Source organism: Pseudomonas subflava (assembly GCF_023823685.1).
GTDB classification, from domain to species: Bacteria; Pseudomonadota; Gammaproteobacteria; order Pseudomonadales; family Pseudomonadaceae; genus Aquipseudomonas; species Aquipseudomonas subflava.
Genome location: NZ_JAMXBF010000006.1, coordinates 1 through 55,930 on the forward strand (window position 1 = coordinate 1; position 55,930 = coordinate 55,930).

Here is a 55,930-nt window from a genome sequence, read left to right on the forward strand (position 1 = left end):
GGCGGACGATGGTCAGCGGGATCGACTGGCCGCCGGCTTCGATGGTCTTCTCGGAGACGCTCACGCCGGACAGGTCGACCTTGACCGAGGCCTGGGCGCCGACCAGCACGGCGCGGGCGTCCAGCGGGCTGAGGGCTTCCAGCGGCTTGCCGCCGCCGGCTTCCAGGGCCTGGAGGAAGGCCTGGGTGTTGTGCTCGACGCCGGGGCTGCCGGCGGCGAAGGCTTGGCCGGCGGCCAGGGTGATCAGGGCACTGAGCAAGGCAATACGAGGCATGGTGGTAGTCCTTTTAGTCGACCAGCGTGAGAGTCACGTCGATGTTGTTGCGGGTGGCGTTGGAGTACGGGCAGACGATGTGCGCGCGCTGGATCAGTTCCTGCGCGGCCTCGCGGGCCAGGCCCGGCAGGCTGATGCGCAGCTCCACCTCGATGGCGAAGCCGGTGGGCACGGCGCCGATGCCGACCACGCCCTCGATGGAGGCGTCGGCCGGCACGCTGAGCTTGTCGCGCATGCCGACGAATTTCAGGGCGCCGAGGAAGCAGGCGGAATAGCCGGCGGCGAACAGCTGCTCGGGGTTGGTGCCGTCGCCGCCGGCGCCGCCCAGTTCCTTGGGCGTGGTCAGGGCGACGTCGAGGATGCCGTCGGAGGACACGGCGCGGCCGTCACGGCCGCCGTAGGCTTCGGCGTAGGCGCGGTAGAGGACTTTTTCGATGGACATGGCGAATCTCCAGGGCGGGGCCGGGCCGCTTGGCCCGGCGCGCGCGATCAGTGGCCTTCGGAGGCGTTGAACATGGTCTTGGCGTAGATCAGGCCGAGGCCGTAGGCGCCACCGTTGGCGATGGCGGTCTTCACCGTCTGCTCGTAGGTCTCGCCGCGGGCCCAGTCGCGCTGCAGCTCGAGCAGGTACTGCAGCGAGGTCATCGGCCGCGCGCCGAGCTGGATCATGCGCTGCAGGGCCATGTGGTGGGCCTCGTCGGAGACGTCGCCGCAGGCGTCGGCGATGACGTACACCTCGAAGCCCTGATCCAGCGCGGACAGGGCCGGGCCGACGATGCACACCGAGGTCCACAGGCCGGCGAGAACGATCTTGTTCTTGCCGGCCTTGTTCACTTCCACGGCGATGCGCGGGTCTTCCCAGGTGTTCATGGTGGTGCGGTCGATCACCTTGTGGTCGGGGAACACCGACTTGATCTCGTCGAAGATCGGCCCGGAGAAGCTCTTCTCGGCGACGGTGGTGAGGATGGTGGAGACGCCGAATTCGTGGGCCGCCTTGGCCACCAGGGCGGCGTTGTTGCGCAAGGCCACGGCGTCGATCGATTTGGTGGCGAAGGCCATCTGCGACTGGTGGTCGATCATGATCAGGGTGTGGTCGAGCGGGGTGAGCAGGGACTTGCCGGCGACGGCGGAGGCGGTGGCCATGGTGACGCTCCAGAGAGGGGATATGAGGAGCATCGAGTGTCGCGCCGGGCCGCGCCGCGCTCTTGCATGGGCGTGCCGGTTTTGCACCGGCGTGCGCAAAGAAAACGCCCCGCGGGCGGGGCGTTGGCTCGGATGGGCAGGCCGCTTCGCCGGCCCTAGAGGCGCGCCGCCGTGATCGGCGCGCGGAGACACCACTCAGCAGGTGCTGAGCCAGGCTCAGGTGGCGACGGGCGACAGCCAGGACGGCCGCTGGCGATCGCGCTGATAGGTGCTGGAGGCCAGCACCTGCACCACGAAGTCTTCCAGGCGATGCGGCGACAGCCCGCCGAGCACTTCGCTCTGCAGCAGGATCTGCACCGGCGACGGCACCTGGCGGGTCAGCGTGGCGATCTCCTCGACGGCATTGAAGCCGCCGCGGCCACCCTGGGTGCAGACCACCGAGATGCGCTTGTGCGACAGGTCGTGGTCGCTGAGAAACGCGCGCAGTGGCGCGGCCAGGCCCTTCATCCACACCGGGGTGAGCAGCACGACGTGGTCGAAGCGCTCGAGCGGCGGGCCTTCGTAGCGATAGTCAGGGCAGCTGCGCAGCCAGGCGTCGAGCATGCAGCGCCAGTCGCCGCTGGCGCCGGCGCGCGGTTTGACGTCCTCGATCAGCGCCAGCGGCCAGCCGGTGAGCCGCGCCAACTGGTCGGCCACCAGGCGGGTATTGCCGGTACGCGAGTAGCACACCAGGAGAATGTCGTGCATGGCGACCTCCATCGCTCGATCCGGGACGTCCCGGCTACGACTCCAGCCTACGCGGAGCAGGGCGGTGGGGATTGATCCGCATCAAGGAAGAAGCGGCTGGACGGGCGCTGCACGTCCCGCTTTTGATCCCCTCTCCCGTTTATGGGAGAGGGCTAGGGAGAGGGCCAAAGGGCCGAGAGCGGCGGGGCGCGGCGAGGCAGGGCGTTGGCCGCTTGCCTCTCCCCCGTCCCCTCTCCCGTGAACGGGAGAGGGGTGAACTGCTTATTCCTTGACCTTCATATCCAGCGACAGGTCGCGGGCGGCCTTGGTGGCGAGGATGCCCATCAGTTGGCCGATCTCGTCCTGGCGGCTGGCGCTGGCACCGCCGCCGGCGCCGCCCATCATCACGCCCGGCACCGGCGCCTGGGAGGCGGCCTCGGCCCAGACCTTGTTGATCTGCACCAGGGCGTCGAGCTTGGGCTGCAGGGCGCCGTCCGCCTCGATCACGGCCTTGCGCGCATAGGCCTCGGCGTCGGCGGTGATCTTGGTGGCGTCCGCGGTGATCGCCGCCTTGTCGCGCAGCAGCTCGGCGGTCTGTTTTTCGATCTCGGCGCGCTGCTTCTCGCGTTCGGCATTGATCACTGCCAGTTGCTTCTGGGTCTCGGCCTGGGTGGTCTGCTCGATCTGGTCGCGCAGGGTCTCCTGACGACGGGCCTCGACCTCGCGCTCGCCACGGGCGGTGACCAGCAGCTTCTCTTCCTCTTCCTTGAGGCGGTTCTGCCGCGCCACAGCCAGCTCGGCCAGGGCCTGCTGGACCTTGACCATGCGCTGCTTGTACTGCGGGTTGGGGTCGACGTTGGTGATGCGCGCCTCGACCACTTCCACGCCGTACTTGCGGAACTGCTGCTGCTTGCGCACCGGAATGCCCTTGTCGTCGGTGACCTTCTCGGTGATGAACTGGCTGGCACTGTTGTCGCCGAAGGTGCCCTGCTCGGTGCCGGCCTGGAGGATGGCGGTCTGGCTCGGCACATGGCCGCGGCGGCCGCGCACTTCCTTGCGCTTGATCAGGTACAGGCCGTCGTTGAGCTGGTTCTCGAACTCGGCGGCGAACTCGCTGCGGGCGCCGGCGTAGTAGTCGTCGGCGCTCATCAGCGAGGCGGTAGCCTGCAGGGTTTCCTTGATGGCCGGCACCAGCGCGGTTTTGATGAAGTTGTCCGGGTTGCGGTATTCCTGGGCGATCTTCAGGAACTGGTCGCCGGAGGGCAGGCGGAAGCGCGCCGAGGACTCGACCTTGGCGTCCACGTTGCCGAGGAAGACGATGGGGAAGGCCTCGATGGTGGCGCCCAGGCTGTCATTGTCGAAGCTGGTGTCGACCTCGTGGTCCTCGCCGAGCACCGACTGCACGCTCAGCGCCTTCTTCCAGGGGGTGGCGCGGCCGAACCACTTGGTGGCGTAGCCGACGTCGTCGACGATCTTCTCCTCGCCGAAGAGGGTGCGCACGTGGGTGGCGTAACCGGCCTCGTTGTAGAAGAAAATGCCGTTGAAGCCGATCAGGCCGACGGCGGCGACCACCAGCGGCACCGCGACGTACTTGATCAGGGAGAGCTTGGAAGCCGTTCCATTGGGGATGTCCATGAACTATCGGTCCTTGACTGCGAGAAAGGAGCGCGAATGCTGGGGAGCCGCCAAGGGAGCGTCAAGTGGCATTGTGCCGGTATGTGCAGCGCCTCTCGCGGCGGCCTCAGGCCAGCGGAAACGGCGCCTGGTGGAAGCCCTGCTCGTCCACCTGCAGGGCCCAGCCCTGCTTGTCCCAGTCGCCGAGGACGATGCGTCTGGCCGGCTGGCCGTTAACCTGCAGCTCGTGCACGGCGGGGCGGTGGGTGTGGCCGTGGATCAGCGTGCGCACGCCGTGTTCGGCCATGATCCGCGGCACCTCGTCCGGGGTCACGTCGATGATCTCGCGGGCTTTCATCTGCGTCTGCGCGCGGCTCTCGCTGCGCAGCTTGCGCGCCAGCTTATGCCGGGTGGAAAGCGGCAGGTGGCGCAGGATGAACAGGCTGAGGGGGTTGCGCAGCAGGCGGCGCAGCTTCATGTAGCCCACATCCAGAGTGCATAGGCTGTCGCCGTGCATCAGCAGCACCGGCTCGCCATTGAGTGGCACCAGGCTCGGCTCTTTCAGCAGGGTGCAACCGGCCAGACGACAGAAGCTTCTGCCGATAAGGAAATCGCGGTTGCCGTGCATCAGGAAGATGCGCGTGCCGGCATCGCTCAGCTCGCGCAGGGCGCGGGCGATGCTGTGCTGGAAGGGCGACATGCCGTCATCGCCGATCCAGGCCTCGAAGAAGTCGCCGAGGATGTACAACGCCTCGGCCCCGCGGGCGCGGGTCTGCAGGAAATGCAGAAACGCCCGGGTGATGTCCGGGCGTTCCTCTTCCAGGTGCAGATCGGAGATCAGCAGGATCATCGAATCACTCGACGACTTCGGCCTTCTCGATGACGACGTCTTCCACCGGTACGTCCTGATGGCCGGACTTCATGGTGGTGTCCACGCCCTTGATCTTCTCGACCACGTCCATGCCCTCGGTCACCTGGCCGAATACGGCGTAGCCCCAGCCCTGCATGGTCGGTGCGCTGTGGTCGAGGAAGGTGTTGTCGGCGACGTTGATGAAGAACTGCGCGGAGGCCGAGTGCGGGTCCATGGTGCGGGCCATGGCGACGGTGCCGACCTTGTTGGAAACGCCGTTGTTGGCCTCGTTCTTGATCGGGGCGCGGGTGGACTTCTGCTTCATGCCCGGCTCGAAACCTCCGCCCTGGATCATGAAGTTGCCGATCACGCGGTGGAACACGGTGCCGTTGTAGTGGCCTTCGCGCACGTACTGCTCGAAGTTGGCGACGGTTTCCGGGGCCTTGTCGGCGAACAGTTCCAGGGTGATGACGCCGTGGTTGGTGTGCAGCTTGATCATGGCGGATGCGCTCTCGAATTCGGGCAAGGCGGGCAGGGCGGGCGGCGCATTTGCGCTGGGGGCCACGCCTGGTCGCTTTGCGGCTGTCAGGGGGTTGACGGGTTGGGTATCATACGGCCTTTGTCTTGACCGGCCTACCCTGGGGCGAACCGCCACGGGCCGCGGGCCGCGCACCTCGAAGCTAAGGACATCATGAGCAAGCCCACCGTCGAAAAAGCCGCCAATTTCCTGCGCCCCATCGTTCAGGCCGATCTGGACAGCGGCAAGCACGCCAAGATCATCACCCGCTTCCCGCCGGAGCCCAATGGCTACCTGCACATCGGCCACGCCAAGAGCATCTGCCTGAACTTCGGCCTGGCCCAGGAATTCGGCGGCGAGTGCAACCTGCGTTTCGACGACACCAACCCGGCCAAGGAAGACCAGGAATACATCGACGCGATCAAGGCCGATGTGCAGTGGCTGGGCTTCCAGTGGGCCGGCGAGGAGCGCTACGCCTCCAACTACTTCGACCAGCTGCACGCCTGGGCTGTGGCGCTGATCGAGGCCGGCAAGGCCTTCGTCTGCGACCTCAACGCCGAGGAAATGCGCGCCTACCGCGGCAGCCTCACCGAGCCGGGCAAGAACAGCCCATTCCGCGACCGCTCGGTGGAAGAGAACCTGGACCTGTTCGCCCGCATGAAGGCCGGCGAGTTCCCGGACGGCGCCCGTTCGCTGCGCGCCAAGATCGACATGGCCTCGCCGAACATCAACCTGCGCGACCCGATCCTCTACCGCATCCGCCATGCCCATCACCACCAGACCGGCGACAAGTGGTGCATCTACCCGAGCTACGACTTCACCCACGGTCAGTCCGACGCCCTCGAGGGCATCACCCACTCCATCTGCACCCTGGAGTTCGAGGACCATCGCCCGCTGTACGAGTGGTTCCTGGCCAACCTGCCGGTGCCGGCGCAGCCGCGCCAGTACGAATTCGCCCGCCTGAACCTGAACTACACCATCACCAGCAAGCGCAAGCTCAAGCAACTGGTCGATGAGCAGCATGTGGCCGGCTGGGACGACCCGCGCATGTCGACCCTCTCCGGCTACCGTCGCCGCGGTTACACCCCGGCCTCGATCCGTACCTTCTGCGACATGATCGGCGTCAACCGCGCCGGCGGCGTGGTGGACATCGGCATGCTGGAATTCGCCATCCGCGAGGATCTGGACGCCAACGCCGCCCGCGCCATGTGCGTGCTCAAGCCGCTCAAGGTGGTGATCACCAACTATCCGCAAGGCCAGGTCGAGAACCTCGAACTGCCGCGCCATCCCAAGCAGGACATGGGTGTGCGCGTGCTGCCGTTCAGCCGCGAGATCTACATCGACGCCAGCGACTTCGAGGAAACCCCGCCGGACGGCTTCAAGCGCCTGATCCCGGGTGGCGAAGTACGCCTGCGCGGCAGCTATGTGATCCGCGCCGACGAGGCGATCAAGGACGCCGACGGCAACATCGTCGAGCTGCGCTGCTCCTACGACGAGAACACCCTGGGCAAGAACCCGGAAGGCCGCAAGGTCAAGGGCGTGATTCACTGGGTGCCGGCCGCCGAGAGCGTGGAGTGCGAAGTGCGCCTTTACGACCGCCTGTTCCGCTCCGCCAACCCGGAGAAGAGCGAAGAGGGCGGCAGCTTCCTCGACAACATCAACCCGGATTCGCTGGTCGTGCTCACCGGCTGCCGCGCCGAGCCGTCGCTGGCCAACGCCGCGCCGGAAGAGCGCTTCCAGTTCGAGCGCGAGGGCTACTTCGTCGCCGACCTGAAGGACTCGCAGCCCGGCAAGCCGGTGTTCAACCGCACCGTCACCCTGCGCGATTCCTGGGGTCAGTAAATGGCACTCTCCATCTACAACACCCTCTCCAAGACCAAGGATGTCTTCCAGCCGCTGGAAGGCAACCAGGTGCGCATGTACGTGTGCGGCATGACCGTGTACGACTTCTGCCACATCGGCCACGCCCGCGTGATGGTCGCCTTCGACGTGGTCACCCGCTGGCTGCGTCAGCGTGGCTTTGATGTGACCTACGTGCGCAACATCACCGACATCGACGACAAGATCATCAAGCGCGCCCAGGAGAACGGTGAGCCGTTCGAGGCCCTGGTGGATCGCATGATCGCCGCCATGCACGAGGACGAGGCGCGCCTGTCCGTGCTGCGCCCGGACATCGAGCCCCGCGCCACCGGCCATATCGCCGGCATGCACCAGATGATCCAGACCCTGATCGACAAGGGCTTCGCCTACGCCCCGGGCAATGGCGACGTGTACTACCGCGTCGGCAAGTTCCAGGGCTACGGCAAGCTGTCGCGCCGCAAGATCGACGAGCTGAAGATCGGCGCGCGCATCGAGGTCGACGAGATCAAGGAAGACCCGCTGGACTTCGTGCTGTGGAAAGGCGCCAAGCCGGGCGAGCCGAGCTGGGAGTCGCCCTGGGGCAAGGGCCGTCCGGGCTGGCACATCGAGTGCTCGGTGATGTCCACCTGCTGCCTGGGCGAGACCTTCGACATCCACGGCGGCGGCCCCGATCTGGTGTTCCCGCACCACGAGAACGAGATCGCCCAGAGCGAGGCGGCCACCGGCAAGCTCTACGCCAACGCCTGGATGCACGCCGGCGCGGTGCGCGTGGACGGCGAGAAGATGTCCAAGAGCCTGGGCAACTTCTTCACCATCCGCGAGGTGCTGGAGAAGTACCACCCCGAGGTGGTGCGCTACCTGCTGGTGTCCAGCCACTACCGCAGCCCGATCAACTACTCCGAAGACAGCCTCAAGGAAGCCAAGGGCGCCCTGGAGCGCTTCTACAACGGCCTCAAGGGCCTGCCGGAAGCGCCGGCTGCCGGTGGCGAAGCCTTCGTCGAGCGCTTCGGCGCGGCGATGGACGACGACTTCAACTCGCCGGAAGCCTGCGCCGTGCTGTTCGAGATGATCCGCGAGGTCAACCGCCTGCGTGAGTCGGACGTACAGGCCGCCGCGGGTCTGGCCGCCCAGCTCAAGCAACTGGCCGGCGTGCTCGGCGTGCTGCAGCTGGAGCCGGACGCCTTCCTCCAGGCCGGTGCCGCCGGCAAGGTCGACGCCGCCGAAGTCGAGGCGCTGATCGCCGCGCGCCTGCAGGCCCGCGCCGACAAGAACTGGGCCGAGTCCGACCGCATCCGCGACCAGCTCACCGCCATGGGCGTGGTGCTGGAAGACGGCAAGGGCGGCACCACCTGGCGCCTGGCCGAGTAGCCATCGCGCCTCATGAAAAAGCCGCTCCCGGGAGCGGCTTTTTCGTTTCGGCGACGGATCAGGCCGCCGGCATCTGCGCCAGCAGCTTGTCGAGCGTGATGGGGTAGTCGCGCACCCGCACGCCGGTGGCGTTGTAGATGGCGTTCGCCACCGCCGCGGACACCCCGCAGATGCCCAGTTCGCCCACGCCCTTGGCCTTCATCGGCGAGGAGAGTGGGTCAGTCTCGTCGAGGAAGACCACCTCCTGGTGCGGAATGTCGGCATGCACCGGCACCTCGTAGCCGGCCAGGTCGTGGTTGATGTAGAGCCCGTAACGGGTGTCGACGGACAACTCCTCCATCAGGGCGGCGCCCACGCCCATTGTCATGGCGCCGATGACCTGGCTGCGGGCCGTCTTCGGGTTGAGGATGCGTCCGGCCGAGCAGACCGCCAGCATGCGCCGGACCCGCATCTCCGCCGTGGCGGCATGCACGGCCACCTCGACGAAGTGCGCGCCAAAAGTGGAGATCCGGTAGCGCTTGTCCAGGTCGCCGAACTCGATGCCGTCCTCGGCTTCGAGCGTGCCGCCGGCCGCGGCGTCCGTGAGCGCGGCGCTTCGGTCGCCCTGGCGGACCTCGCCGTTCTCGAAGGTCGCCTCGGCGGGATCGAAGCCGAGCTTGCGGGCGATCTGCTCGCGCAGCTTCACGCAGGCGGCGTAGACGCCCGAGGTCGAACTGTTGGCGCCCCACTGGCCGCCGGAGCCCGAGGAGACGGGGAAGGTGGAATCGCCGAGCGTCACGCTCACCCGCTCCAGTGGCACACCCAGCATCTCCGCGGCGGTCTGGCCGATGATGGTGTAGCTGCCGGTGCCGATATCGGTCATGTCGGTCTCGACGATCAGCCGGCCGTCCGCGTCCAGGCGAACCCGTGCGGCGGACTGGGTCACCGGCCCGTCGCGAAAGGCGCCGGCCATGCCCATGCCGATCAGCCAGTCGCCCTCGCGGCGGGCGGCGGGGCTGGCGTTGCGCTGGTTCCAGCCGAAGCGTTGCGCGCCCTGCATCAGGCATTCCTTCAGGTGGCGCTGCGAGTAGGGCCGCTCGGGTTTCTCCGGGTCGACCTGGGAGTCGTTCATCACGCGAAACTCGACGGGGTCGAGGCCGAGCTTTTCCGCCATCTCGTCCATGGCGATCTCCACGGCCATCGATCCCGGCGTATCGCTGGGCGCGCGCATGGCATTGGCCTCCGGCATGTCGAGCGTCGCCAGGCGCGTGCTGGACATGCGATTGGCTCCGGCATAGAGCGGTCGCGAATAGATCACGCCGGCCTCGGCGTTGTTGCCGTTGAGGTCGCCGGACCAGTTGTCGTGGCCGATGGCGACGATCTTGCCGTCGCGGGTGGCGCCGATGCGGATGCGCTGGATGGTGGCCGCGCGGTGGGTGGTGTTATTCATCATCAGCGGGCGCGGCAGCGCCACCTTCACCGGGCGCCCGGCGGCCCGTGCGCCCAGCGCCGCGAGCAGCGCGTCGGCGCGGATGAACAGCTTGCCGCCGAAGCCGCCGCCGACGTAGGGCGAGATCAGCCGCACCTTGTCGCTGGGAATGCCCAGGGTCTTGGCGAGGTCCTGGGTGCCCCAGTTGATCATCTGGTTCGAGGTCCACAGCGTCAGACGGTCGCCGTCCCAGCGGGCCATCGACGCGTGCGGCTCCATCATCGCGTGGGTCTGGTCGGGGGTGTGGTAGGTGGCGTCGAGCTGCACGGGCGCGCCGGCGAATGCGCCGTCGAAGTCGCCCACGGCGGTGTCCGGCTCGCCTGCGGTGATCTCTTTCGGCTTCTTCGCCTGGCCCTTGGCCGCCTCGAGGTCGAAGCTGCCGGGCTCACGGGCGTACTCGATCTTCACCAGTTCCGCTGCCGCGCGGGCCTGCTCGAAGGTCTCGGCCACCACCAGGGCCACGGCCTGGTGGTAGTGCTCGATCTCCGGTCCGCCGAGCAGCTTGGCGTTGTTGCGCTCACCCTTGTCCAGCGGGCCGGCCGTCTGGGCGGTGACGACGGTGATCACGCCGGGCGCGGCCCTGGCCTGGGACAGGTCCATGGAGGCGATGCGCCCCTTGGCGATGGCGGCGCCGACGATCTGGCCGTAGGCCAGGTCGCTGACCTCGCCGTGCCATTCATAGGCGTAGGTGGCGGTGCCGGTGGTCTTCAGCGGCCCGTCGATGCGGTCGACCGGCTGGCCGACCACGCGCTGGCGGTCGATGGGGTTGCCGCTTGCTGCGGTGTCGAACTTCATGCGTCGGCCCTCGCGTGTGCCAGCACGGCGCCGAGGGTGCGCCGAACCAGGGTGAGTTTGAAGGCATTGTGCGGCGTGGTGCGGGCGTCGGCGAGCAGACGCTCGGCCACCGCATCGGCCCCGCGGGGCAGCTCGGCTTCGGCCGCCTCGACGCGCCAGGGCTTGTGCGCGACGCCGCCGAGGGCGATGCGGCCGCTGCCGTCCGGCTGGATCACCGCCGCCACCGAGACCAGGGCGAAGGCGTAGGACGAGCGGTCGCGCACCTTGTGATAGAGATGCCGGCCGCCGAGCGGCTTGGGCAGGGTCACCGCGGTGATCAGCTCGCCGGGAGCCAGGGCATGCTCGATGTGCGGCGTGTTGCCGGGCAGGCGATGCAGGTCGGCCATGGCGATGCGCCGCGTCTGGCCGCCGGGCTGGACGGTCTCCACGGTGGCATCGAGCAGGCGCATGGCGATCGCCATGTCGCTCGGGTGGGTTGCGATGCAGGCGTCGCTGGTGCCGAGCACCGCGTGCTGGCGGCTGATGCCCTCGCGCGCCGCGCAGCCGGAGCCCGGCTGGCGTTTGTTGCACGGCAGGTTGGTGTCGTAGAAGTAGGGGCAGCGGGTGCGCTGCAGCAGGTTGCCGGCGGTGGTCGCCTTGTTGCGCAGCTGGCCGGAGGCCCCGGCGAGCAGGGCGCGGGAGAGCACGGCGTAGTCGCGGCGGATGCGCATGTCGGCGGCCAGGTCGGTGTTGCTTACCAGCGCGCCGATGCGCACGCCGCCGTCGTCCGTCGGCTCGATGCGATCCAGGCCGAGGCCGTTGACATCGATCAGGTGCAGCGGCGTCTCGATCTCGAGCTTCATCAGGTCCAGCAGGTTGGTACCGCCGGCGATGAACTTCGCGCCGGGCGTGCGTGCGGCCGCCGCGGCAGCCTCGCCCGGAGTGCGGGCGCGTTCGTAGGAGAAGGGCTTCATGCGCGTTTCCCCGCCACGTCGTTGATCGCTTCGATGATGTTGGAGTAGGCGCCGCAGCGGCAGATGTTGCCGCTCATGCGTTCGCGCAGCTCGGCATCGCTCAGTTGCGGAGCGCCCTCCAGGTCGTCGCTGACATGGCTGGGGATGCCGCGCTGCACTTCGTCGAGCACCGCCACGGCGGAGCAGATCTGCCCGGGCGTGCAGTAACCGCACTGGTAGCCGTCGTGACGGACGAAGGCGGCCTGCATCGGGTGCAGTTGCTCGGGCGTGCCGAGGCCTTCGATGGTGGTGATCTCTGCGTCCTGGTGCATCACCGCCAGCGTCAGGCAGCCGTTGATGCGGCGACCGTCGACGATCAGCGTGCAGGCGCCACACTGGCCGTGGTCGCAGCCCTTCTTGCTGCCGGTGAGGTGGAGGTGCTCGCGCAGCGCGTCGAGCAGCGAGGTGCGGTTGTCCAGCTCCAGTTCGTGGGCCTTGCCGTTGACCCGCAGGCGGACTCGGGATGTTTCGATGCGGCGCATGGGGCGGGCGTCCTCCTGTGCGGGTTCGTTGGCGAGCGCCGCGGCGGGCGTTGCGCCCAGCACCAGCAGGGTTCGGCTCAGCGAGAGGATGTCCCGACGCGTGTAGCCGTTGTCGTCACCGGATTCGCTCATGCGGGTCTCCTCGGGCTGCGGACTGTAGGCGGCCGGATTGCCCGGGCGCTGCGGTGTCCAGGTTCCGACTGTCCCAGGGCGCGGCAAGTTGCAGCGATATGCCGAGCGGCCGAAGGCGAGGGGAGGCGCGCAGTGCCAGCGACCCTATGTCGCGGCGCCTCCGGCGGATGGCCGGCTACACTCCATCGGCTGCCCGCCGGCTGGGCATCGGGCAAGGATGACAGCCGGGCAGGGTGGTCGAGGCGCGCGGCGTGCGTGCCTCGTGCAGCCTGGCCAGCCCGAGGCCAGGGTGGACGCCTTCACCGCTCTGTTGGCCGACCTCCGCCGAGCCCGGTCGAACCTTCCCTACGGCCTCAGCGCTCCAGTGTGGAGAGAATCTGCAGGGCGATGCGCACCCGCTCGGCGTTCGGGTAGTTGCGGTTGGCCAGGATCACCAGACCGGTGTCGCGGGCCGGCAGCAGCACCACGTAGGCGCCGAAGCCGTTGGTCGAGCCGGTCTTGTTCAGCAGCAGGTCGCCTTCGGCCGCCTGTGGCTGGTCGAACCGCTCGACCGCGTGTGGCTCCAGCGCCATCTGCGAGGAATTGCCGTCCTGCAGGCGTTGCAGGGTGATGGGGTACGCATAACGCTCCCAGCCCAGGCCCTGGGTCATGTCGCCGACCTGGTAGTAGCCCCTGTGAGTGGTGTCGATGGCCTGGCGCAGCGGGGCCGGCAGCTGCGACGGATCGAGGTTGGCCTCGACGAAGCGCAGCATGTCGGCGGCCGTGGACTTCACCCCATAGGCCTCGGCATCCAGCGCGCCCGGTTGCACGCGGATCGGCTTCTCCTCGCGATAGCCCCAGGCGTAGCGCGCCATCTGGTCCGCCGGCACACGCACGTGGCTCTCGGTCATACCCAGCTGCGGGAACAGCCGGCGCTCCAGCGCCTGCTCGAAGGGCTCGCCCAGGCTGGCGGCGGCCAGGTAGCCGAACAGGCCGATGCTGGGGTTGGAGTACAGGCGCTGGCTGCCGGCGGGGTAGGCCGGCTGCCAGGCGCGGTAGTAGTCGAGCATCTGCCGCTCGTTGTGCACGGCATCCGGGAACTGCAGCGGCAGGCCGCCGGGCGTGTAGGTGGCCAGGTCGAGCAGGCTGATCTGCTCGAAGGCAGTGCCGCGCAGCGCCGGCAGATGCTGGCTGGCCGGGTCGCTCAGGCGCAGCTTGCCCTCGGCCTGGGCATAGGCACCGAGGGTGGCGGTGAACAGCTTGCTCACCGAGCCCAGCTCGAACAGGGTGTGCTCGCTCACCGCCTGGCCGCTGTCGCGGGAGGCGACGCCGTAGTTGAAGAAGTGGTGCTCGCCCTTGTGCACGATGGCCACGGCCAGGCCGGGAATCCGGTGCTGCTCGATGGCCGGCTGCACGGCGGCATCGACGGCGGCGCGCAGCTCGGTCTGGGCCATCACGGTCTGCGCGGCCATGGCCGTCTGACCGATCAGTAACAGCGCCAGCGCGCAGAGTGTGAACGGCATGTCGGTCTCCTTCAGTTCATCGGCGGCAGCCGGCGCGGCACCGAGGTCTTCTTGACGATGGCGGTGTTGGTCTCGGCAGAAGCGTTGATGCGGTCCAGCAGCTCGTCGAGCTGCTCCATGGAGCGCACGTGCAGGCGGGCGACGAAGCAGTCCTCGCCGGTGATCTTGTCGCACTCGGTGAACTCGGGGATCGACTGGATCTGCCGCTCCACCTCGTGCAGCTTGCCGGGCAGCGGGCGCACGCGAACGATGGCTTGCAGCTGGTAGCCGAAGTGGCGTGGGTCCACCTCCACGGTGTAGCCCTTGATCACGCCGCGCTCCTCCAGGCGGCGCAGGCGCTCGGCCACGCTGGGCGACGACAGTCCGCTGATCTGCGCCAGCGCCTTGAGCGAGCGGCGCGAGTCTTCCATCAGGGCGTTGAGCAGAAGCTGGTCGATTTCGTCGGTCATGGCGTGCTCGTTAGGTGATCTCGGGAAATGGCCTTCGCAATAAAGGCAGTGCCGCAGTTTCACCTTAGATTAGCCCTGTATCGGTCGGGCGGGGTAGCCGAATAATAGTCGCACCCCAACCGGAGATTCCGACCATGGACAAGACCCTCAAGCGCGGCTCGCTGGAAATGATCGCGGCGATGCTGATTTCCGGCACCATCGGCTGGTTCGTACTGATTTCCGGCCAGTCCGTGATCGACGTGGTGTTCTGGCGCTGCGTGATCGGTGGCGCCATGTTGCTGCTGGTGTGCTGGGCGCTCGGCCTGCTGCGCCGCGAGCTGCTGAATCGTCGCGTGCTGGTCCTGGCGCTGGTCAGCGGGGTGGCCATCGTCGGCAACTGGCTGCTGCTGTTTGCGTCCTATTCCAAGGCTTCGATCGCCATCAGCACGGCGGTGTACAACGTGCAGCCGTTCATGCTGGTGGGGCTGGCGGCGGTGTTCCTCGGCGAGCGCATCACCCTGGCCAAGCTGGCCTGGCTGGGTGTGGCCTTTCTCGGCATGCTGGCCATCGTCAGCGCCCATGGCGATACCGGTATCTCTGGCGAGAATTACCTGCTGGGCATCGCCCTGGCCCTGGGCGCGGCGCTGCTCTACGCCGTGGCGGCGCTGATCGTCAAACGCCTCTCCGGCACGCCGCCGCACCTGATCGCGCTGGTCCAGCTGATCACCGGCATCCTCATGCTGGCGCCGCTGGCCAGTTACCAGCTGCCCGAGCAGCCGCAGGCCTGGGCCAGCCTGGCGGCCCTGGGCATCCTGCATACCGGGGTGATGTACCTGCTGCTGTACAGCGCCATTCAGAAATTGCCGACGGCGCTGACCGGGGCGCTGTCGTTCATCTACCCGATCGCGGCGATCTTCGTCGACTGGCTGGCCTTCGGTCATCGCCTCAGCCCGCTGCAGTGGCTGGGCGTGGCGGCCATCCTGCTGGCGGCGGCCGGCATGCAGCAGGGCTGGAGCCTGCGTCGGCGCCTGCAGGTCGCCGAGGCGAAGTAGGGCTGCAGGCTAGAGCGGGCGGCGCGCGTCGAAGCGTTCCGCCCACCGGTGTTCGCGAAAGCGCTCGACGATGAAGTCGATGAACACCCGCGTCTTCGCCGGCAGCAGCTTCTGCGCGCTGAAGTAGAGGCTCAGGCTGCCGGTGTCCACGTACCAGTCCGGTAGCACCCGCTGCAGGCTGCCGTTCTGCAGGTAGGGCAACGCATGCACGGTGCTGACCAGGGTCACGCCCAGGCCCTGCAGGGCGGCGTGGCAGGCCGCCTCGGGGTCGTTCATGGTCATGCGTCGGGTCAGCTCGTAGGTGGCCTGGTGGTCGTCGCGGGTGCGCAGCGGCCAGCTGCGCACGCGGCCGGTCTGCGGCGAGCGCAGGAGGATGCCGGCATGGGTAGTCAGGTCTTCCGGCCGCTCGATGGGCGCATGGCGGGCGAGGTAGTCCGGCGAGGCCAGCAGCACCCGGTGGGCCGGCGCCAGTTGCCGGGCAATCGCCCCGGGCGGCAGCTCGAAGCCACCGCCGAGGGCGGCGTCGAAGCCTTCGCCGATCAGGTCCACGGCGCGGTTATCGAAGTGCCAGTCGGGGACTATCGCCGGGTAGCGGGCCAGGAAATCGGACAGGTGCGGCAGGATGTAATCGCGGCCGAAGGCGATGCCCATGCTCACCTTGAGGGTGCCCGCGGGCTGGCCCTGGCTGCTGGCCAGGTTGGCCACCGCGCCCAGGATGCTGGCCAGCCCGCCACTCACTTCCGCGAGAAAGCGCTCGCCGGCCTCGGTCAGGGTCAGGCGCCGGGTGCTGCGCAGGAACAGGCGCACGCCGAGGTTGCTCTCCAGACGAGCCACATTCTTGCCCACCGCCGCAGGCGTCAGGCCCAGGCGCCGCGCGGCCTTGGCGAAGCTTCCAGCCTCCGCGGCGCGGACGAAGCACTCGATGCTGATGAGGGTTTCCATGGGCTCTCTATAAACCATTGGTATCGACTGAATATAGCGATTGCCAGCTTATCGGTTGTGAGTGGCAGGTGAATACTGGGGCCGTCTTGCACACCCACCCAGATTCAGGAGATTCAAAAAATGAGCACTCACAAAACCCTCGAAGGCAAAGTCGCATTCATCCAGGGCGGTTCCCGCGGCATCGGCGCCGCCATTGCCCAGCGTCTGGCGAAGGACGGCGCCGCCGTCGCCCTGACCTACTCGTCCTCCGCGGCCGGCGCCCACGATGTGGTACAGGCCGTCGAAGCCGCCGGTGGCCGCGCCATTGCCATCCAGGCCGACAGCCGCGACGAACAGGCCATCCGCGCCGCCATCCGCCACACCGTGGAAAGCTTCGGTCGCCTCGACATCCTGGTGAACAACGCCGGCGTGCTGGCCATCGCGCCCATCGAGGAGTTCAGCATCGACGACCTGGACCGCACCCTGGACGTGAACGTGCGCAGCGTGGTGATCGCCAGCCAGGAAGCCGCCCGCGTGATGGGTGAAGGCGGGCGCATCATCACCATCGGCAGCACCAACGCCGAGCGCATGCCCTTCGGTGGCGGCTCGGTCTACGCCCTGAGCAAGGCCGCGGTGGCCGGTTTCACCAAGGGCCTGGCCCGTGACCTGGGGCCGCGCGGCATCACCGTCAACAACGTGCAGCCGGGCCCGGTGGATACCGACATGAACCCGGACAACAGCGACTTTGCCGAGTCGCTGAAGCTGACCATGGCGCTGCCGCGCTACGGCAAGGCGGAGGAGATCGCCAGCTTCGTGGCCTACCTGGCCGGCTCCGAGGCGGCCTATATCACTGGCGCCAACCTGACCATCGATGGCGGCTTCTCCGCCTGAGGTGCCAGAAACGACAACGCCCGTCGCATATGCGATGGGCGTTGTCGTTTCCGCGCAGCTGAATCAGTCGTCGCGGGTCAGCACTTCCAGCAGTTCGATCTCGAACAGCAGGTTGGAATTAGGCGGAATCGACCCGACCTGGCGCTCGCCATAGCCCAGGTGCGCCGGCACCCACAGCTTGCGCTTGCCGCCGACCCGCATGCCCATCAGGCCCTGATCCCAGCCCTGGATCACCCGGCGCGTACCGATCACGCACTGGAACGGCTTGCCGCGTGAGTAGGAGGAATCGAACTCGCTGCCGTCCTCCAGCCAGCCGCGGTACTGGGTGGTGATCAGCGCACCCTTGACGGCAGCCTTGCCGCTGCCGATTTCCAGGTCTTCGATTTTCAGTTCGTCGCTCATTGAGTGGATCCTTGCTCATCCGCGGATAGCGGAATGGATATTTTATTCAGCGTTCCGCCCGGAGCGCCTCTGGCTCCACAGAAGGATCGGCAGTCGCCGCCAAGCTGTTTTACGGTGACCGTTCTGCCGAATAGCAGCTCTATTTCGCAAGGCGACTCATCATCAAGCGGAGGCAAATAACCTTCCCAGCGGCCTGCCCACCGTTGGTTCTCCGGGATATTTCGGAATACGTAGCGAGTTTCGGATTGTTCTTGTGAGGGCAGTTTGACGGCGTAGCCCGGGATTCGGCAGACGAAGTAACCGGCCTCTACTTGGTAGTCAAAGACAATCCGCTCGCCTTCGTCCATCACTTGCAGCGTTTGGTAGCCCCTCTCGGTTTTTAATCCCCAGACACTATCCCCAACTTCTCCAACCGCCACCTCGGAAAGCAGGGCGCAAAGAAAAAGAAGTCTTGCTGACGCGGCCATATTCGCTTCCTTGTGCGTATGCCCAGAATGATGTGGTTCAGGGTACGGCAGTTTTTCTCGTTGGCTAGAACTCTACTCGCCGCTTTTAGCAAGTGCGCCGCGGGCGAAGTCGATGAAGGCGCGCAGCGCCGCGGGCACATGGCGGCGGCTCGGGTAGTAGAGGTGCAGACCGGCGTAGTAGGGGCACCAGTCGCCGAGCACCTGGACCAGACGGCCGTCGGCGATCGGCTCGCGGACCATTTCCTCGAATACGTAGGCAAGCCCCACGCCCTGCAGCGCTGGTTCGACCATCAGGCCCAGATCGTCCAGGGTCAGCGGGCCTTGCACCTCGATCTCCAGGGCGATGCCGCCGCGCTCGAATTCCCAGCGGTAGAAGTTGCCGCCGGGGAAGCGGTGGCGGATGCAGGGCAGGCCACGCAGGTCTTCGGGCTTCTGCGGAGCGGGGTGGCGCTCGAACAGGGCGGGGGCGCCGACCACCACCGAGCGCATGCGCGGGCCGATGGGCAGCGAGACCATGTCCGCCTCCAGGCGCTCGCCGAAGCGCACGCCGGCGTCGAAGCCGGCCGAGACCACATCGACCAGGCCGTCGTCGGCCACCAGCTCCAGACGCACGTCCGGGTAGGCGTCGAGGAAGCGCCCCACCAGCGGCAGCAGCACCAGCTGGATGGCGGCGCGCCCGGCATTGATGCGCAGGCTGCCGGAGGGCTTGTCGCGGAAGTTGTTGAGGTCTTCCAGGGCGTCGGCAATGTCGCGGAACGCCGGGCGCACCCGTGCCTGCAGGCGCTCGCCGGCCTCGGTCAGCGCCACGCTGCGGGTGGTGCGGTTGAACAGGCGCACGCCCAGACGCTCCTCCAGCCCGCGCAGGGCGTGGCTCAGCGCCGAGGGTGTGAGGCCCAGGTCGACCGCGGCGCGGGCGAAGCTGAGGTTCTGGGCGATGGCCAGGAAGATCGCCAGGTCGGTGGGGGAGACGCTCTTCATTAATGAAATCTGCTCAGCAAGTCATTCGATTTTATTTGGATTATCACATCAGTAACCCAGCCCTAGAGTGTCGTCAACGGCCCGCATGGTGCGGGACGACATCCGAGGAATTCGATATGCGTACCTGGCTGATTACTGGAGCTTCCCGTGGTTTCGGCGCACTGATCGCCGAACAGGCCCTCAACGCCGGCGACGCGGTCATCGCCACCGCCCGCAAGCCCGCCGACGTCACCGCCCGCCTGGGCGAGCATCCCAACCTGCTGGCCGTGCGCCTGGACGTGACGCGCGAGGACGAGGCCTTTGAGGCCGTCGCCGCCGGCATCGCCCGTTTCGGCCGTATCGACGTGCTGGTCAACAACGCCGGCTTCGGTGTGCTCGGTGCGGTGGAGGAAACCAGTGCAGCGGAGACCGAGCGCCTGTTCGCCACCAACGTGTTCGGTGTGCTCAACGTTACCCGCGCCGTGCTGCCGCACATGCGTCGCCAGCGCTCCGGCCACGTCATCAACATCTCTTCGCTGGGCGGCTACCAGGCCTACATGGGCTGGGGCGTATACGGCTCCACCAAGTTTGCCGTGGAAGGCATCAGCGAGGCGCTGCAGCAGGAAGTCGCGCCGCTCGGTATCCACGTCACCGTGGTCGAGCCGGGTTTCTTCCGCACCGACTTCCTCGACGAGCAGTCGCTGGTGAAGACGGCGCTGGAGCTGGCCGACTACGACGAGACGGTCGGTGCCATGCGCACGTTCGCCGCCGCCGCCAACCATGCCCAGCCGGGCGACCCGGCCAAGTTCGCCGAGGCCATGCTGGCGCTGGCCAACGCCGAGCAGCCGCCGCTGCGCCTGCCGCTGGGTAGCGATGCGCTGGCGCGCATCGAGCAGAAGCACGCCCAGGTCGAGGCCGAGTTGCAAGCCTGGCGCACGCTGACGCTGTCCACCGACTTCTCCGCCTGAGTCCGTCGGTATGAAGGAGCCGCGTTCTTGCGCGGCTTCCTGCGTCCATCGGTCTACTTGTACGACGACCCTCTTATTGGCTAGGGTTCGCCCCTACTTCGCATCAGTCGCTCATGGAAGTCGGTCGTTATGACGCCTGCACCAACACCTCGGGAATCGGATATCGGCAACGATGCGCTGGAACGCCGCCTGCAGGCGCAGCGGCTCATGCAGATCGCCAACGTGCTGTGCGTGGTCCTGCTGTGCATCGGGGCGCAGATGCTGGTGTCGCGCAGCTGGCTGAATGTCGGCCTGATCGGGGCTTCGCTGGTGCTGGTGCTGGTCGGCCGCTGGCTGAACCGGCGGGGCAGGGTGGAGGCCTCGGTGATGCTGGTGCTCTGCTCGCTGACGGCGATGGTCAGCGCCTCGCTGTGGTTCAGCCAGGGCCTGTACAGCGCGGCGGTGCTGGGTTTCCCGGCAATCCTGATCGTCGCCGGCATGGTCGCCTCGCTGCGCCTGTTCGTCGGCCTGCTGATCAGCATCCTGGCGGTGGTGGCCTTTCTCACCTTCGCCGCGCTCACCGGCCTGCAGCGGTTCGAACCGCTGCCGCTGGGCATCGGCCGCATGATCAACGTCAGCTGCATCCTGCTGACCTGCGCCGCCGCCGTGTGGCTGCTGGCCAACGACCTGCGCAAGACCCTGCTGCGCCTGCAGCGCGAGATCCTGCGGGTGAAGGATTCCGAGGCCAACTTCACCCACCTGGCCCAGCACGACGCCCTGACCAACCTGCCCAACCGCCTGCTGATCCGCGACCGCATGGAGCAGGCCATCGGCCATGCGCGGCGCGACGGTTGCCAGGTGGCGCTGCTGTTCCTCGACCTGGACAACTTCAAGACCATCAACGACTCCCTCGGCCATGCCGCCGGCGACGAGCTGCTGCAGGAGGTGGCGCGGCGCCTGCACGAGGCGCTGCGCGACATCGACACGGTGAGCCGCCAGGGCGGCGACGAGTTCCTCGTGGTACTGGCGGACGTCGACGACCTAGCGGCCGTGTCCTCGCTGGCCGGCCAGGTACAGCAGCGCCTGGCCCAGCCGTTCGCCCTCAAGGGCATGCAGATCGTCACCTCCAGCTCCATCGGCATCTCGCTGTTCCCCGGCGACGGCGAGGACTTCGACACCCTGCTCAAACACGCCGACATGGCCATGTACCAGGCCAAGGCGGCGGGGCGTAACGCCTACTGCTTCTTCGACCCGCGCATGAACGCCGACAACCGCGAGCGCCTGGCCCTGGAGCTGGACCTGCGCCAGGCCCTGAGCCGCGACGAATTCGAGCTGCATTACCAGCCGATCGTCGACCTGGGCAGCGGGCGTCTGCTGGCGGCCGAGGCGCTACTGCGCTGGCGCCATCCCGAACGCGGCATGCTCGGCCCGGACCGCTTCATCCCGGTGGCCGAGCAGTCCGGACTGATGGTCGAGATCGGCGAGTGGGTGCTGCATGAGGCCTGTCGCCAGGCGATGCTCTGGCAGGCGGCCGGCCAGCCGCGCTTCGCCGTCTCGGTCAACCTCTCGGCGGTGCAGTTCCGCCGCGGCGACGTGGTGAAAGTGGTGGAAGGCGCGCTGAACCGCTTCGGTCTCAGCCCGTCCTGCCTGGACCTGGAGCTGACCGAATCGATCCTGCTGCAGGACCCCCAAGAGCTGGCGCGGCTCAAGGCGCTGGGGGTGAAGCTGTCGATCGACGATTTCGGTACCGGCTATTCCAGCCTGGCCTACCTGCAGCGCTTTCAGGTCGATCAGCTGAAGATCGACCAGTCCTTCGTCCGCGGCCTGGATGGCAATCCGCAGAACCGCGCCATCGTCACCGCCATCGTGCAGATGGCCCGCAGCCTGGGGCTGCACACCACGGCCGAGGGCATCGAGGACGAACCCACCCGCGCCCTGCTGGCCGAGCTGGGATGCGACCAGGGCCAGGGCTATCTGTTCGCCCGGCCCGCGCCGGCCGCGGAGTTCGCCGCCTTCGCCCGGCGCGAGCGGGGGTTCGCCTAGACCTTCAGGCCCTGCTCGCGCAGGCGCTTGTAGAGGGTGTTGCGGCTCAGGCCCAGGCTGCGCGCCAGATAGGAGATGTTGCCGCCGCAGGCCTGGTACTGGCTGGCCAGGTCGCCGGCCTCGACCGGCGGCTCGCTGGCCAGCGGCGCGCGTTCGTCGGGCTGCAGGTCGGCGAAAAAGTCGTCCGGCAGGTGTTCGACGCGGATCGGCTGGTCCTCGGCCATGGCCAGGGCGATCTGCATCACGCTGCTCAGCTGGCGCAGGTTGCCGGGCCAGGGGTGGCGCTGGAACAGCTCGAGCACCTCGCGGCTCAGGCCGGCCCACTGGCTGGGTTCGCGGTGGTGCTCCCACACGCGCTGGAACAGCGCGGCCTTGTCGCTGCGTTCGCGCAGCGGCGGCAGCTCCAGGTTGAGGCCGCTGATGCGGTAGTAGAGGTCGGCGCGGAACAGCCCGGCGTCCACGTCCTGGCGCAGTGGCCGGTTGGTCGCCGAGACCAGACGGATGTCCACCGGGTAGGGCTCGCCGCCGCCTAGTGGCTGCACGCTGCGCTCCTGCAGCACGCGCAGCAGGCGCGCCTGCACCGCCAGCGGCATGTCGCCGACCTCGTCGAGAAACAGCGTGCCTTTGTGCGCCTTGCGGATCAGCCCGATGCTGCCTTTCTGGTTGGCGCCGGTGAAGGCGCCTTTCTCGTAGCCGAACAGCTCGGACTCCACCAGCTCGGCGGGAATCGCCGCGCAGTTCACCGCGATCAGCGGCTGGCCTGCACGCGAGCTGGCGTTGTGCAGCGCCTTGACGAACACCTCCTTGCCGGCGCCGGTCTCGCCCTGAATCAGGATCGGGATGTTCTTCTCCACCAGGCGCTCCGCCTGGCGCACGGCCTTGTCCACCCGCGGGTCGCCGAGGTTGATATTGGCCAGGGTGAAGCCTTCCTGGCGCGGCGCCGGGGCCGGTTGCGGGCGGAAGTCGCGGGGCTGGATGCGCGGCTTGCGCGGGCGCTTGAGCAGGCCATGGAAACGGTAGCGGCCGGCGGCGCGCAGGGCGAAGGGCAGGCTCTCCGGCTGGTTGAGCAGTTGCTGCAGCGGCACGTCGAACAGGCTCTCGATATTCACCCGCGACAGGCCTACGCCGAGCAGGCTGTCGGCGCGGCGGTTGGCCGAGACGATCTGCCCGGCCTCGTCGAACACCAGCAGGCCGGCCCACTGGCTGTCCAGATTGTCCAGGCTGGTGTTGAAGCTGAGCTGGAAGTAGTCGTCCTTGAACAGGTTGAGGATCAGCCGGTTCTCCACCGACTGGCTCATCATCTTGACCATGCCCAGGGTGTGGGCCGGCGGCAGGTAGCTGTCACTGGAAACATCGAGCACGCCGATCATCTGCCGGGCGGCGTCGAAGATCGGCGAGGCCGAGCCGGTCATGAAGCGGTTGGCCTTGAGGAAGTGCTCGTCGCGCTGGATGTGCACCGCCTGGCCGCAGGCCAGCGCCGTGCCGATGGCGTTGGTGCCGCTGTGGCGCTCCTGCCATAGCGCGCCGGGCACGAAGCCGGCGGCCTGGGCCGGCTCGACGAAGCGGCGATCACCCCAGGACTGCAGCAACTGGCCCTGGTTGTCGGCCAGCATGATCAGGCAGTTGGAGTTGGCCAGGATGTTCTCATAGTAGGGCAGCACCTCCTGGTGGGTGGTCTGCACCAGGAAGTGCTGGCTCTCCAGCAGGGCGGAAACCTCGCCGGGCGCGGCCTGGCCGAAGGCCGGCTGGCTCTGGTGGGTGAGGCCGAAGTCGCGGCAGCGGCTCCAGGAATCGCGAACGATGGCGTCGTGGCTCGGCGCCGGGGCAGTAGCAGTCATGGGTATCGCCTGGTTCTTGTCTTTATTAGGTCCAGCGGCCGAGTCGGCCTCGCCGTTACTGCAATGGGCGGGCCGGCGGGAGCGTAGTGGCTCCCGGCCCGCGCTCATGGGCGTGAGCGGGGCGAGCGGTTCGCCCAGTGTTGTTCATTGCTGTTCAAAGTCAAAGGCCGAATTGTTCAGTTGTTCAGCTTTCGCTGTTCAAAACTGTTCAGCGTGAGCGGCGCTACACATCGCGTCCGACGGGCATGTCTTTGCAAATCAAGGGCATGGCGAATTTTCGCTTGCGCGCAACGGCACTGGCACGAATGTCGCCTTATGCCAGTGCCGACCGCGAGGCATCTTCGCGGCGGCGGGCGAAATAACCATAAGGACACGCCATGTCGTTAACGCTGGAACATGTCTGCCGCGTGGTCGACCAGCAGATCTATATCGACGACGCCTGCCTGAGCTTCGAAGCGGGCTCCTTCAACGTGCTGGTGGGCCGCACGCTCGCCGGCAAGACCTCGCTGATGCGCCTGATGGCCGGGCTCGACAAGCCCACCAGCGGCCGCATCCTGATGCACGGCGCCGACGTCACCGGCGTGCCGGTGCGCCAGCGCAACGTGTCGATGGTCTATCAGCAGTTCATCAACTATCCGAACCTGACGGTCTTCGAGAACATCGCCTCGCCGCTGCGCCAGGCCGGCGTGGCCAAGGCCGAGATCGAGCGCAAGGTGCACGAGACGGCCGCGATGCTGCGCATCGAGAAGTTTCTTAGGCGCTACCCGCTGGAGTTGTCGGGCGGCCAGCAGCAGCGCACGGCCATGGCCCGCGCGCTGGTCAAGGATGCCGACCTGGTGCTGTTCGACGAGCCGCTGGTGAACCTCGACTACAAGCTGCGCGAGGAGCTGCGCCAGGAGATGCGCGAGCTGTTCCGCGCCCGCCGCAGCATCGCCGTGTATGCCACCACCGAGCCCAACGAGGCGCTGGCGCTGGGCGGCACCACGACCATCCTCCACGAAGGAAGGGTGATCCAGAGCGGCAAGACCACCGAGGTCTACCACCGGCCGCAGCAGGTGCTGGCCGCCGAGCTGTTTTCCGAGCCGCCGATCAACCTGATGCACGGCCGCATCAGCGACAGCGAGGTGAGCTTCGAGGACTTCGTGCACTTCCCGCTGACCGCCGAGTTGCGTGGCCTGGCCGAGGGCCAGTACCGCTTCGGCGTGCGCCCCGGGCATGTCGGCCTGGTGCCGTCCAACGACGACGACCTGGAGCTGGCGGTGACCGTCGAGCTTGCCGAGATCAGCGGCTCGGAGACCTTCCTGCATGTGCGCAGCGAGCACTTCGCCCTGGTCCTGCACCTCCAGGGCGTGCACGAGTACGACGTGGACGCGCCGATCCGCATCTACATCCCGACGCACAAGCTGTTCGTCTTCGACACCCGGGACCAGCTGGTCCTGGCGCCGATCCGCCGGTCCTGAGGAGCGCACCATGGCCGAGATACGCCTGCAGAACCTGGCCCACAGCTACAGCGCCCAGCCGAGCGGGGCGGAGGATTACGCCATCCGCGAGATGACCCACGTCTGGGAGCAGGGCGGCGCATATGCGCTGCTCGGCCCCTCCGGCTGCGGCAAGTCGACCCTGCTGAACATCATCTCCGGGCTGCTCAGCCCGTCCGAAGGCCAGGTGCTGTTCGACATGCGCGAGGTCAACGACCTGTCGCCGCAGGAGCGCAACATCGCCCAGGTTTTCCAGTTCCCGGTGGTCTACGACACCATGACGGTGTTCGACAACCTGGCCTTTCCGCTGCGCAACCAGGGCCTGGCCGAGTCGCGCGTAACCAGCAAGGTGCACGAGATCGCCGAGGTGCTGGACCTGCACCCGCTGCTGCACAGGAAGGCACGTAACCTCACCGCCGACGAGAAGCAGAAGGTCTCCATGGGCCGCGGCCTGGTGCGCGACGACGTGTCGGCGATCCTCTTCGACGAGCCGCTGACGGTGATCGACCCGCACCTGAAGTGGAAGCTGCGGCGCAAGCTCAAGCAGATCCACGAGCAGTTCAACATCACCATGGTCTACGTCACCCACGACCAACTGGAGGCCTCGACCTTCGCCGACAAGATTGCGGTGATGTACGGCGGGCAGATCGTCCAGTTCGGCACTCCGCGCGAGCTGTTCGAACGCCCGAAACATACCTTCGTCGGCTTCTTTATCGGTAGCCCGGGGATGAACCTGATCGAGGTCTCGCCCTATGCCGGCGGCGTGTGCTTCGGCCAGACCCGCGTGCCGCTGGCGCCGGCCTTGTGCCAGCGCATTGCCGAGCTCGGCGGACAGTCGCTCAAGCTGGGCATTCGCCCCGAGTTCGTACACGTCAGCGACGAGCCCTTCGTCGATGCCCTGCGCGGCGAGGTGCGCCACGTCGAGGACCTGGGTACCTACAAGATCCTCACTCTGGAGTTGGATGGCGTAACGCTCAAGGCGCGCCTGCAGGAGGACCTGCCGGTGCCGCACAAGGTGGCCTACATCGGTTTCCCGTCCCAGTGGCTGATGGTCTATGCCGATGACGTGCTGGTGGAGGTGCGCCCATGAACAAGGTGATCAACAACAAGGCCTGGTGGCTGGTGCTGCCGGTGTTCCTGCTGGTGGCGTTCAGCGCCATCCTGCCGATGATGACGGTGGTCAATTACTCGGTGCAGGACATCTTCGACGCCAGCACGCGCACCTTCGTCGGCGTGGAGTGGTATCAGCAGGTGCTGCAGAACGAGCGCCTGCACGACTCGCTGCTGCGCCAGTTCATTTTCTCCGCCTGCGTGCTGCTGATCGAGATTCCACTGGGCATCGCCATCGCCCTGTGCATGCCGACCAAGGGCCGCTGGGCCTCGGCCTGCCTGATCGTCATGGCCATTCCGCTGCTGATCCCGTGGAACGTGATCGGCACCATCTGGCAGATCTTCGGCCGCGCCGACATCGGCCTGCTGGGCTGGACCCTGAGCGAGCTGGGCATCAGCTACAACTATGCGGCCAACACCATGGACGCCTGGGTCACGGTGCTGGTGATGGACGTCTGGCACTGGACCTCGCTGGTAGCGCTGCTGTGCTACTCGGGCCTGCGCGCCATTCCCGACGTGTACTACCAGGCCGCGCGCATCGACCGCGCCTCGGCCTGGGCGGTGTTCCGCCACATCCAGCTGCCGAAGATGAAGAGCGTGCTGCTGATCGCCGTGATGCTGCGTTTCATGGACAGCTTCATGATCTACACCGAGCCCTTCGTGCTCACCGGCGGCGGGCCGGGCAACGCCACCACCTTCCTCAGCCAGACGCTGACCAAGATGGCGGTGGGGCAGTTCGACCTGGGGCCGGCGGCGGCGTTCTCGCTGGTGTACTTCCTGATCATCCTGCTGGTGTCCTGGGCGTTCTACACGGCCATGACCCACAACGACCAGCAGCGCTGAGGAGCCCGTCATGACCATCCGCAAAACCCTGGCGCTGCTGCTCTACATCCTGTTCCTGCTGGTGCCGATCTACTGGCTGCTGAACATGTCGTTCAAGAGCAACACCGAGATCCTCGGCGGCCTGACCCTGTGGCCCCAGGAGTTCACCCTGGCCAACTACCAGGTGATCTTCACCGACCCGAGCTGGTACGAGGGTTACCTCAACTCGCTGTACTACGTGTGCCTGAACACCCTCATCTCGCTGCTGGTGGCGCTGCCGGCGGCCTATGCGTTTTCGCGCTACCGCTTCCTCGGCGACAAGCACCTGTTCTTCTGGCTGCTGACCAATCGCATGGCGCCGCCGGCCGTGTTCCTGCTGCCGTTTTTTCAGCTGTACTCGTCGATCGGCCTGTTCGACACCCACATCGCCGTGGCCCTGGCCCACTGCCTGTTCAACGTGCCGCTGGCGGTGTGGATTCTCGAGGGCTTCATGTCGGGCGTGCCGAAGGAGATCGACGAGACGGCCTACATCGACGGCTACAGCTTCCCCAAGTTCTTCGTGAAGATCTTCATCCCGCTGATCGGCTCCGGCATCGGCGTCACGGCGTTCTTCTGCTTCATGTTCTCATGGGTCGAGCTGCTGCTGGCGCGCACCCTGACCTCGGTGGACGCCAAGCCCATCGTCGCGGTGATGACCCGCACGGTGTCGGCCTCCGGCATCGATTGGGGCGTGCTGGCGGCAGCGGGGGTGCTGACCATCCTGCCGGGCATGCTGGTGATCTGGTTCGTGCGCAACCACGTGGCCAAGGGCTTCGCCCTGGGCCGGGTCTGAGGAGACGACTATGGAATGGATGGCCTGGACCCCGGTCACGGCGGCCTTCTTCGGCGGCATCGCGCTGCTGCTGGTGGGCATGACCGTATGGGAAATCCGCTCGCCCTGCGTGGAGCGCAGGGGCTTTCTGCCGATCGCCACGACCCGCGGCGACCGGCTGTTCATCGGTTTGCTCGGCAGCGCCTACCTGCATCTGCTGGTGGTGGGCGTGACCGACTGGAGCACCTGGATAGCCTCGGCGCTGTCCGTCGTGTGGTTACTGGTGGTGATGCGTTGGGGCTGACCGGCTGCCTTTCGATTCCGGTCGGTTTTCTATTCAAGCAAGGAGGAGTCTATGTTCGACAACAACTACAAGACCCGACATAGCATGGCGCTGGCGGCCCTGCTGACGTTGTCCGGATTGAGCGGCGCGGCCTGGGCCGATGCCTACGAAGAGGCGGCGAAGAAGTGGATCGGCAGCGAATTCTCGCCGTCCACCCTGACCAAGGAACAGCAGCTCGAGGAGCTGAAGTGGTTCATCAAGGCGGCCGAGCCGTTCCGCGGCATGGAGATCAACGTCGCTTCCGAGACCATCGCCACCCACGAGTACGAGGCCAAGGTGCTGGCCAAGGCCTTCAGCGAGATCACCGGGATCAAGCTGCGCCATGACCTGATGCAGGAAGGCGACGTGGTCGAGAAGCTGCAGACCCAGATGCAGTCGGGCAAGAACATCTACGACGGCTGGGTCAACGACTCGGACCTGATCGGCACCCACTTCCGCTACGGCAAGGCCGTGTCGATCACCGACATGATGGCCAACGAGGGCAAGGACTTCACCTCGCCGACCCTGGACCTGCAGGACTTCATCGGCATCTCCTTCACCACCGGGCCGGACAAGAAGATCTACCAGCTGCCCGACCAGCAGTTCGCCAACCTCTACTGGTTCCGCGCCGACTGGTTCGAGAAGCCGGAGCTGAAGGCCAAGTTCAAGGAAATCTACGGCTACGAGCTGGGCGTGCCGGTCAACTGGTCGGCCTATGAGGACATCGCCCAGTTCTTCACCGAGCACGTCAAGGAGATCGACGGCAAGCGCGTCTACGGCCACATGGACTACGGCAAGAAGGACCCGTCGCTGGGCTGGCGCTTTACCGACGCCTGGTTCTCCATGGCCGGCGGCGGCGACAAGGGCCTGCCCAACGGCCTGCCGGTGGACGAGTGGGGCATTCGCGTCGAGGGCTGCCGCCCGGTGGGCTCCAGCGTCGCCCGCGGCGGCGACACCAACGGCCCGGCGGCGGTCTACGCCACCACCAAGTACGTCGACTGGATGCGCCAGTACGCGCCGCAGGAGGCTCAGGGCATGACCTTCTCCGAGGCCGGCCCGGTACCCGCGCAGGGCAACATCGCCCAGCAGATCTTCTGGTACACCGCCTTCACCGCCGACATGACCAAGCCGGGCCTGCCGGTGGTCAACGAGGACGGCACGCCGAAGTGGCGCATGGCGCCGTCGCCGAAAGGCCCGTACTGGGAGGAGGGCATGAAGCTCGGCTACCAGGACACCGGCTCCTGGACTTTCCTCAAGTCCACGCCGGAGAAGCAGCGCCTGGCCGCCTGGCTGTACGCGCAGTTCGTCACCTCCAAGACCGTCTCGCTGAAGAAGACCCTGGTGGGCCTGACGCCGATCCGCGAATCGGACATCAACTCCCAGGCGATGACCGAGGCCGCGCCGAAGCTCGGTGGCCTGGTCGAGTTCTACCGCAGCCCGGCGCGCCTGCAGTGGTCGCCGACCGGCACCAACGTGCCGGACTACCCGCGCCTGGCGCAGCTGTGGTGGCAGTTCATCGCCGAGGCGGCGAGTGGCGACAAGACCCCGCAGGAGGCGCTGGACGGCCTGGCGGCGGCCCAGGACAGCATGATGGCGCGCATCGAGCGCTCCGGCGTGCAGGGTGACTGCGGTCCGAAACTCAACGAGGAGCAGGACCCGCAGTACTGGTTCGACCAGCCGGGCGCGCCGAAGCCGAAGCTGGCGAACGAGAAGCCGAAGGGCGAGACCGTGAGCTACGACGAGCTGGTGAAGTCCTGGCAGAAGGCCGAGTAAGGCCTGCGGGGGAAACGAAAACGGCGCCCGAGGGCGCCGTTTTTCATGGCCGGAGCCGCTATCAGGCGTGCAGATGCTCGGCGGCGTACAGGGTGTTCTCCAGCAGGCAGGCGCGGGTCATGGGGCCTACGCCGCCCGGCACCGGGGTGATCCAGCCGGCGCGCTCGGCAGCCACGTCGTACTCCACGTCGCCGACCAGCTTGCCGTCGGCCTGGCGGTTGATGCCGACGTCGATGACGATCGCGCCTTGCTTGATCCACTCACCCTTGACCAGGCCGGTCTTGCCCGCGGCCGCGACGACGATGTCGGCCTGAGCCACGTGGCCTGCCAGGTCCTTGGTGAAGCGGTGGGTCACGGTGACGGTGCAGCCGGCCAGCAGCAGCTCGAGGGCCATCGGCCGGCCGACGATGTTGGAGGCGCCTACGACCACGGCATGCTGGCCGTGCAGGTCGACGCCAGTGCTTTCCAGCAGGGTCATGATGCCCTTCGGCGTGCACGAACGCAGCAGTGGCATGCGCTGGGACAGGCGACCGACGTTGAACGGATGGAAGCCGTCGACGTCCTTGTCCGGGTTGATGCGCTCGAGCAGTTGCGAGGCGTCCAGGTGGGCGGGCAGGGGCAGCTGCACCAGGATGCCGTCGATGGCGTTGTCGCGGTTGAGCTGGTCGATCAACCCGAGCAGCTCGCCCTGGGTGGTGGTGGCGGGCAGGTCATGGGCCACGGAAACGAAGCCGACTTCCTCGCAGTCCTTGCGCTTGTGCGAGACGTACACCTGGGAAGCCGGGTCGCTGCCGACCAGGATCACGGCCAGGCCCGGAGCCCGCAGGCCCTGCTGGCGGCGCTCGGCGACACGTTTGGCGATTTCCTGGCGGAGGTTGGCGGCGATGGACTTGCCGTCGATCAGTTTTGCGGTCATGACGCTTGCTTAACCATGGGGAAGGGTGGAAAAAAGATCGCGCATTCTCGCATGGGTGGCGGGTGGGGCAAAGGCGCATGCGTGGTGCTTTCCCGTAACTCCTTTATCCAACAGGATTTTTTTCATTATCGTGTTGACGCTGTCGGGCGGCCTCTATAAGATTCGCCCCGCTTGTCGAGCACAGCCAGCCGCTGGGTAAGATGGCAACGGCCGGAAGCGGTCGGAGCTGTAGCTTTAGAGTCTGTTCCGCAGATGACTAAGCGCCCGTAGCTCAGCTGGATAGAGCATCCGCCTTCTAAGCGGATGGTCGCAGGTTCGAGTCCTGCCGGGTGCGCCATTGGCGGATCAGGCGCAAGCAACGCAATATGGTGGGCGTAGCTCAGTTGGTAGAGCACAGGATTGTGGCTCCTGGTGTCGTGGGTTCGATTCCCATCGTCCACCCCATATTCGAGAAAACGCCAGGCCAAAAGCCTGGCGTTTTCGTTTCAAGCGTTACCACGCGGACGTGGTGAAATTGGTAGACACACCAGATTTAGGTTCTGGCGCCGCAAGGTGTGAGAGTTCGAGTCTCTCCGTCCGCACCATCTCCCTCTCGCTATTCCCTTCCTTATATATACGGTCGTTTTTTGTGCCCGTTTGCGCAGGTGACTTCTGTCAAGCGAGCCACTAGAATGCTCCGCTTCGATTCTGGGGCCGGAACGGCCGGCTTATGTCTGTGCAACGAGGAATATCCATGCAAGTTTCTGTTGAAAGCACCTCCGCTCTCGAGCGCCGCATGACCATCGGCGTGCCGGCCGAGCGCATCGAGACCGAAGTGACCAAGCGTCTGCAGCAGACTGCCCGCCGCGCCAAGGTGCCTGGCTTCCGTCCCGGCAAGGTGCCGATGAACGTAATTCGCCAACGTTACGAGGATTCCGCCCGTCAAGAAGCCCTGGGCGACCTGATCCAGGCCACCTTCTACGAGGCCATCGTCGAGCAGAAGCTGAATCCGGCTGGCGCTCCGTCCGTCGAGCCTAAGACCTTCGAGAAGGGCAAGGACCTCGAGTACGTCGCCACCTTCGAAGTGTTCCCGGAAATCCAGCTGGCCGGCTTCGACGGCATCGAGATCGAGCGCCTGCAGGCCGACGTTCAGGATTCCGACGTCGACAACATGTTGGAAATCCTGCGCAAGCAGAACACCCGTTTCGAGGCTGCCGAGCGCGCCGCCGAGCACGGCGACCAACTGAACATCGACTTCGTCGGCAAGATCGACGGCGAAGCCTTCGCTGGCGGCAGCGCCAAGGGCACTCCGCTGGTGCTGGGTTCCGGCCGCATGATCCCGGGCTTCGAAGATGCCCTGGTCGGCGTCAAGGCCGGTGAAGAGCGCGTGATCAACCCGACTTTCCCGGCGGATTACCAGAACCTGGACCTGGCCGGTAAGACCGCCGAGTTCACCGTGACCGTCAACAGCGTCTCCGCTCCGCAGCTGCCGGAGCTGAACGACGACTTCTTCGCCCTGTTCGGCATCAAGGAAGGCGGTCTGGAAGGTTTCCGCACCGAAGTCCGCAAGAACATGGAGCGCGAGCTGCGCCAGGCCATCAAGTCCAAGGTCAAGAACCAGGTAATGGAAGGCCTGCTGGCCGCCAACCCGGCTGAAGTACCGAGGGCCCTGATCGGCAACGAAGTGAATCGTCTGCGCGTGCAGGCCGTCCAGCAGTTTGGCGGCAACATCAAGCCGGACCAGCTGCCGGCCGAACTGTTCGAAGAGCAGGCCAAGCGCCGCGTCGTGCTGGGTCTGATCGTCGCCGAAGTGGTCAAGCAGAACGAGCTGAAGGCTGAAGAAGCCCGCGTTCGCGAGCTGATCGAGGAAATGGCTTCCGCCTACCAGGAGCCGCAGCAGGTCGTGGCCTGGTACTACAAGAACGACCAGCAGCTGAACGAGGTGCGTTCGGTTGTACTGGAAGAACAAGTTGTAGATACTGTCCTGCAGAAGGCCAAAGTGACCGATAAAGCGGTCTCCTACGAAGAAGCGGTCAAGCCGGCGGAAGCCCCGCAAGCAGCCTGATCCCTCGCCTCGTTCGAGCACAACCATAAGCCAGCCTTCGTGCTGGCTTATGCGTCTTTAGAGACATGACTATTAGGGAGAGATCGCTAGACATGTCGCACAACTCTTTCATGAACACCATGCCTGACATCCAAGCCGCCGGCGGCCTCGTGCCGATGGTGATCGAGCAGTCCGCCCGTGGCGAGCGTGCTTACGACATCTATTCTCGCCTGCTGAAAGAGCGGGTGATCTTCATGGTCGGCCAGGTCGAGGACTACATGGCCAACCTGGTGGTGGCCCAGCTGCTGTTCCTTGAGGCCGAGAACCCGGACAAGGACATCCACCTGTACATCAATTCCCCGGGCGGCTCGGTGACTGCCGGCATGTCGATCTATGACACCATGCAGTTCATCAAGCCCGACGTGTCCACCATCTGCATCGGCCAGGCCTGCAGCATGGGTGCGCTGCTGCTGGCTGGCGGTGCCGCCGGCAAGCGTTACTGCCTGCCGCACTCGCGCATGATGATCCACCAGCCACTGGGTGGCTTCCAGGGTCAGGCCTCGGACATCGAGATCCATGCCCGTGAAATCCTCACCATCCGCGAGCGCCTGAACAAGATCCTGGCCGAGCACTGCAAGCAGCCGATCGAAGTCATCGCCCGGGACACCGACCGCGACAACTTCATGAGCGGCGACGAAGCGGTCAAATACGGCCTCATCGATCAGGTTCTCAGCAAGCGTCAGATGGCCGTCTGATCGGTGCGCCAGCGTAGCGGCCGGGCAGGTCCGGCCGTCCCGCAGGGTTGAAAATGCCCGCAATTGCCTTCATCTTGTGTTACATGCCTACCGTATTGGATCGATCGAATGACTGACACCCGCAACGGCGAGGACAACGGCAAGCTGCTCTACTGCTCCTTCTGCGGCAAAAGCCAGCACGAAGTGCGCAAGCTGATCGCCGGCCCCTCGGTCTTTATCTGCGACGAGTGCGTCGACCTGTGCAATGACATCATCCGCGAGGAGGTGCAGGAAGCCCAGGCCGAGAGCAGCGCTCACAAGTTGCCCGCGCCAAAGGAAATCAGCGGTATCCTGGATCAGTATGTGATCGGTCAGGAGCGCGCCAAGAAGGTGCTCTCCGTTGCCGTGTACAACCACTACAAGCGTTTGAACCAGCGCGACAAGAAAGACGACGTCGAACTGGGCAAGAGCAACATCCTGCTGATCGGCCCGACCGGCTCGGGCAAGACTCTGCTGGCCGAGACCCTGGCCCGCCTGCTCAATGTTCCCTTCACCATCGCCGACGCCACCACGCTGACCGAGGCCGGTTACGTGGGTGAGGACGTCGAGAACATCATCCAGAAGCTGCTGCAGAAGTGCGATTACGATGTCGAGAAGGCCCAGATGGGCATCGTCTACATCGACGAGATCGACAAGATCTCGCGCAAGTCGGACAACCCTTCGATCACCCGCGATGTTTCGGGTGAGGGCGTGCAGCAGGCGCTGCTGAAGCTGATTGAGGGTACCGTCGCTTCGGTGCCGCCTCAGGGCGGTCGCAAGCATCCGCAACAGGAGTTCCTGCAGGTCGATACCCGCAACATCCTGTTCATCTGCGGTGGTGCCTTTGCCGGTCTGGAGAAAGTCATCCAGGCCCGCTCCACCAAGGGCGGCATCGGCTTCAATGCCGAAGTGCGCAGCCAGGACCTGGGCAAGAAAGTCGGCGAAGCTCTGCGTGAAGTCGAGCCGGACGATCTGGTGAAGTTCGGTCTTATTCCGGAATTCGTCGGTCGCCTGCCGGTCATCGCGACCCTCGACGAGCTGGACGAGGCTGCGCTGATGCAGATCCTCACCGAGCCGAAGAACGCGCTGACCAAGCAATACGCCAAGCTCTTCGAGATGGAAGGCGTGGACCTCGAGTTCCGCGCCGATGCGCTCAAGGCGGTGGCCAACCGCGCGCTCGAGCGCAAGACCGGTGCGCGTGGCCTGCGTTCGATCCTCGAAGGTGTGCTGCTCGACACCATGTACGAGATCCCTTCGCAGACCGAAGTCAGCAAAGTGGTGATCGACGAGAGCGTCATCGAAGGCAGCTCCAAGCCGCTGCTGATCTATGAGAACAGCGAACCGCCGGCCAAGGCCGCTCCGGACGCCTGACGTCCAGCGCTGAAACAAAGGGCCCTTAGGGGCCCTTTGCTTTTCCGGCTCTCTCGCTTGTTTTTTTCCAGGGGTGGCCCCATCTTAGGTCCAAGGGTACCCCGTCCGTTTACGGCCGAATGGCCGCCGTAGAGCTGAAAATCATGAAGACAACCATCGAATTGCCACTGCTGCCGCTGCGTGATGTCGTGGTCTATCCGCACATGGTCATCCCGCTGTTCGTCGGTCGCGAGAAGTCCATCGAGGCCCTGGAGGCCGCCATGGGCGGCGACAAGCAGATCCTCCTGCTGGCGCAGCGCAATCCGGCAGACGATGATCCGGGCGAGGATGCGCTGTACCGCATGGGTACCGTGGCCACCGTGCTGCAGCTGCTCAAGCTGCCGGACGGCACCGTGAAGGTGCTGGTGGAAGGCGAGCAACGCGGCGCCATCGAGAAGTTCATCGAGGTGGATGATCACTACCGCGCCGAGGTCCAGCTGCTGGACGAAAATGCGGTCGCCGAGCGCGAGTCCGAGGTCTTCACCCGCAGCCTGCTGAGCCAGTTCGAGCAGTACGTGCAGCTGGGCAAGAAGGTTCCTGCCGAGGTGCTGTCGTCGCTGAACAGCATCGATGAGCCGTCGCGTCTGGTCGATACCATGGCCGCGCACATGGTGCTGAAGATCGAGCAGAAGCAGGAGATTCTCGAGATCACCGGTCTGGCCGAGCGTGTCGAGCACGTGCTGGCGCTGCTGGACGCCGAGATCGACCTGCTGCAGGTCGAGAAGCGCATCCGGGGTCGCGTCAAGAAGCAGATGGAGCGCAGCCAGCGCGAGTACTACTTGAATGAGCAGATGAAGGCCATTCAGAAGGAACTGGGCGATATCGACGAGGGCCACAACGAAGTCGATGAGCTGAAGAAGCGAATCGAGAACGCGGGCCTGCCCAAGGAGGCCTATGCCAAGGCCAACGCAGAGCTGAACAAGCTCAAGCAAATGTCGCCGATGTCGGCCGAGGCCACCGTGGTCCGCTCTTACATCGACTGGCTGACCAACGTGCCGTGGAAGGCCGAGAGCAAGGTGCGCCTGGACCTGGGCAAGGCCGAGGACATCCTCGAAGCCGACCATTTCGGCCTGGAGGAGGTGAAGGAGCGCATCCTCGAGTATCTCGCCGTGCAGAAGCGGGTGAAGAAGCTCAAGGGGCCTGTGCTTTGCCTGGTTGGCCCGCCTGGCGTGGGCAAGACCTCGCTGGCTGAGTCCATCGCGCGTGCCACCAATCGCAAGTTCGTGCGCATGGCCCTGGGCGGCGTGCGTGACGAAGCCGAGATTCGTGGCCACCGCCGCACCTACATCGGCTCCATGCCTGGCCGCTTGATCCAGAAGCTGACCAAGGTCGGCGTGCGCAATCCACTGTTCCTGCTCGATGAAATCGACAAGATGGGTAGCGACATGCGCGGCGACCCGGCCTCGGCGCTGCTGGAGGTGCTGGACCCCGAGCAGAACCACAATTTCAACGATCACTACCTAGAGGTCGACTACGACCTCTCGGACGTGATGTTCATCTGCACCGCCAACTCCATGAACATCCCCGGTCCGCTGCTGGACCGTATGGAAGTCATCCGCCTGCCGGGCTACACCGAGGACGAGAAGGTCAACATCGCTATCAAGTACCTCACGCCCAAGCAGGTCCAGGCCAACGGCCTAAAGAAGGGCGAGCTGGAGTTCGAAGAGGCGACGATCCGCGACATCATCCGCTACTACACTCGCGAGGCCGGCGTGCGCAGCCTGGAGCGGCAGATTTCCAAGGTCTGCCGCAAGGCGGTAAAGGAGCACGCCAAGGAGAAGCGCATCAAGGTGTTGGTCACCTCGGATTCGCTCGAGCATTACCTCGGCGTGCGGCGTTATCGCCATGGTCTGGCCGAGCTTGAAGACCAGATCGGCCAGGTCACCGGCCTGGCCTGGACCCAGGTCGGCGGCGAGTTGCTGACCATTGAGACCGCCGTGGTGCCGGGCAAGGGCCAGCTGATCAAGACCGGCTCGCTGGGCGACGTGATGGCGGAGTCCATGACCGCCGCGCTGACCGTGGTGCGCAGTCGTGCCAAGAGCCTGGGCATCCCGCTGGACTTCCACGAGAAGCGTGACGTGCACATCCACATGCCGGAAGGCGCCACGCCGAAGGACGGCCCGAGCGCCGGCATAGGCCTGTGCACGGCGCTGGTCTCGGCGCTGACGCAGATTCCGGTTCGGGCCGACGTGGCCATGACCGGCGAGATCACCCTGCGGGGGCAGGTGCTGGCCATCGGTGGGCTGAAGGAAAAACTTCTCGCTGCGCACCGGGGTGGAATCAAGACCGTGATCATTCCGGAAGAGAATGTCCGCGACCTCAAGGAAATTCCGGAGAATATTAAGCAGGACCTGACCATTAAGCCGGTTAAATGGATTGACGAGGTCCTGCAAATTGCGCTGCAATACGCCCCGGAGCCCTTGCCCGATGCGGCTCCCGAGATGGTTGCAAAGGATGACTCGCGCGAGTCTGATTCCAAGGAGCGAATCAGCACGCATTAGCCGGAGGGCTTCCTTGACACTTTTTTCGAGCCCTTGTTATAAAGCGGCTCCTATGTGTCGGCAGGCCCTTCAGCACCCGCTTTGCTTACACCAAACAACTAAGAAACAACTCAACAGAAATAAGGGGACTTAAGAGTGAACAAGTCGGAACTGATTGATGCCATCGCCGCATCCGCTGATATCCCGAAAGCTGTTGCCGGCCGTGCGCTGGACGCAGTAATCGAATCCGTCACTGGCGCTCTGAAGGCCGGTGATTCCGTGGTGCTGGTTGGCTTCGGTACCTTCGCCGTTAAAGAGCGCGCCGCCCGTACCGGCCGCAACCCGCAGACCGGCAAGCCGATCAAGATCGCCGCTGCCAAGATCCCTGGCTTCAAAGCTGGCAAGGCTCTGAAAGACGCCGTCAACTAAGCGTCTCTCGGGCTTGGCCCTCGCCGGGCCGGGGTGATCCGATCCGGCACGGAGCCGCTAAGGCGCTCCAAGAGTTATGAGAAGGCGCATCCTCGGATGCGCCTTTCTTTTATCCGCAATCAATACCCACGCTGCATGGCTGTTCGTTCAGTGCAGACGTTTCGGGGGAAGCATGCTGCAGAACATCAGGGACAATTCCCAGGGCTGGATCGCCAAAACCATCATTGGCGTGATCGTCGTGCTGATGGCCCTAACCGGGTTCGATGCCATCATCCAGTCCACCAGCAACAGCCGCAATGCCGCCGAGGTCAACGGCGAAGAGATCAGTCTGGACAGCCTCAACGCCGCAGTGGATACGCAGCGCCGCCAGCTCATCCAGCAATTCGGCAGGGACTTCGACGCCTCGCTGCTGGACGACAAGTTGCTGCGCAAGACCGCCCTGGACGCCCTGATCGAACGCAGGCTGCTGCTGCAAGGCGCCCACGACGCCGGCATGGGTTTCTCCGATGCATCGCTCGATCAGCTGATCCTGCAGACCCCCGCCTTCCAGGTTGAAGGCAAGTTCGATGCGACGCGCTTCGATCAGGTGCTGCAGCAGCAGGGCATGACCCGCATGCAGTTCCGCCAGCGCCTCAAGGAGGACGTGCTGGTCAGTCATCTGCAGGCCACGCTGGCCGGCAGCAATTTCGTGACCGACACCGAGCTGCAGGCCTTCGTCGGCCTGGACAAGCAGACCCGCGACTTCGCCAGCCGCACCATCGCGGCCAACGCCGAGGCCGTCGCGCTGACGGACGACGAGGTGAAGGCCTACTACGACCAGCACCCGGATCGCTTCATGAGCAGCGAGCAGGTGGTGGTCGACTACGTCGAGCTGAAGAAGGACAGCTTCTTCGATGAGACCGAGGCCAGCGACGAGGAGCTGCAGGCGCTGTACCAGAAGGAAATCGCCAACCTTGCCGAGCAGCGCCGCGGTGCCCACATTCTGGTGGAGGTCAACGACAAGCTGAGCGACGAGGAGGCCAAGGCCAAGCTGGAGCAGGCTGCCGAGCGTCTGAAGAAGGGCGAAGATTTCGCCGCGCTGGCCAAGGAGCTCTCGCAGGACCCGGGCTCCGCCAGCAACGGCGGCGATCTCGGGTTCGCCGGCCCCGGTGTCTACGATCCGGAGTTCGAGAAGGCGCTGTATGCGCTGAAAAAGGACGAAGTGTCCGCACCGGTGCGCAGCGCTTTCGGCTGGCACCTGATCAAGCTGCTGGATGTGCAGTCGCCCGAGGTACCGAGTTTCGAGAGCCTGAAGGCCAAGCTGGAGCGTGACGTCAAGGCGCAGCAGGTCGAGCAGCGGTTCGTCGAGGCCGCCAAGCAGCTCGAGGAAGCCAGCTTCGAGGCCTCCGACCTGTCGCAGCCGGCGCAGGAGCTGGGCCTGCAGGTGCAGACCAGCGGTGCCTTCGGTCGTGAGGGCGGTGAGGGCGTCGCCGCCAATCGCCAGGTGGTGCAGGCCGCGTTCAGCGCCGAGGTGCTGGAAGATGGCGCCAACAGCGGTGCCATCGAACTGGACCCGGACACCACCATCGTGCTGCGCGTCAAGGAGCACAAGAAGCCGGCCCTGCTGCCGCTGGAGGAGGTTTCCGTCGGCATCCGCGAAACACTGGCCCGCGAAAAGGCGGCCGAGGCGGCCAAGGCACAGGGTGAAAGCCTGATCGCGTCGCTGCGCAAGGGCGAAGGCAGTGGCGAGGGCTGGAAGGTGGTCCAGGCCGCCGGTCGCAGCCAGGACGGCGTGGCGCCGGAAGTCCTGCAGAAGCTGTTCCGCATGGCCAAGCCCGGAGAAGACGGCAAGCCAACCTACGCCGGTGTCAGCCTGAACAATGGCGACTACGTGGTGCTGCGCCTGGATGGCGTCAGCCAGGCCGAGGCCGAGCTGAGCGACGAGGAGAAGACCAGCTATCGTCGCTTCCTGGCCTCACGTGCCGGTCAGCAGGATTTTGCCGCTTACCGCCAGCAGCTCAAGGAGCAGGCCGAGGTCGAGCGTTTCTGACGCTCGCCCGACCTGGACATGAAAAAGCCCGCTGAGAAGCGGGCTTTTTCATGTCAGGCTTTCGCCTCAGTCTTCGATGGCGCCCATCGCGGTAGTGTTGAAGCCACCGTCGACGTAGAGGATCTCGCCGCTGATGCCCGAGGCCAGGTCGGAGCAGAGGAAGGCCCCGGCATTGCCGACTTCCTCGATGGTCACGTTGCGGCGCAACGGGGTCTGCTTCTCGTTGGCGGCGAGCATCTTGCGGAAGCTCTTGATGCCGGAAGCGGCCAGGGTGCGGATCGGACCGGCGGAGATGGCGTTGACGCGGGTGCCCTCCGGGCCGAGGCTGCCAGCGAGGTAGCGCACGCCAGCCTCCAGGCTGGCCTTGGCCATGCCCATCACGTTGTAGTTGGGCATGGTGCGCTCGGCACCGAGGTAGGAGAGGGTGAGGATGCTGCCATTGCGGCCCTGCATCAGCGGGCGACCGGCCTTGGCCAGGGCCACCAGGCTGTAGGCACTGATGTCGTGGGCGATCTTGAAACCGTCGCGGGTGGTGACTTCGGTGAAATCGCCATCCAGCTGGTCGCCCGGGGCGAAGCCGACGGAGTGGACGATGCAGTCCAGGCCGTCCCATTTCTTGCCCAGTGCCTCGAAGACCTTGGCGATCTCCTCGTCATCGGTCACGTCGCAGGGGAAGCACAGCTCGGGGCTGGAACCCCAGCCGGCGGCGAACTCTTCGACGCGGCCCTTGAGCTTGTCGTTCTGGTAGGTGAAGGCGAGCTCAGCGCCCTCGCGGTGCATGGCGGCCGCGATGCCCGAGGCGATGGACAGTTTGCTGGCCACGCCAACGATCAGTACGCGCTTACCGGCGAGAAAACCCATGTGCGTCATTCCTCTTTCAGTGAGTCGGCGGTCGCCGGAGCCATGAATGCGGCTTCCAGCAACTGCCGGGTATAGGGGTGCTGCGGCGCGGCGAATACCTGCTCGGCCGGCCCCTGTTCAACCACCTTGCCCTGTTTGACCACCATCAACTGATGGCTCAGGGCCCTGACCACCGCCAGATCGTGGCTGATGAACAGGTACGTCAGGTTGTACTTGGCCTGCAACGAACGCAGGAGCTCCACCACCTGACGCTGTACCGTGCGGTCGAGCGCCGAAGTGGGCTCGTCCAGCAGGATCAGCGCCGGTTTCAGCACCAGTGCCCGGGCAATGGCGATCCTCTGCCGTTGCCCGCCTGAAAACTCGTGGGGATAGCGGAACCGGGTCTCCGGGTCCAGTCCTACCTCCTTGAGCGCGTCGATGACCGCCTGTTCCTGCTCCTTCTCGCTGCCGATGTCATGGATGCGCAGGCCCTCGCCGACGATCTGGCTCACGCACATGCGTGGGCTGAGACTGCCGAAGGGGTCCTGGAAGACCACCTGCATCTGCCGCCGCAACGGCCTCACGGCCTGTTGCGACAGCCCGTCCAGCGCCTCGCCCTGGAAGCGGATGGCGCCCTGGCTGCCGAGCAGCCGCAGGATCGCCATGCCGAGGGTGGACTTGCCGGAACCGCTCTCGCCGACGATGCCCAGGGTCTGGCCCTGGGGCAGGCTGAAGTCGATTCCGTCCACCGCCTTCACATGGTCGACCGTGCGTCGCAGCACTCCCTTCTTGATCGGGAACCACACACGCAGATCGTCCACTTCCAGCAGCGGCGCGCCTGCGGGGTTGGCCGCCGGTTCGCCGCTGGGCTCGGCGCCGAGCAGTTCCCGGGTATAGGGATGCTGCGGAGCGCGGAACAATTCGTCACACGACGCCTGTTCGACGATGCAACCGCGCTGCATGACACATACGCGGTGGGCGATTCGTCGAACCAGGTTGAGGTCGTGGGTGATCAGCAGCATGGCCATGCCTAAGCGCGCCTGCAGATCCTTGAGCAGATCGAGGATCTTCAGCTGCACGGTGACGTCCAGCGCGGTGGTCGGCTCGTCGGCGATCAGCAGCTCCGGCTCGTTGGCCAGGGCCATGGCGATCATCACCCGCTGGCGCTGGCCGCCGGACAGTTCATGCGGGTAGGCCTTGAGGCGTTTCTCCGGCTCGGGGATGCCGACCAGTTCGAGCAGCTCGATGATCCGCGCGCGTGCCGGCTCGCCGCTCAGGCCCTTGTGCCAGGCCAGTACCTCGCCGATCTGCTTGCCGATGCTGTGCAGCGGGTTGAGCGAGGTCATCGGCTCCTGGAACACCATGGCGATGCGGTTGCCGCGGATGCTGCGCAGCTTGTCCGGCGCCAGCTTGAGCAGGTCCTGACTGCCGTAGCGGATGCTGCCGGCCGGGTGGCGGGCAAGCGGGTAGGGCAGCAGGCGCAGGATGGAGTGGGCGGTGACCGACTTGCCCGAGCCGCTCTCGCCGACCAGGGCCAGGGTCTCGCCCTTGCGGATGTCGAAGCTGATGCCTTCGACCACCCGCTGGGCCTGGTTGCCGCTGACGAATTCGACGGCCAGGTCGCGCACTTCGATGAGGTTGTTCGAATTGGTCATCTCATTTCCTCGGGTCGAAGGCATCGCGGGCGGCTTCGCCGATGAACACCAGCAGGCTGAGCATCAGCGCCAGCACGGCGAAGGCGGTGATGCCGAGCCAGGGCGCCTGCAGGTTGGCCTTGCCCTGGGCCACCAGCTCGCCCAGCGAGGGCTCGCCGGCCGGCAGGCCGAAGCCGAGGAAGTCCAGCGAGGTCAGAGTACCGATGGCGCCGGTGAGGATGAAGGGCATGAAGGTCATGGTCGAAACCATGGCGTTGGGCAGGATGTGGTGGAACATGATGCCGCCGTTGCCCATGCCCAGCGCCCGCGCCGCGCGTACGTATTCGAGGTTGCGGCCGCGGAGGAATTCGGCGCGCACCACGTCGACCAGGCTCATCCAGGAGAACAGCAGCATGATGCCCAGCAGCCACCAGAAGTTGGGCTGCACGAAGCTGGCCAGGATGATCAGCAGGTAGAGCACCGGCAACCCTGACCAGACTTCGAGGAAGCGCTGCCCGGCCAGGTCGACCCAGCCGCCGTAATAGCCCTGCAGGGCGCCGGCCAGCACGCCGATCAGCGAGCTGAAGAGGGTCAGCGCCAGGGCGAACAGTACCGACACGCGGAAGCCGTAGATCACCCGCGCCAGCACGTCACGGCCCTGATCGTCGGTGCCCAGCCAGTTCTGCGCCGAGGGCGGCGCGGGGGCCGGCACCTGCAGCTCGTAGTTGATGCTCGAGTAGTCGAAGGGGATCGGCGGCCAGAGCATCCAGCCGTCCTTTTCCGCGATCAGCTCGCGGATGTACGGGCTCTTGTAGTTGGCCTGCAGCGGGAATTCGCCGCCGAAGGTGGTCTCCGGGTAGCGCTTGAACACCGGGAAATACCACTCGCCGTCATAGCGCACGGCCAGCGGCTTGTCGTTGGCGATCAGCTCGGCGCCGAGGCTCAGCACGAACAGGACGAGGAACAGCCACAGCGACCACCAGCCGCGCTTGTGCGACTTGAACAGGGCGAAACGGCGTTGATTGAGAGGGGAGAGCGCCATATCAGTGCTCCCGGCTTTCGAAGTCGATGCGCGGATCGATCAGGGTGTACATCAGGTCGCTCACCAGCTTGGCCAGCAGGCCGAACAGAGAAAAGATGAACAGGGTGCCAAACACCACCGGGTAGTCACGGTTGACGATGGACTCGAAGCCCAGCAGGCCCAGGCCGTCGAGGGAGAAGATCACCTCGATGAGCATGGAGCCGGCGAAGAAGATGCCGAGGAAGGCGGCCGGGAAGCCGGCGACCACGATCAGCATGGCGTTGCGGAACACATGGCCATAGAGCACGCGGCGGTCGGTCAGGCCCTTGGCGCGGGCTGTGACCACGTACTGCTTGCCGATCTCGTCGAGGAAGCTGTTCTTGGTCAGCAGGGTGAGGGTGGCGAAGTTGCCGATCACCAGGGCGGTCACCGGCAGGGCCAGGTGCCAGAAGTAGTCGAGGATCTTGCCGCCCAGGCTGAGTTGGTCGAAGTTGCCCGACGTGAGCCCGCGCAGGGGGAACCAGTCCCAGTAGCTGCCCCCGGCGAATAGCACGATCAGCAGGATGGCGAAGAGAAACGCGGGAATGGCGTAGCCGATGATGATCGCAGAGCTGGTCCAGACATCGAAGGCGCTGCCGTGGCGGGTGGCCTTGGCGATGCCGAGCGGAATGGAGATCAGATAGGTGATCAGGGTGCTCCACAGGCCCAGCGAGATGGATACCGGCATCTTCTCGAGGATCAGATCGACCACCGTGGCGTCGCGGAAGAAGCTCTCGCCGAAGTCCAGCTGGGCGTAGCTCTTGAGCATCAGCCAGAAGCGCTCGGGGGCCGACTTGTCGAAGCCGTACATCTTCTCGATCTCGGCGACCAGCTCCGGGTCCAGGCCTTGGGCGCCGCGGTAGTTGGCACCGGCCGAGGCGACCTCGCCGCCACCGCCGGAGACCCGCGCGGTGGCACCGCCGGAGGCGGCGTCGAAGCCTTCCAGCTTGGCGATCATCTGCTCCACCGGGCCACCGGGCGCGGCCTGGACGATGATGAAGTTGATCAGCAGTATGCCGAGCAGGGTGGGGATGATCAGCAGCAGGCGGCGGACGATATAGGCCAGCATCAATTAGCTTCCTGCGCGTTCGTGTCGGTTGGGGCCGGCGCGGTGCGGTGGAGCGGCTGCTCTTCCCACCAGGTGAGCAGGCCGAAGTCGGACAGCGGGGTGATCTCGGGGCGGCCGAAGCGCTTCCAGTAGGCCACGCGCCAGGCGTCCACGTAGTAGTTAGGCACCACGTAGTGGCCCCACAGCAGCGCCCGGTCCAGCGCGCGCGCGTGGGTAATCAGCGACTGCCGGGAGTCGGCGCGGATCAGGCCCTCGACCAGCTTGTCGATGGCCGGGTCGCGCAGGCCGATGTAGTTCTTGCTGCCCGGCTTGTCGGCGCTGCTGGAATGCCACATGTCCAGCTGCTCGTTGCCGGGCGAGTTGGATTGGGCCCAGACGGCCGAGGTCATGTCGTAGTCCCAGTCGCGCAGCCGGTTGATGTACTGCGACATGTCGACCCGGCGGATCTGCAGATCGATGCCCAGCTCCGCCAGGTTGCGCTTGAACGGCAGCACGACCCGCTCCAGGTTCGGCTGGAAGTTGAGGAACTCGAAGGCTAGCGGCTTGCCGTCCGGGCCGACCATCTTGTCGTCGACGATGCGGTAGCCGGCCTCGGTGAGCAGCTGGAAGGCGCGGCGGCTCTGCTCGCGGATGATGCCGCTGCCGTTGCTGACCGGCGGCCTGAATTCCTGGCTGAAGACCTCTGGCGGCAGCTGTTCGCGCAGCGGCTCGAGCAGCTTCAGCTCGGCCTCGTCCGGCAGGCCGGTGGCGGCCATCTCGGAGTTCTCGAAGTAGCTGCGGGTGCGCTTGTAGTCGCCATAGAAGATCTGCTTCCTGGCCCACTCGAAGTCGAACAATTGGGCGATAGCCTCGCGCACCCGGCGGTCCTGGAACATCGGGCGGCGCAGGTTGAACACATAACCCTGCATGCCCGCGGGTACGTACTTGGGAATGGACACCTGGACGAACTTGCCGTCGCGCAGCGCCGGCGAGTCGTAGCCGGTGTTCCAGTCCTTGGCGGAGTACTCTTCGTTGACATCGAAGTGCCCGGCCTTGAAGGCCTCCAGGGCCACCTGGGTATCGCGGTAGTAATCGACGCGGATGCGGTCGAAGTTGTACAGGCCGCGGCTCACCGGCAGATCCTTGGCCCACCAGTCCTTGACCCGCTCCAGCTCGAGGGAGCTGCCCGGCGAGAACTTGCCGATGCGATAGGGACCGCTGCCCAGCGGCGGCTCCAGGCCACCCTTGGCGAAGTCGCGGCTGGCCCACCAGTGCTTGGGCAGCACCGGGAGCTGGCCGAGGATCATCGGCAGTTCGCGGTTGTCCTTGTGCTTGAAGTCGAAGCGCACCGTGAGCTTGTCCTCGGCCACCACTTGCGCCACGTCGGCGTAATAGTGGCGGTACAGCGGATCGCCTTTTTCCAGCAGCGTGTGGAAGGTGAAGATCACGTCCTCGGCGGTGATCGGCGTGCCGTCGTGGAAGCGCGCCTTCGGGTTGAGGAGGTAGCGCACATGGCTGTTGTCCGGCGCCTTGTCGATCTTCTCGGCAACCAGGCCGTATTCGGTGAAGGGCTCGTCCAGCGAGTGATAGGTCAGGGTGTCGTAGATCGCACCGATGCCGGCCGGATTGCCCTTGGGAATGAACGGGTTGAAGCTGTCGAAGCCACCTATGCCGCGCTGGCGCAGGAGGCCGCCCTTGGGCGCCTCGGGGTTCACGTAGTCGAAGTGCTGGAAGTTCGCCGGGTATTTGGGCGCTTCGTCGTAGAGGGTGATGGCGTGTCGGGGTTCGGCCTGGGCCGCGCCGGTCAGCATCAGCAGGGCGACGCCGAAAGCGCGTAGGGGCAGGGTCATCGAGCGGTCTCCGTGGGCTTCAGCCACCAGGCCCGCAGCCCGAGGGTGTAGGGCGGGGTGGTGACGAAGGCGAACCGATTGCGGTACGCCAGACGATGGTGATTGATGTGCCAGTTGGGAATGCTGTAGTGCTGCCAGAGCAGCACGCGGTCGAGCGCGCGCGCCGCAGACACCTGCTCCTCGCGGCTCTGCGCGGCGAGCAGTTTGTCGAGTAGTGCGTCCACCACGGGGTGGCGCACGCCTGCGTAGTTCTTGCTGCCCTTCACGCCGGCCTGGCTGGAGTGGAAGTACAGCCACTGTTCCAGGCCGGGATTGAGGCTCTGCGGCAGGGTCATGAGGATCATGTCGTAGTCGAACTGGTCGAGGCGCTGCTTGTACTGGGCGCGGTCGACGGTGCGCAGATCGGCCTGGATGCCGATGCTGGCGAGGTTCTCGGTGTAGGGCTGGAGGATGCGCTCCAGGTTAGGGTTGACCAGCAGGATCTCGAAGCGCAAGGCCTCGCCCCTGGCGTTGACCAGTCGCTGGCCGGAAGGTTTCCAGCCGGCCTCGGCGAGCAGGCCGAGGGCGCGACGCAGGGTCTCGCGCGGGATGCCGCGGCCGTCGGTGGCGGGCAGGGTGAATTGCTGGGTGAAGAGCTTGGCCGGCAGTTGCTTGCGATAGGGCGACAACATCAGCCATTCGCCGCCCTCCGGCTTGCCGGTCGCACTGAATTCGCTGTTGGGGTAGTAGCTGGTGCTGCGCCTGTAGGCACTGTTGAACAGCGCGCGGTTGGTCCATTCGAAGTCGAACATCAGGCCCAGGGCCTCGCGCACCTTGCGCTGGGCGAAGGTGTCGCGGCGGCTGTTCATGAACAGCGCCTGGGTCTGGGTGGGGATCTGGTGCGGGATTTCGGCGCGGATCACGTCGCCGCGGGCGATGGCCGGAAAGCGGTAGCCGTTGGCCCAGTTCTTCGCCTGGTGTTCGACATAGAAGTCGAATTCGCCGGCCTTGAACGCCTCGAAGGCGACGCTGCTGTCGCGGTAGAACTCCACCTCGACCCGGTCGAAGTTGTACTTGCCACGGTTCACCGCCAGCTTCTCGCCCCACCAGTCCTTGACCCGCTCGAACACCAGGCGCCGGCCCGGCTCGACCTGGGCGATGCGGTAGGGGCCGCTGCCCAGTGGCACGTCGAAGCTGGTGGCCTTGAAGTCGCGGTTCTTCCAGTAGTGCTGGGCCAGCACCGGCAGCTCGCCCAGGCGCAGGATCAGCAGCGGATTGCCCGCGCGCTTGAGCACGAAGCGGATGCGGTGGCGGTCGAGGATGTCGACCCGCTGCACCTCCTGCAGGTAGGTGCGGTATTGCGGGTGTCCGTCGCGGACCAGGGTGCGGTAGGAAAACGCCACGTCGTAAGCGGTGATCGGCTTGCCGTCGTGGAAGCGTGCCTCCTTGCGTAGGTTGAACACCACCCAGCTGCGGTCTTCGTTGTACTCCACGCTCTTGGCGATCAGCCCGTAGCTCGAGGCCGGCTCGTCGCCGGACGGGTCGTAGGGGCCGGTACCGACCATCAGCGGCTCGTTGAAGTCGCTGACCCCGTAATGCAGGAAGTTGGGCGCCGCCGAGGGGCTGCTGCCCTTGAAACTGTAGGGGTTGAGCGTGTCGAACGTGCCAAGGGCCATGACGCGCAGGGTGCCGCCCTTGGGCGCACCGGGGTTCACCCAGTCGAAGTGGGTGAAGCTGGCCGGGTACTTGAGCGCGCCGAACTGGGCGTAACCGTGGCTTTCGCTGAGGGTCGCGAAGGCGGGAAAGCTCATGGCCAGGCCGAAGATCAGCGAGAGGAGGAGACGCATCGGGTGCGGAATCCGGTCCATGGGGCTTGTGGCGGCCTCTGTGGGGGCAGGTGGATCGTGTGCGCGTTGCCGCCGAGGGTGGCCGTCCGGCCTTACCGTTGCGTGCTGCACAGGCCTGCCTGCAGGCCGGCTGGTTGTTTGGTCCGTACAGTAACAGCTTGTATAGGCTGGAAAAAGAGTGCCTTATTCGGCCCCTGTGCCATCAATTTGATTACACTGAAACAAATTGCAATGAGGTTGCTGTCTTGGCGGAACGCAGTATCGGGTTACAGGCATGGATAGACCGTTTGAATCAGGCCGAATTGCCAGCTCTCGCCGCCGTGGTGCAGGACCTTCATCGCCTGTCGCAGGCCGACAAGGCCTCGGTGCAGCAGCTGGCAGACCTGCTGCTGCGCGACGCCTCGCTCACCTCCAAGGTGCTGCGGGTTGGTAACAGCGCCTACTACAACCCCTCGCAGGAAAGCATCCGCACCATCTCGCGGGCCATCGTGCTGATCGGCTTCGATAACGTGCGACTGATCGGCATGTCAGTCAGCCTTATCGACAGCCTGCTGACCAAGGTGCCGCGCGAGCAGCTGCAGATGTTGCTGGCGCGCTCGTTCCACGCCGCCGTGCAGGCGCGCAACATCGCCGGCTACGTGCTGACCCGGAACCAGGAAGAGGTGTTCATCGCCGCCCTGTTGCACACGGTGGGCGAGCTGGCCTTCTGGGCCTGTGGTGGCGAGCAGGCCGATGAGCTGGCCGATGCTCTGCAACAGCCGGGCATCGATGCCGACGACGCGGTGCGCCAGGTGCTCGGCACCAGCTTCCGCCAGCTCACCCAGGGCCTGGTGAAGAGCTGGAACCTCGGCGAGCTGGCCAGCTTCGCCCACGGCAGCGGCAACCAGCACGACCCCGCGGTGCGTGCGGTCAGCCTGGGCGTGAAGATCAGCGAGGCGGCGCTGGACGGCTGGGACTCGCCGGAGATGGAAAAGCTGGTGCAGCAACTGGCCGACTTCACCGGCGTGAGCCCGGAGGACGCGCTCAAGCAGGTGCTGGAAAGTGCCGAAGAGGCGGTCGAAGTGGCTGCTACCTTCGGCGCCAGCCAGTTGTGCCGGCTGATCCCCAATACCGACCCGGAACAGATCAAGCTGCAGCAGCAGGAACGCAAGGCCAGGCTGCTGCAGCCGGACCTGCTGGTGCTGCAACAGGCCCTGCAGGACCTGGGCATGATGGTCAACCAGAAGGGCGATGTCGGGATGGTCCTCGACACCCTGCTCAAGGGCTTGCATCAGGGCGCCGGCCTGGAGCGGGTGATGCTCGCCGTGCTGGCCGACGGACAGACCAGCTTCCGCGTCAAACGGGCGGTGGGCGAGGGCACCGAGCAGTGGCTGAGCGACTTCCGCCTGCCGGCCAAGCAGGCCGAGCAGCCACACATCTTCAGCTACGCGCTGCGCAACCGTGAGGCGATCTGGATGGGCGTGCCGGCCAGCTACAACCTGGCCGAGCTGGTGACCCTGCCGATGCGTCAGCTGCTCGGCCAGGGTATGTTCTTCATCGCCCCGCTATTGGCCGGCACCCGCGAGATCGGCGTGCTCTACGCCGACAACCGTCTCTCCGGGCGGGCGCTGAAACACGAGCAGTTCGTCGCCTTCCAGCGCTTCACCCAGCTCACCGGCCGCTGCCTGGAGGCGCTGGGCAAGCGCTGAGAAGGCGCGGCGGCCCAAGCCAAAAGTCGTGCTGTCGATTCCCTCTCCGGTTCGTGGAGAGGGTTGGCGGAGCGCGGGCTCATGAAGGCGCCCGACTCGGAGCATGCAGTCAGTCGAGATACAGCGTCAGCGTCTGCCCCGGCTTCAGCGCACGGCTGTCGCTGCGCGGATTCCAACGCTGCAGGTGCTGGAGGTCGACCTTGAAGCGTTGGGCGATCAGGTACATGGAGTCGCCACTCTTGACCCGGTAGTAGGTCACGTTCTGCCGTTCGCCGGCCTTCTGTTGCGGCGCGGCGGCCACGGTGCTGCCGCCGCGAAGCACCAGTTCCTGTCCGAGGCGCAGCTTGCTGCGGGCGGTGAGGCCGTTCCAGCGCTGCAGGTCCTTGAGCGATACGCCGTGGGTATTGGCGATCTGCCAGAGCGTGTCGCCGCTCTTGATCTTGTAGCGGCGCGCCTGGGTGACGGGCGCCTTGGCCACCTGTTCGTGCAGCGCGCGGGCGGGTTCGCCGCCGACCTGGCCGGGAATCTCGAGCATCTGGCCGACGCGCAGGTGATTGCTGCGCAGCTTGTTGACGTCCTTGAGCGTGGCGACCGTCAGGTGGTGGCGATTGGCGATGCTGTGCAGGTTGTCGCCCGAGCGCACCCGGTACTGTTGCCACTGCACGCGATCCTCGGGCTTCATCAGGGCCAGGCTGGAGTTGAACTGCTCGGCCTTGCCGATCGGCACCAGCAAATGCAGCGGGCCGTCCATGGTGATGCCTCGCTTGAAGGCCGGATTGAGGCTTTCCAGCTCTTCTTCTTCCATGTCGACCATGGCCGCCAGCTGCGCCAGGTCCAGCCCGGGCTTGCTGGCGACCTGCTCGAAGTAGGGCTCGTTGGCGATGGGGTTGAGGGAAACGCCGTACGCCTCCGGCGACATGATGATCTGCGAGAGCGCCAGCAGCTTCGGCACGTAGTCCTGGGTTTCTTTCGGCAGCGGCAGGTTCCAGTAGTCGGTCGGCAGGCCGAGGCGCTGGTTGCGCTCGATGGCGCGGCTCACCGTGCCTTCGCCGGCGTTGTACGCGGCCAGCGCCAGCAGCCAGTCGCCGTTGAACATGTCGTGCAGGCGACCGAGGTAGTTGAGCGCGGCATTGGTGGAGGCGGTGATGTCGCGGCGGCCGTCGTACCAGTTGGTCTGGCGCAGATTGAAGTAGCGGCCGGTGGAAGGAATGAACTGCCAGATGCCGACGGCATGGCTGCGCGAGTACGCGTAGGGGTTGTAGGCGCTTTCGATCACCGGCAGCAGCGCCAGTTCCATCGGCATGTCGCGCTCTTCCAGGCGCTCCACCACGTAGTGGATATAGAGGCTGCCGCGGGTGCTGGCGCTTTCCAGGAAGGAGGGGTTGCTGACGAACCACAGGCGCTGGTTCTCGATACGAGGGTTGACGCCGATCTGCTCCTGCAGCGCGAAGCCATCACGCATGCGCTCCCAGATGTCCTTGGGCGCCTCCACCTGCACCGTATCGCTGAGCCATTCCGGCTCCTGCTCCAGCGTCACCGCGCGGTCGGTGTCGACGCCTTCGTCATCGCCCGTATCCATGCTCTGACAGCCGGCCAGAGACACGAAAAACACTACCGCCAGAGCCCTCGCTGCCCGCGCAAACGTCGTCGATTCAAGGGTTCCAAAAGGTAATAAAAGCATTGGTTTCTAGTATCTGCCGGCGAAAAAAATTCCGGGGATTCTAGAAACGGCCCCTGGGGTGGTCAAGTTTTCACCAGGGCCCGAGAAGTGTTCTAGCTCGCCTTGAAATGGTCCTTCCAGTCGCGCAGGCAGGCAAAAACCTGGGCTTGCGTCCGCTGCTGTCTGCCGTTCCGCTGGTCGAGTAATTGTTTAACGGATGTTTCGTTGCAGCGCAGGAACGGGTTGGTCGCCTTCTCCAGGCCGAGGCTCGACGGCAGGCTGATGCGCCCGGCGGCGCGCCAGGCCTCGACCTCGGCGAAGCGTGCGGCGATGGCCGGGTTGTCGGGCTCAACCGCGCGGGCGAAATGCAGGTTACTCAGGGTGTACTCGTGGGTGCAGTAGACGGCAGTGGCGTCGGGCAGGGCCGCCAAACGGCCCAGGGATTCGTGCATCTGCGCAGGCGTGCCCTCGAACAGGCGCCCGCAGCCGGCGGCGAACAGGGTGTCGCCGCAGAACAGCCAGCCTTCGTCTTTCTGGTAGTAGGCGATATGGCCCAGGGTGTGACCGGGCACCGCATAGATAAGGAAGCTGCGGCCGAGCACTTCTACGCTGTCGCCCTCGTCCAGGGCCAGGTCGCGGGCCGGGATGTTCTCGTGCGCCGGGCCGCTGACGCGCGCGCCGGTCGCGGCTTTCAGTGTGGCCACACCGCCGACGTGGTCCGGATGATGGTGGGTGACGAGGACGTCGGTGAGCTGCCAGTCCGGGTGCGCTGCCAGCCAGTTCAGCACCGGCGCGGCGTCGCCCGGGTCGACCACGGCGCAGCGGCGGGCGCCGGTATCCTGCAGTAGCCAGATGTAGTTGTCGCTGAACGCGGGAAGGGCATCGATCTGAATCATGTTCGGGGTCGCCATTCGGGAAGCAATGGCGCATCTTAAGCGCTGAATCAGCTCACGATCTGCTGCGCGTCGGCTAAACGGCGTTGAAAGTGGCCTCGGAATGCTCATTTACAACTCGTAAACTCCGCTTCCTCGGCCACTTTCGCCACCGTTTATCTCTAGCTCGCGAGACCGTGAGCAGATTCCGACATCTTGTTTGTGTCATGGAGGTTCCGATGAGCGAGCGACCCTTCGCCCAGGCCGATGCCGAGTGGCTGGAGCTGACCCGCGCCGCCCGCGAGTGGCTGGCCTCGCCGTTGGGCGAGCTGCTGCTGGCCGAGGAGAGCAAGGCGCTGGACGAGGAGCTGGCGCGGTTTTTCGGCGGCTACCTGGTGCATTACGGTCCGGCGCTGGCCGAGCCGCCCAAGGCCCCGCAGATTCGCTGCAACGTGCGCCTGGGAGCGCCCCTGCCCGGCGTGCACATCGCCTGCGAGGAACAGGCCTGGCCGCTGGGCGAGCATGCCGCCGACGTAGTGGTGCTGCAGCACGGGCTGGACTTCTGCCTGTCGCCCCACGGCCTGCTGCGCGAGGCGGCGCGCAGCGTGCGCCCCGGCGGCTATCTGCTGGTCACCGGGATCAATCCCTGGAGCGCCTGGGGGCTGCGTCATCGCTTCGCCCGCGATGGCCTGGCCCAGGCCCGCTGCTTCGCGCCCAGCCGCCTGGCGGACTGGCTCGGCCTGCTCGGATTCGCGCTGGAGAAACGCCGCTTCGGGTGCTATCGTCCGCCGCTTTCCGCGCCGGCCTGGCAGGCCCGTCTGGCAGGGCTGGAGCACTGGGGCGCGCGTATCCACGCGCCCGGCGCCGGTTTCTACCTGCTGGTGGCACGCAAGCTGGTGGTGGGGTTGCGCCCGTTGCGTCCGCCCCAGCGCGCCAGCGTGGGCAAGCTGCTGCCGATGCCGGTGGCCAAGGTCAGCCGGCGCGATTCCGAGCAATAAAGCAGGACTACATGAGCGACATAGTCGAGATCTACACCGACGGCGCCTGCAAGGGCAATCCCGGCCCCGGCGGCTGGGGCGCGCTGATGATTTACAAGGGTGCGGAGAAGGAGCTGTGGGGCGGCGAGCCCAACACCACCAACAACCGCATGGAGCTGATGGCGGCGATCTGCGCGCTGATCGCCCTGACCCGGCCCTGCCAGGTGCGCCTGGTCACCGACTCGCAGTATGTGATGAAGGGCATCCAGGAATGGATGCCGAACTGGAAGAAGCGCGGCTGGAAGACTTCGACCAAGGAGCCGGTGAAGAACGCCGACCTGTGGCAGGCGCTGGACGAGCAGGTCAACCGCCACCAGGTGACCTGGCAGTGGGTGCGCGGGCATACCGGCCACCCGGGCAACGAGAAGGCGGACCAACTGGCCAACCGCGGCGTAGATGAAGTGAGGGCAATGAAGCATGCGTAGCGTCGTACTCGACACCGAAACCACCGGCATGCCGGTCACCGATGGCCACCGCATCATCGAGATCGGCTGTGTCGAGCTGGAGGGGCGGCGCCTGACCGGCCGTCACTTCCACGTCTACCTCAACCCGGATCGCGAGATCGACGAGGGCGCGATCGCCGTCCACGGCATCACCAACGAGTTCGTCGCCGACAAGCCGCGCTTCAAGGACGTCGCCGACGAGTTCTTCGAGTTCATCACCGGCGCCCAGCTGATCATCCACAACGCGGCGTTCGACGTCGGCTTCATCAACAACGAATTCGCCCTGCTGGGCCAGAGCGAGCGCAGCGACGTCGCCGACTACTGCTCGATCCTCGACACCCTGCTGATGGCCCGCGAGCGCCACCCGGGCCAGCGCAATAACCTCGACGCGCTGTGCAAGCGCTATGGCGTCGACAACTCCGGCCGTGACCTGCACGGCGCACTGCTCGACGCTGAGATCCTCGCCGACGTCTACCTGACCATGACCGGCGGCCAGACCCACCTGTCGCTGGCCGGCGAGGGCGGCGACGGCTCGGGACGTGTGCTGCCGAGCCCGATCCGCCGGCTCGACCCCAATCGCGCGCCGATCCGCGTGCTGCGTGCCAGCGAGGAGGAACTGGCCGCCCACGCCGCGCGCCTGGCGGTGATCGAGAAGGCAGCCGGTGGTCCTTCGCTGTGGGCCAAGATGGACGCGCCGGCCGAGGAGCCGGTGGCCTGACGAAAACGGTCAATGCGACCTTTTCTTACAGCGTTCCGCATCGGGGGTTCCGCCGCCATCGGCGAACTTCTACCCTGAGGCGATCGGGCACTTCGACGTGCCTCGCCTCAGGAACCTCCAATGTATAAAGACCTGAATTTTCCCATCCTCATCGTTCACCGCGACATCAAGGCCGACACGGTCGCCGGCGAGCGCGTCCGCGCCATCGCCGAGGAGCTGAGCAAGGACGGCTTCACCATCCTTTCCACCGCCAGTTCCACCGAGGGCCGCATCGTCGCATCGACGCACCATGGCCTGGCCTGCATCCTGGTGGCGGCCGAGGGGGCAGGGGAGAATCAGCGTCTGCTGCAGGACATGGTCGAGCTGATCCGCATCGCCCGCCTGCGTGCGCCGCAGCTGCCGATCTTCGCCCTGGGCGAACAGGTCACCATCGAGAACGCGCCGGCCGAGGCCATGGCCGATCTCAACCATCTGCGCGGCATTCTTTATCTGTACGAGGACACCGTGTCCTTCCTCGCCCGCCAGGTGGCGCGCGCCGCGCACAACTACCTGGACGGCCTGCTGCCGCCATTCTTCAAGGCGCTGGTGCAGCACACCGCGCAGTCCAACTATTCCTGGCACACGCCCGGTCATGGCGGCGGCGTGGCCTATCGCAAGAGTCCGGTGGGGCAGGCCTTCCACCAGTTCTTCGGCGAGAACACGCTGCGTTCCGACCTCTCGGTATCGGTGCCGGAGCTGGGCTCGCTGCTCGATCACACCGGCCCGCTGGCCGAGGCCGAGGCGCGCGCGGCGCGCAACTTTGGCGCCGACCACACCTTCTTCGTGATCAACGGCACCTCGACGGCGAACAAGATCGTCTGGCATTCGATGGTTGGCCGCGACGACCTGGTGCTGGTGGACCGCAACTGCCATAAGTCGATCCTGCACTCGATCATAATGACCGGCGCCATCCCGCTGTATTTGATGCCCGAGCGCAACGAGCTGGGCATCATCGGGCCGATTCCGGTTTCCGAGTTCAGCCGGGAGTCGATCCAGGCCAAGATCGATGCCAGCCCGCTCGCCCGCGACCGTCAGGCCCGGGGTGGCGCGCCCAGGGTCAAGCTGGCGGTGGTGACCAACTCCACCTACGACGGCCTCTGCTACAACGCCGAGATGGTCAAGCAGGCCCTGGGCGACTCGGTGGAGGTCCTGCACTTCGACGAGGCCTGG

At 65.8% G+C, this 55,930-nt stretch carries 48 protein-coding genes, 3 tRNA genes and 1 pseudogene (1 of these 52 cut by a window edge); 26 read left to right on the plus strand and 26 right to left on the minus strand.

Annotation, left to right across the window (positions count from 1 at the left end; genetic code table 11):
* From NF616_RS09115 to NF616_RS09145, 7 genes and pseudogenes are all read right to left on the minus strand, one after another.
* Window positions 1-274, minus strand: a pseudogene (locus NF616_RS09115) (alpha/beta hydrolase); the annotation flags it as partial.
* 13 nt (window positions 275-287) lie between these two features.
* Window positions 288-716 carry an organic hydroperoxide resistance protein gene (locus tag NF616_RS09120; protein ID WP_252272929.1) on the minus strand — a complete coding sequence of 143 codons (429 nt, stop codon included), beginning with the start codon at window positions 714-716 and terminating at the stop codon, window positions 288-290.
* 47 nt (window positions 717-763) lie between these two features.
* Window positions 764-1,417, minus strand: a complete 654-nt coding sequence (locus tag NF616_RS09125; RefSeq protein WP_252272930.1) for a hydrolase — start codon at window positions 1,415-1,417, stop codon at window positions 764-766.
* A gap of 216 nt (window positions 1,418-1,633) precedes the next feature.
* The gene (locus NF616_RS09130; RefSeq protein WP_252272931.1) at window positions 1,634-2,164 is read right to left on the minus strand and encodes a flavodoxin family protein; all 531 of its coding nucleotides are present in this window, start codon (window positions 2,162-2,164) and stop codon (window positions 1,634-1,636) included.
* A 261-nt stretch (window positions 2,165-2,425) separates the two neighbouring features.
* Window positions 2,426-3,778: an SPFH domain-containing protein gene (locus NF616_RS09135; RefSeq protein ID WP_252272932.1), complete on the minus strand. Its 1,353-nt coding sequence runs from the start codon at window positions 3,776-3,778 to the stop codon at window positions 2,426-2,428.
* Window positions 3,779-3,884: 106 nt separating this feature from the next.
* The gene (gene lpxH, locus NF616_RS09140) at window positions 3,885-4,607 is read right to left on the minus strand and encodes a UDP-2,3-diacylglucosamine diphosphatase (RefSeq protein ID WP_252272933.1); all 723 of its coding nucleotides are present in this window, start codon (window positions 4,605-4,607) and stop codon (window positions 3,885-3,887) included.
* A gap of 4 nt (window positions 4,608-4,611) precedes the next feature.
* Window positions 4,612-5,106, minus strand: a complete 495-nt coding sequence (locus NF616_RS09145; RefSeq protein ID WP_252272934.1) for a peptidylprolyl isomerase — start codon at window positions 5,104-5,106, stop codon at window positions 4,612-4,614.
* Window positions 5,107-5,298: 192 nt separating this feature from the next.
* On the opposite strand from NF616_RS09145, the gene NF616_RS09150 reads away from it, so the two are divergent.
* Window positions 5,299-6,966 (plus strand): glutamine--tRNA ligase/YqeY domain fusion protein, encoded by a 1,668-nt coding sequence (locus NF616_RS09150; RefSeq protein ID WP_252272935.1) that lies wholly within the window; start codon window positions 5,299-5,301, stop codon window positions 6,964-6,966.
* Complete coding sequence (gene cysS, locus NF616_RS09155; RefSeq protein ID WP_252272936.1) at window positions 6,967-8,352, plus strand: cysteine--tRNA ligase; 1,386 nt, start codon at window positions 6,967-6,969, stop codon at window positions 8,350-8,352.
* A 58-nt stretch (window positions 8,353-8,410) separates the two neighbouring features.
* Here cysS and paoC read toward each other — a convergent pair whose 3' ends face one another.
* The 5 genes from paoC to NF616_RS09180 form a co-directional block, all read right to left on the minus strand.
* Window positions 8,411-10,615, minus strand: a complete 2,205-nt coding sequence (paoC, locus tag NF616_RS09160; protein WP_252272937.1) for an aldehyde oxidoreductase molybdenum-binding subunit PaoC — start codon at window positions 10,613-10,615, stop codon at window positions 8,411-8,413.
* Window positions 10,612-11,568: an FAD binding domain-containing protein gene (locus NF616_RS09165; RefSeq protein WP_252272938.1), complete on the minus strand. Its 957-nt coding sequence runs from the start codon at window positions 11,566-11,568 to the stop codon at window positions 10,612-10,614. Before NF616_RS09165 ends, paoC begins: the two co-directional genes overlap by 4 nt.
* Entirely contained in the window at window positions 11,565-12,221 is a 657-nt protein-coding gene (gene paoA / locus NF616_RS09170) for an aldehyde dehydrogenase iron-sulfur subunit PaoA (protein WP_252272939.1), read from the minus strand. Before paoA ends, NF616_RS09165 begins: the two co-directional genes overlap by 4 nt.
* 353 nt (window positions 12,222-12,574) lie before the next feature.
* Window positions 12,575-13,723 (minus strand): class C beta-lactamase, encoded by a 1,149-nt coding sequence (gene ampC / locus NF616_RS09175; RefSeq protein ID WP_434091878.1) that lies wholly within the window; start codon window positions 13,721-13,723, stop codon window positions 12,575-12,577.
* A gap of 11 nt (window positions 13,724-13,734) precedes the next feature.
* Window positions 13,735-14,172, minus strand: a complete 438-nt coding sequence (locus tag NF616_RS09180) for an Lrp/AsnC family transcriptional regulator (RefSeq protein ID WP_252272940.1) — start codon at window positions 14,170-14,172, stop codon at window positions 13,735-13,737.
* A gap of 134 nt (window positions 14,173-14,306) precedes the next feature.
* Between NF616_RS09180 and NF616_RS09185 the strand changes: the two genes are divergently transcribed.
* The gene (locus NF616_RS09185) at window positions 14,307-15,203 is read left to right on the plus strand and encodes a DMT family transporter (protein ID WP_252272941.1); all 897 of its coding nucleotides are present in this window, start codon (window positions 14,307-14,309) and stop codon (window positions 15,201-15,203) included.
* Between the two features lie 9 nt (window positions 15,204-15,212).
* Here the strand turns inward: NF616_RS09185 and NF616_RS09190 are convergent, their stop codons facing one another.
* Window positions 15,213-16,145: a LysR family transcriptional regulator gene (locus tag NF616_RS09190; RefSeq protein ID WP_252272942.1), complete on the minus strand. Its 933-nt coding sequence runs from the start codon at window positions 16,143-16,145 to the stop codon at window positions 15,213-15,215.
* 120 nt (window positions 16,146-16,265) lie between these two features.
* Between NF616_RS09190 and NF616_RS09195 the strand changes: the two genes are divergently transcribed.
* Entirely contained in the window at window positions 16,266-17,015 is a 750-nt protein-coding gene (locus NF616_RS09195) for a 3-oxoacyl-ACP reductase family protein (RefSeq protein ID WP_252272943.1), read from the plus strand.
* Window positions 17,016-17,078: 63 nt separating this feature from the next.
* Here NF616_RS09195 and NF616_RS09200 read toward each other — a convergent pair whose 3' ends face one another.
* From NF616_RS09200 to NF616_RS09210, 3 genes are all read right to left on the minus strand, one after another.
* Complete coding sequence (locus NF616_RS09200; protein ID WP_252272944.1) at window positions 17,079-17,417, minus strand: FKBP-type peptidyl-prolyl cis-trans isomerase; 339 nt, start codon at window positions 17,415-17,417, stop codon at window positions 17,079-17,081.
* Window positions 17,414-17,884, minus strand: a complete 471-nt coding sequence (locus NF616_RS09205) for a hypothetical protein (protein WP_252272945.1) — start codon at window positions 17,882-17,884, stop codon at window positions 17,414-17,416. The genes NF616_RS09200 and NF616_RS09205 overlap by 4 nt, the downstream gene beginning before the upstream one ends.
* A gap of 72 nt (window positions 17,885-17,956) precedes the next feature.
* Window positions 17,957-18,862 carry a LysR family transcriptional regulator gene (locus tag NF616_RS09210; RefSeq protein ID WP_252272946.1) on the minus strand — a complete coding sequence of 302 codons (906 nt, stop codon included), beginning with the start codon at window positions 18,860-18,862 and terminating at the stop codon, window positions 17,957-17,959.
* A 116-nt stretch (window positions 18,863-18,978) separates the two neighbouring features.
* Here NF616_RS09210 and NF616_RS09215 point away from each other — a divergent pair, with 116 nt between their 5' ends.
* Both NF616_RS09215 and NF616_RS09220 read left to right on the plus strand, forming a co-directional pair.
* The gene (locus tag NF616_RS09215; protein WP_252272947.1) at window positions 18,979-19,809 is read left to right on the plus strand and encodes an oxidoreductase; all 831 of its coding nucleotides are present in this window, start codon (window positions 18,979-18,981) and stop codon (window positions 19,807-19,809) included.
* A 129-nt stretch (window positions 19,810-19,938) separates the two neighbouring features.
* Complete coding sequence (locus NF616_RS09220; RefSeq protein WP_252272948.1) at window positions 19,939-21,831, plus strand: putative bifunctional diguanylate cyclase/phosphodiesterase; 1,893 nt, start codon at window positions 19,939-19,941, stop codon at window positions 21,829-21,831.
* Here the strand turns inward: NF616_RS09220 and NF616_RS09225 are convergent.
* Complete coding sequence (locus tag NF616_RS09225) at window positions 21,828-23,669, minus strand: sigma-54-dependent Fis family transcriptional regulator (protein WP_252272949.1); 1,842 nt, start codon at window positions 23,667-23,669, stop codon at window positions 21,828-21,830. The two genes, NF616_RS09220 and NF616_RS09225, sit on opposite strands and share 4 nt — an antisense overlap.
* A 377-nt stretch (window positions 23,670-24,046) precedes the next feature.
* On the opposite strand from NF616_RS09225, the gene NF616_RS09230 reads away from it, so the two are divergent.
* From NF616_RS09230 to NF616_RS09255, 6 genes are read left to right on the plus strand one after another with little or no spacing between them, the layout of a single operon-like run.
* The gene (locus NF616_RS09230; protein WP_252272950.1) at window positions 24,047-25,129 is read left to right on the plus strand and encodes an ABC transporter ATP-binding protein; all 1,083 of its coding nucleotides are present in this window, start codon (window positions 24,047-24,049) and stop codon (window positions 25,127-25,129) included.
* A gap of 10 nt (window positions 25,130-25,139) precedes the next feature.
* Window positions 25,140-26,237, plus strand: a complete 1,098-nt coding sequence (locus tag NF616_RS09235) for an ABC transporter ATP-binding protein (RefSeq protein WP_252272951.1) — start codon at window positions 25,140-25,142, stop codon at window positions 26,235-26,237.
* A complete protein-coding gene (locus tag NF616_RS09240) occupies window positions 26,234-27,100 on the plus strand; it encodes a carbohydrate ABC transporter permease (protein WP_252272952.1) in 867 nt (288 codons plus the stop codon). Before NF616_RS09235 ends, NF616_RS09240 begins: the two co-directional genes overlap by 4 nt.
* A gap of 10 nt (window positions 27,101-27,110) precedes the next feature.
* Complete coding sequence (locus NF616_RS09245) at window positions 27,111-27,911, plus strand: carbohydrate ABC transporter permease (protein ID WP_252272953.1); 801 nt, start codon at window positions 27,111-27,113, stop codon at window positions 27,909-27,911.
* Window positions 27,912-27,921: 10 nt separating this feature from the next.
* On the plus strand, window positions 27,922-28,194 hold the full coding sequence (locus NF616_RS09250; protein WP_252272954.1) for a DUF2160 domain-containing protein: 273 nt from the start codon (window positions 27,922-27,924) through the stop codon (window positions 28,192-28,194).
* 51 nt (window positions 28,195-28,245) lie between these two features.
* Entirely contained in the window at window positions 28,246-29,985 is a 1,740-nt protein-coding gene (locus tag NF616_RS09255) for an ABC transporter substrate-binding protein (RefSeq protein WP_252272955.1), read from the plus strand.
* A gap of 61 nt (window positions 29,986-30,046) precedes the next feature.
* Here the strand turns inward: NF616_RS09255 and folD are convergent, their stop codons facing one another.
* Window positions 30,047-30,901: a bifunctional methylenetetrahydrofolate dehydrogenase/methenyltetrahydrofolate cyclohydrolase FolD gene (folD, locus tag NF616_RS09260; protein WP_252272956.1), complete on the minus strand. Its 855-nt coding sequence runs from the start codon at window positions 30,899-30,901 to the stop codon at window positions 30,047-30,049.
* A gap of 260 nt (window positions 30,902-31,161) precedes the next feature.
* On the opposite strand from folD, the gene NF616_RS09265 reads away from it, so the two are divergent.
* From NF616_RS09265 to NF616_RS09305, 9 genes are all read left to right on the plus strand, one after another.
* A tRNA-Arg gene (locus tag NF616_RS09265) sits at window positions 31,162-31,238 on the plus strand.
* Window positions 31,239-31,269: 31 nt separating this feature from the next.
* A tRNA-His gene (locus tag NF616_RS09270) sits at window positions 31,270-31,345 on the plus strand.
* Between the two features lie 55 nt (window positions 31,346-31,400).
* A tRNA-Leu gene (locus NF616_RS09275) sits at window positions 31,401-31,485 on the plus strand.
* A 149-nt stretch (window positions 31,486-31,634) separates the two neighbouring features.
* A complete protein-coding gene (tig, locus tag NF616_RS09280) occupies window positions 31,635-32,945 on the plus strand; it encodes a trigger factor (protein WP_252272957.1) in 1,311 nt (436 codons plus the stop codon).
* A 92-nt stretch (window positions 32,946-33,037) separates the two neighbouring features.
* Window positions 33,038-33,679 carry an ATP-dependent Clp endopeptidase proteolytic subunit ClpP gene (gene clpP / locus NF616_RS09285; protein WP_252272958.1) on the plus strand — a complete coding sequence of 214 codons (642 nt, stop codon included), beginning with the start codon at window positions 33,038-33,040 and terminating at the stop codon, window positions 33,677-33,679.
* 108 nt (window positions 33,680-33,787) lie between these two features.
* On the plus strand, window positions 33,788-35,068 hold the full coding sequence (gene clpX / locus NF616_RS09290) for an ATP-dependent Clp protease ATP-binding subunit ClpX (RefSeq protein WP_252272959.1): 1,281 nt from the start codon (window positions 33,788-33,790) through the stop codon (window positions 35,066-35,068).
* A 143-nt stretch (window positions 35,069-35,211) separates the two neighbouring features.
* Window positions 35,212-37,608: an endopeptidase La gene (lon, locus tag NF616_RS09295; protein WP_252272960.1), complete on the plus strand. Its 2,397-nt coding sequence runs from the start codon at window positions 35,212-35,214 to the stop codon at window positions 37,606-37,608.
* 135 nt (window positions 37,609-37,743) lie between these two features.
* Window positions 37,744-38,016 carry a nucleoid-associated protein HU-beta gene (hupB, locus tag NF616_RS09300; protein ID WP_003087931.1) on the plus strand — a complete coding sequence of 91 codons (273 nt, stop codon included), beginning with the start codon at window positions 37,744-37,746 and terminating at the stop codon, window positions 38,014-38,016.
* Between the two features lie 172 nt (window positions 38,017-38,188).
* Window positions 38,189-40,045 carry a SurA N-terminal domain-containing protein gene (locus NF616_RS09305; RefSeq protein WP_252272961.1) on the plus strand — a complete coding sequence of 619 codons (1,857 nt, stop codon included), beginning with the start codon at window positions 38,189-38,191 and terminating at the stop codon, window positions 40,043-40,045.
* A 66-nt stretch (window positions 40,046-40,111) separates the two neighbouring features.
* On the opposite strand, the gene fabI is transcribed toward NF616_RS09305, so the two are convergent.
* From fabI to NF616_RS09335, 6 genes are read right to left on the minus strand one after another with little or no spacing between them, the layout of a single operon-like run.
* Window positions 40,112-40,906 (minus strand): enoyl-ACP reductase FabI, encoded by a 795-nt coding sequence (gene fabI / locus NF616_RS09310; protein ID WP_252272962.1) that lies wholly within the window; start codon window positions 40,904-40,906, stop codon window positions 40,112-40,114.
* Between the two features lie 5 nt (window positions 40,907-40,911).
* Window positions 40,912-42,540: an ABC transporter ATP-binding protein gene (locus NF616_RS09315; protein ID WP_252272963.1), complete on the minus strand. Its 1,629-nt coding sequence runs from the start codon at window positions 42,538-42,540 to the stop codon at window positions 40,912-40,914.
* Between the two features lies 1 nt (window position 42,541).
* The gene (locus NF616_RS09320; RefSeq protein ID WP_252272964.1) at window positions 42,542-43,561 is read right to left on the minus strand and encodes an ABC transporter permease; all 1,020 of its coding nucleotides are present in this window, start codon (window positions 43,559-43,561) and stop codon (window positions 42,542-42,544) included.
* Window position 43,562: 1 nt separating this feature from the next.
* Window positions 43,563-44,648 (minus strand): microcin C ABC transporter permease YejB, encoded by a 1,086-nt coding sequence (locus NF616_RS09325; protein ID WP_252272965.1) that lies wholly within the window; start codon window positions 44,646-44,648, stop codon window positions 43,563-43,565.
* Window positions 44,648-46,477: an extracellular solute-binding protein gene (locus NF616_RS09330; protein WP_252272966.1), complete on the minus strand. Its 1,830-nt coding sequence runs from the start codon at window positions 46,475-46,477 to the stop codon at window positions 44,648-44,650. The genes NF616_RS09325 and NF616_RS09330 overlap by 1 nt, the downstream gene beginning before the upstream one ends.
* Window positions 46,474-48,303, minus strand: coding sequence for an extracellular solute-binding protein (locus NF616_RS09335; protein ID WP_252272967.1), 1,830 nt, complete (start codon window positions 48,301-48,303; stop codon window positions 46,474-46,476). The genes NF616_RS09330 and NF616_RS09335 overlap by 4 nt, the downstream gene beginning before the upstream one ends.
* 245 nt (window positions 48,304-48,548) lie before the next feature.
* Between NF616_RS09335 and NF616_RS09340 the strand changes: the two genes are divergently transcribed.
* Window positions 48,549-49,991, plus strand: a complete 1,443-nt coding sequence (locus tag NF616_RS09340) for an HDOD domain-containing protein (protein ID WP_252272968.1) — start codon at window positions 48,549-48,551, stop codon at window positions 49,989-49,991.
* A gap of 109 nt (window positions 49,992-50,100) precedes the next feature.
* Here NF616_RS09340 and NF616_RS09345 read toward each other — a convergent pair whose 3' ends face one another.
* Window positions 50,101-51,672, minus strand: coding sequence for a lytic transglycosylase (locus NF616_RS09345; protein ID WP_350493487.1), 1,572 nt, complete (start codon window positions 51,670-51,672; stop codon window positions 50,101-50,103).
* Window positions 51,673-51,764: 92 nt separating this feature from the next.
* Complete coding sequence (gene gloB / locus NF616_RS09350; protein ID WP_252272970.1) at window positions 51,765-52,547, minus strand: hydroxyacylglutathione hydrolase; 783 nt, start codon at window positions 52,545-52,547, stop codon at window positions 51,765-51,767.
* 215 nt (window positions 52,548-52,762) lie between these two features.
* On the opposite strand from gloB, the gene NF616_RS09355 reads away from it, so the two are divergent.
* The 4 genes from NF616_RS09355 to NF616_RS09370 form a co-directional block, all read left to right on the plus strand.
* A complete protein-coding gene (locus NF616_RS09355; protein WP_252272971.1) occupies window positions 52,763-53,521 on the plus strand; it encodes a class I SAM-dependent methyltransferase in 759 nt (252 codons plus the stop codon).
* An 11-nt stretch (window positions 53,522-53,532) separates the two neighbouring features.
* Window positions 53,533-53,985 (plus strand): ribonuclease HI, encoded by a 453-nt coding sequence (gene rnhA, locus NF616_RS09360; RefSeq protein ID WP_252272972.1) that lies wholly within the window; start codon window positions 53,533-53,535, stop codon window positions 53,983-53,985.
* Window positions 53,978-54,721, plus strand: coding sequence for a DNA polymerase III subunit epsilon (dnaQ, locus tag NF616_RS09365; protein WP_252272973.1), 744 nt, complete (start codon window positions 53,978-53,980; stop codon window positions 54,719-54,721). Before rnhA ends, dnaQ begins: the two co-directional genes overlap by 8 nt.
* Window positions 54,722-54,841: 120 nt before the next feature.
* On the plus strand, window positions 54,842-55,930 hold the 5' portion of the coding sequence (locus tag NF616_RS09370) for an Orn/Lys/Arg family decarboxylase (RefSeq protein ID WP_252272974.1). It continues 1,167 nt past the right edge of the window; only the first 1,089 of its 2,256 coding nucleotides appear in the window; the start codon lies at window positions 54,842-54,844; its stop codon lies beyond the right edge, outside the window.

What these genes read in the sequence shown, in the direction of transcription:
- NF616_RS09120 (WP_252272929.1), bottom strand. Translation starts at nt 716, where the DNA reads ATGTCCATCGAAAAAGTCCTCTACCGCGCCTACGCCGAAGCCTACGGC.
- NF616_RS09125 (WP_252272930.1), bottom strand. Translation starts at nt 1,417, where the DNA reads ATGGCCACCGCCTCCGCCGTCGCCGGCAAGTCCCTGCTCACCCCGCTC.
- NF616_RS09130 (WP_252272931.1), bottom strand. Translation starts at nt 2,164, where the DNA reads ATGCACGACATTCTCCTGGTGTGCTACTCGCGTACCGGCAATACCCGC.
- NF616_RS09135 (WP_252272932.1), bottom strand. Translation starts at nt 3,778, where the DNA reads ATGGACATCCCCAATGGAACGGCTTCCAAGCTCTCCCTGATCAAGTAC.
- lpxH (WP_252272933.1), bottom strand. Translation starts at nt 4,607, where the DNA reads ATGATCCTGCTGATCTCCGATCTGCACCTGGAAGAGGAACGCCCGGAC.
- NF616_RS09145 (WP_252272934.1), bottom strand. Translation starts at nt 5,106, where the DNA reads ATGATCAAGCTGCACACCAACCACGGCGTCATCACCCTGGAACTGTTC.
- NF616_RS09150 (WP_252272935.1), top strand. Translation starts at nt 5,299, where the DNA reads ATGAGCAAGCCCACCGTCGAAAAAGCCGCCAATTTCCTGCGCCCCATC.
- cysS (WP_252272936.1), top strand. Translation starts at nt 6,967, where the DNA reads ATGGCACTCTCCATCTACAACACCCTCTCCAAGACCAAGGATGTCTTC.
- paoC (WP_252272937.1), bottom strand. Translation starts at nt 10,615, where the DNA reads ATGAAGTTCGACACCGCAGCAAGCGGCAACCCCATCGACCGCCAGCGC.
- NF616_RS09165 (WP_252272938.1), bottom strand. Translation starts at nt 11,568, where the DNA reads ATGAAGCCCTTCTCCTACGAACGCGCCCGCACTCCGGGCGAGGCTGCC.
- paoA (WP_252272939.1), bottom strand. Translation starts at nt 12,221, where the DNA reads ATGAGCGAATCCGGTGACGACAACGGCTACACGCGTCGGGACATCCTC.
- ampC (WP_434091878.1), bottom strand. Translation starts at nt 13,723, where the DNA reads ATGCCGTTCACACTCTGCGCGCTGGCGCTGTTACTGATCGGTCAGACG.
- NF616_RS09180 (WP_252272940.1), bottom strand. Translation starts at nt 14,172, where the DNA reads ATGACCGACGAAATCGACCAGCTTCTGCTCAACGCCCTGATGGAAGAC.
- NF616_RS09185 (WP_252272941.1), top strand. Translation starts at nt 14,307, where the DNA reads ATGGACAAGACCCTCAAGCGCGGCTCGCTGGAAATGATCGCGGCGATG.
- NF616_RS09190 (WP_252272942.1), bottom strand. Translation starts at nt 16,145, where the DNA reads ATGGAAACCCTCATCAGCATCGAGTGCTTCGTCCGCGCCGCGGAGGCT.
- NF616_RS09195 (WP_252272943.1), top strand. Translation starts at nt 16,266, where the DNA reads ATGAGCACTCACAAAACCCTCGAAGGCAAAGTCGCATTCATCCAGGGC.
- NF616_RS09200 (WP_252272944.1), bottom strand. Translation starts at nt 17,417, where the DNA reads ATGAGCGACGAACTGAAAATCGAAGACCTGGAAATCGGCAGCGGCAAG.
- NF616_RS09205 (WP_252272945.1), bottom strand. Translation starts at nt 17,884, where the DNA reads ATGGCCGCGTCAGCAAGACTTCTTTTTCTTTGCGCCCTGCTTTCCGAG.
- NF616_RS09210 (WP_252272946.1), bottom strand. Translation starts at nt 18,862, where the DNA reads ATGAAGAGCGTCTCCCCCACCGACCTGGCGATCTTCCTGGCCATCGCC.
- NF616_RS09215 (WP_252272947.1), top strand. Translation starts at nt 18,979, where the DNA reads ATGCGTACCTGGCTGATTACTGGAGCTTCCCGTGGTTTCGGCGCACTG.
- NF616_RS09220 (WP_252272948.1), top strand. Translation starts at nt 19,939, where the DNA reads ATGACGCCTGCACCAACACCTCGGGAATCGGATATCGGCAACGATGCG.
- NF616_RS09225 (WP_252272949.1), bottom strand. Translation starts at nt 23,669, where the DNA reads ATGACTGCTACTGCCCCGGCGCCGAGCCACGACGCCATCGTTCGCGAT.
- NF616_RS09230 (WP_252272950.1), top strand. Translation starts at nt 24,047, where the DNA reads ATGTCGTTAACGCTGGAACATGTCTGCCGCGTGGTCGACCAGCAGATC.
- NF616_RS09235 (WP_252272951.1), top strand. Translation starts at nt 25,140, where the DNA reads ATGGCCGAGATACGCCTGCAGAACCTGGCCCACAGCTACAGCGCCCAG.
- NF616_RS09240 (WP_252272952.1), top strand. Translation starts at nt 26,234, where the DNA reads ATGAACAAGGTGATCAACAACAAGGCCTGGTGGCTGGTGCTGCCGGTG.
- NF616_RS09245 (WP_252272953.1), top strand. Translation starts at nt 27,111, where the DNA reads ATGACCATCCGCAAAACCCTGGCGCTGCTGCTCTACATCCTGTTCCTG.
- NF616_RS09250 (WP_252272954.1), top strand. Translation starts at nt 27,922, where the DNA reads ATGGAATGGATGGCCTGGACCCCGGTCACGGCGGCCTTCTTCGGCGGC.
- NF616_RS09255 (WP_252272955.1), top strand. Translation starts at nt 28,246, where the DNA reads ATGTTCGACAACAACTACAAGACCCGACATAGCATGGCGCTGGCGGCC.
- folD (WP_252272956.1), bottom strand. Translation starts at nt 30,901, where the DNA reads ATGACCGCAAAACTGATCGACGGCAAGTCCATCGCCGCCAACCTCCGC.
- tig (WP_252272957.1), top strand. Translation starts at nt 31,635, where the DNA reads ATGCAAGTTTCTGTTGAAAGCACCTCCGCTCTCGAGCGCCGCATGACC.
- clpP (WP_252272958.1), top strand. Translation starts at nt 33,038, where the DNA reads ATGTCGCACAACTCTTTCATGAACACCATGCCTGACATCCAAGCCGCC.
- clpX (WP_252272959.1), top strand. Translation starts at nt 33,788, where the DNA reads ATGACTGACACCCGCAACGGCGAGGACAACGGCAAGCTGCTCTACTGC.
- lon (WP_252272960.1), top strand. Translation starts at nt 35,212, where the DNA reads ATGAAGACAACCATCGAATTGCCACTGCTGCCGCTGCGTGATGTCGTG.
- NF616_RS09305 (WP_252272961.1), top strand. Translation starts at nt 38,189, where the DNA reads ATGCTGCAGAACATCAGGGACAATTCCCAGGGCTGGATCGCCAAAACC.
- fabI (WP_252272962.1), bottom strand. Translation starts at nt 40,906, where the DNA reads ATGGGTTTTCTCGCCGGTAAGCGCGTACTGATCGTTGGCGTGGCCAGC.
- NF616_RS09315 (WP_252272963.1), bottom strand. Translation starts at nt 42,540, where the DNA reads ATGACCAATTCGAACAACCTCATCGAAGTGCGCGACCTGGCCGTCGAA.
- NF616_RS09320 (WP_252272964.1), bottom strand. Translation starts at nt 43,561, where the DNA reads ATGGCGCTCTCCCCTCTCAATCAACGCCGTTTCGCCCTGTTCAAGTCG.
- NF616_RS09325 (WP_252272965.1), bottom strand. Translation starts at nt 44,648, where the DNA reads ATGCTGGCCTATATCGTCCGCCGCCTGCTGCTGATCATCCCCACCCTG.
- NF616_RS09330 (WP_252272966.1), bottom strand. Translation starts at nt 46,477, where the DNA reads ATGACCCTGCCCCTACGCGCTTTCGGCGTCGCCCTGCTGATGCTGACC.
- NF616_RS09335 (WP_252272967.1), bottom strand. Translation starts at nt 48,303, where the DNA reads ATGCGTCTCCTCCTCTCGCTGATCTTCGGCCTGGCCATGAGCTTTCCC.
- NF616_RS09345 (WP_350493487.1), bottom strand. Translation starts at nt 51,672, where the DNA reads ATGCTTTTATTACCTTTTGGAACCCTTGAATCGACGACGTTTGCGCGG.
- gloB (WP_252272970.1), bottom strand. Translation starts at nt 52,547, where the DNA reads ATGATTCAGATCGATGCCCTTCCCGCGTTCAGCGACAACTACATCTGG.
- NF616_RS09355 (WP_252272971.1), top strand. Translation starts at nt 52,763, where the DNA reads ATGAGCGAGCGACCCTTCGCCCAGGCCGATGCCGAGTGGCTGGAGCTG.
- rnhA (WP_252272972.1), top strand. Translation starts at nt 53,533, where the DNA reads ATGAGCGACATAGTCGAGATCTACACCGACGGCGCCTGCAAGGGCAAT.
- dnaQ (WP_252272973.1), top strand. Translation starts at nt 53,978, where the DNA reads ATGCGTAGCGTCGTACTCGACACCGAAACCACCGGCATGCCGGTCACC.